We start from the raw sequence: 57,671 nt of genomic DNA, 5'->3' as shown, positions 1-57,671 counted from the left end.
TAATGTTGAATTTACATTAAATCATTTAGAAATCTATCATTCAATAATTAAACAAAGCGCCATAGGTTTAAAAACTTATGGCGCTTTTGTTTGTTTTATGGCTATATTTAAGCAAACAAATTGTAATGGCAAAATCTAAAAACGACACTAAACAAAATAATTTTTTTGAGAAATTCGCTAACGCTGCAACAAAGTTTACCGGAAGTTCGATAGCATTTATTGCGGCAACAGCCATTGTAATTCTTTGGGCAGTAACGGGGCCTTTGTTTAATTATTCGGAAACCTGGCAGCTCGTTATCAATACCGGAACAACAATTATTACCTTTTTAATGGTTTTTTTAATTCAGAAAGCGCAGAACAAAGATGGTAAGGCCATTCAGCTGAAATTGAACGAATTAATTGCTGCGCACGAAAAGGCAAGTAACCGGATGGTTGATATTGAAGATTTAACAGAAAAAGATTTAGATCAGTTACACAAATTTTACGTTACGCTGGCTACATTAGCCAAGAAAGAGGCCGATATTCACTGTTCACATTCAATCGATGTTGCGCAGGAATTGAATGAATTAAAATTAAAGACTAATAAACACTTTAAACATCAGAAATAATGAGCTTACAGGTTCAAAAAGTTATTCATACAGAGGATTTAGATAAAGTATTTGCTATCCGTAAAATCGTATTTGTGGAGGAACAGAACTGTCCGCCCGAACTGGAATGGGAAAATGAAGATGTTTCCATACATTTTCTGGCCACTAAAGATGGTAGGCCATGTGGTGCATGCCGCTGGCGTAAAACCGAAAATGGCTATAAACTGGAGCGTTTTGCTGTTTTAAAAGAATTTCGGGGTCAGGGCGTTGGCCGTGCATTAATAGCCGAAGCATTATCTGATTTGCCTGAAGATGCGCATTATATTTACCTCAATTCGCAACTGGATGCGATGAGTTTATATGCAAAATTTGGTTTTGTAGCAGAAGGAGATCAATTTGAAGAGGCTGGAATTCAGCATTTTAAAATGGTGAAAAAGGTTTAGAAGTTAAATCTGTTTAATTCCACGTCATCTCGACCGAAACGCAGTGGAGCGGAGAGATCTATCTCGAGATAGATTTAGCTTTGCTGAGCACTGCGTGGTTCTCGACTTTGTTACACCCAATAGCTATCGGATCTGCTCGAAATGACGGCAAGCGGATGGGTGTGAGCAGAAAAAATTACCTAAATATCTTCCCTGATAACACCATCGCCTCATTCCATTTAACCATATTGAAGTTTAATTCTGCTCCCTGAGCATTTAAGAAGCCGATTACATCTTCGGTGGCAATATTCCCTGTTAAATCATCGGCCGCCATGGGGCAGCCTCCAAATCCTTTTAAGGCAGAATCGATGCGTTTCACACCTGCTTGGTAAGCAGCGGCTATTTTTTTTGATCTTTCAAGAGGAGTGGAGTGTAAATGGATGCCAATCTCTGTAGTATTGAATTTTGAAATCAGTTTTGGTAGTATATTCTCTATCTTTTCTGGAGTAGAAACGCCAACAGTATCGGCCAGTGATAAAATCTGAACACCTTTGCTAACCAGCACATCAGCCCATTTTTCTACAATTTCGTAATTCCATTCATCTCCATAGGGATTACCAAAACCCATTGATAAATAAACCACAGCAGTTTTATTGTTTTTGGCGCATATGGAAAGCATTTCTTCAACCGTATTTAAAGATTGTGCTATACTTGAGTTCGTATTGCGCTGTTGGAAGGTTTCTGAGATGGAAAAGGGAAAACCCAGGTAATTAACCTCCTGGTGCTGAACGGCGCTTTCTATGCCCTTTAAATTGGCTACAATGGCCAAAAGTTTGGTAGAGGTACTGCTTAAATCCAATTGTGCCAAAACTTCGGCGGTATCGGCCATTTGTGGAATAGCTTTGGGCGAAACAAAACTTCCAAAATCAAGTGTATCAAAACCCACCTGAAGCAAAAGGTTTAAATATTCTACCTTGAGTGCAGTAGGAACAAAAGTATGTAAGCCCTGCATGGCATCGCGTGGGCATTCTACTAATTTGAATTTATTTTGGCTCATATTTTAACCGCAAAGTGCGCAAAGTTTTCCGCAAAGAGAAGAAGAATTTAATGGTGTTTGTAGCTGGATCATAGCTGATGGTTTAATGGTTGATGGTCTTGATGCTCAACCAATTTTCCAAGATTCAATGGTTCATAGCTGCTGGTTTTATAGTTAATGGCCTTGATGCTTAACCGATTTGCCGCCATTCAGTTCTAAATTGGCAGTTTGCAGTTAACAATCTAACCATTCGTCAATTTGCATCAGTTAACCAATTTAAACAATTAACCAGTTAACCAATGGCCAATGACCAATGACCAAATTACGAATGAACCTCATCCGGGACTTCCTCCCGATAATCAACGCTTCTATCTTTTGCGAAAGTTCTGATAATTAAACGTGTACCTCTGTCATAACTAAAATAGCTCCAAACCCAGTTTACAAAAACGATAATCTTATTCCTGAAGCCTACCAAAGTCATTAAATGGACAAACATCCAGGTAAACCATGCAAAAACACCCTGAAAACGGATTTTACCAATATCTACCACTGCTTTGTTCCTGCCTACGGTGGCCATAGATCCTTTATCGAAATATTTAAATTTCTCTAAAGCTTTATTCTCTTTAATGTTGATCAGGTTTTTGGCCAGATGGTGCCCTTGCTGTATGGCTGCTGGCGCAACCCCCGGGTGACCATTGGGTGTTTCCTCATCGATAATGGCTGCTACATCCCCAATGGCGTAAATATTCTGGTAACCTACCACTAAATTCTGTGTATCGGTTTTGATCCTGCCGCCGCGTACAATTTCTGCTTTATCCAAACCGGCTAAAACTTCTCCTTTAACGCCAGCACTCCAAATTACGGTAGAGCTTAGTATTGGTGCTTTATCCTGGAGGGTGAGTGTATGCCCATCGTAACCCAATACACGGGTTTGGTTCATTACCTGTACGCCCATTTCGGTAAGAAAATCTTTTGATTTCTGTTGTGCCTGCGGCGACATTACGCCTAACAATTCTGGAGAATTTTCAATCAGATAGATATTTACCTTACTCACATCCATCTCTGAATAGTCGTTGGGTATTACGTGCCTTTTAAGCTCTGCAATGGCGCCTGAGGTTTCTACACCTGTTGGACCACCACCTACAACCACAAAGTTTAATAATGCAGTCTTTTTATCCAGGTCTTTTTCAATCAGTGATTTCTCGAAATTCTGTAAAATCAGGCTTCTCAGATCGAGTGCTTCCGGAATGGATTTCATCGGCATTGAATTTGCCTCGATTTCCTCATTGCCAAAAAAGTTACTGGTAGAGCCGGTTGCAATGACCAGATAATCGTAGTGTATTCTGCCAATATCTGTACTTAAACAATTTTCGGCTGCATTCACCTCGGTAACTTTGGTAACCCTAAAAACAAGGTTCTTCTGTCCCTTAAATATTTTTCTTAAGGGGAAAGCAATTGAATCGGCCTCTAAACCTCCGGTGGCTACCTGGTAAAGTAAGGGCTGGAAAGTATGGTAGTTATGTTTATCGAGCATAACCACCTGAAAAGGTTTGTTTTTTAAACGTTTAGCTAACTCAATTCCACCAAATCCACCACCAACTATAACTACTCTAGGGTATTCGCTTTCAGGAAGTTGTAAATCCATTTTATATCGGTTTATCTATTGCTAATGTAACAAAAAGATGGCCAAAAGGTTTACAAAATGAGGATTTGGCAGTTATTCTGGCTTAATCACAAAGATATAACGCTGGTATGACGAAGACGGATTTTGTAAGGTTTTAAGCAGTGTTCCAGATTAAATAAAACCTGATGGAAGTGTCATCCCGATCTTTCATCGGGATAAAACGGACAGCAGGACTATCAGGACCGAAGCACTACAGGCTTTGCTTTTCTAATTAAATGAGTGGGCTATTTAAACCTATCAGGTTTGGTGTTAAAAAAAAAGCGCCCCGATTACCCGGAGCGCTTGTATAAATGTAAGATTTTTAGCTCTTATTTTTTCTCTGCTGAACTACCCAAATCGATTACGATAGGAGTAGAGATACATAATGATGAATAGGTACCGATAATACGGCCGATCAACAAGGCGAAGATAAATCCGCGGATGCTGTCTCCACCAAAGATAAAGATTACCAATAACACGAAGAATACGGTTAATGATGTTAAGATGGTACGGCTTAAGGTACTGTTCAACGCGAAGTTGATCAAGTTGTTGCGCTCTTCACCATGTAAATCATCTTTACCAGCTTCTTTTAATTTCTCGCGGATACGGTCAAATACAACTACTGTTTCTGTCATGGTGTAACCCATTACCGTTAAAATAGCTGCAATAAAATCCTGACCAATTTCTAATGAGAATGGCATAATACCATCTAAAATGGTGTAGAAAGATAATACCATTAAAACATCATGGAACAAGGCGATTACCGCACCTAAACCATACTGCCATTTTTTGAAACGTACTACGATATAGATAAACATGAACAAACATGAAATCAATACCGCATAGAAAGCTCCGTTTACGATATCGCTGGCGATAATCGGTGTTACTTTTTGCGAGCTTACGATTTCATATTTAGAACCCGCTAAACCTTTATTTAAAGCATCTTCTACAACTTTATCAGTTTTAATGTCCTGATCTTCGATGTGGAAAGTAGTGGTAATTTTAACCTGGCTATCTTCGCCTGCAGTTTTAACCTCTGGTGTTTCGTTACCAAATACAGGGTTTAATTTAGCTTTTAAATCTTCAGTGTTAACTGCTTTATCGAAGTGAACCAAATAAGTTCTACCACCTTTAAAATCAACACCTAGGTTTAAACCACCATTTTTGAAATACATACCGATACCGGCAACAATAATGATGGTAGAGATTACGTAATAAATTTTACGGCGGCCAACAAAGTTGAAAGCTAGGTTTTTAAATGCATTGCGTGTTAAGCTGTTATCAAAGCTGATATCAATTTTACGGCTTAGCATCGATTCGAAAACAACCCTCGAAATGGCTACGGCTGCAAATAACGACGAAAGGATACCGATACATAATGTAGTTGCGAAACCTTGAACCGGACCGCTACCAAAAACGTAAAGAATTGCACCTAAGATGAACAAGGTAACGTTCGAGTCGATAATTGACGGCATAGCATGTTTAAAACCTTCTTTAATTGCAGCACCGATGTTTTTGCCATGGGCAAGTTCTTCACGTACACGCTCAAAAATTAGGATGTTCGCATCAACTGATAAACCGATGGTTAAAACGATACCGGCAATACCAGGTAAGGTTAGTACTGCACCAAGTGATACCAAAATACCAATGATGAAGAATAAGTTGATTAACAAAGCAAAGTTGGCCACCCAACCAGCACGGTGATAATACAGCGCCATGAAGATTAAGATTACAATAAAGGCAATTACGAAAGAGATTAAACCATCGTGAATAGCTTGTGCACCTAAAGTTGGACCAACCACATAGCTACCTGCAATACGCGCAGGAGCAGGCAATTTACCAGCTTTTAAGATGTTTGATAAATCTTTGGTATCTGCTTGGGTAAAGCTTCCGGTGATTTGAGAAATACCGTTAGGGATCTCATTTTGAACTGTAGGAGCAGAGTAAACCTGGTTATCCAATACAATTGCAATCGCTTTTAGGTTATTTCTGTCGGCAGAAGCTTCAGCAGTAATTTTTTTCCATTTAGCAGAACCTTCGCTGGTCATGTACATGGTTACTTCTGGTTTACCTTTTTGATCAAAGTCAGCACGCGAATCGCTGATCGCCTCGCCACCTAAATCTGGTTTACCATCGGCACTGATTACTTTAATTGCATAAAGTTCGAAAACTTTTGAACCTTCTCTTGGTTTAACGCTCCACATAAATTTCATCGTAGATGGAATAGATGCGGCAACCTCTGGAAGTCTGAAATAAGCGTTAACCTTTGCTGTATCTTTCTGTAACGACATACCAACAACTGCACCTGGCATTAATTGTTGTTGTCCGTTTTCTCCCTGATAGATTGGAAGGTTAAGTACAGCGTATAGCGGATTAGATTTTAAAAGTTCTGCTCTAACTGCTGTAGAGTCTTTTTTGCCTAAGCCAGCAAGTTTGCCACCTTTAGCGGCAGCGCTGTCTTTAGCAGCAGTTTTTTCTAAACCAGCTAATTTACCACCAGCGGTAGCAGCAGCGGTTGTATCTTTTGCAGGAGCATCAGTTTTTAATGTTGCTGCTAAGGTTTTGTTAATGTTTTCTAATAAAGGTGCAACTTCTTGTACCTGGTATACTTGCCAGAACTGTAATTCGGCCGAACCTTGTAAAAGTTTAGCAATACGTTCTTTATCCTGCACACCTGGCATTTCGATTAAGATACGGTTGCTACCTTCTTGTTTTTGCATGTTCGGACTAACTACTCCGAAACCATCAATACGCGAACGTAAAACAGTAAATGAACGGTCGATAGCACTTGTAGCTTCTTTCTCTAAGAAAGATTCAACATCGCTATTGCTTGCGCTCGGTTTTAACTGAGAAGCGTTATCCTGGTTAGAAAAATAATCTGCAAGTTTAACACCTGGGCTTAATTTCTCAAATTCGTTAACGAAAATTTTGATGTAATCTTTACCACCGGCGTTTAATTGGATCTGTGCATTTTGAACTGCTTTGTTAAAGTTAGCATCAGTAGGGTTACCAGCCAATGATTTAACCAACTCTGCTAACGATATCTCCATCGTTACGTTCATTCCGCCTTTTAAGTCTAAACCTAAATTAATCTCTTTTGATTTAACCTCGCCATAAGTAAAGCCTACTACCGGATAAACTTTCTCGGTACTCATAGAATCTAAGTAAGCCTTTTCTTTGGCTAAATCACCTTTCGCATAGTTTTTAGCATCTTTTTCTACCTTGGATGCTACCAAAGTAAAAGAAAGTGCGTACGCACAAACGATAGCTAAAACTATCGCTATAAACTTAATAAAACCTTTTCCTTGCATTGTTTGTTTAAAATAATTTTGTCTTTCGCTGTTTTTTAACAAGTCGGCAAATCTAATTAAATTTTTAAATTATAGAACCCCTTAATTGATAATTTATTAAGATTAATTTCTAACACGGAATTATCCCTGTGAAATCTGTGCGTTGAAGTAGTTTAAGCGCACATTGTACGTTGTTTTATCCTGAAAAGCAGTTGTGGTGATTTTTGGTTTGGTCCGAGTTAGCTAAGATCTTGCGACGATAAAAAAACAGTAACATCAACGCGTCAGCTTTAGTTGTATGCAGATGAAAGAATACCATTTAATTCCATCTTACAACGCTATCGTTATGCTGAATTTATTTCAGCATCTTTCTTGCATGATAGATCCTGAAATAAATCCGATAGCTACCGTGCGTAACGCGGCCAAGATCTATTTCGAGGTAGATCTCTCCGCTCCGCCATGCTCCGGTCGATATGACGGCCGTTTTACAGGCTTCGCGTGCTTTGTGCTTCCTTCTCTGTGCGGTTAAAACTTTTATTTCCTTTCCAGCACTTCAAAAGTGTAATCGTATTTATTCTTTTCGTCGGCCTTATGTGGTTCTGAGCTGATTACCGTCCATTCGCTGCGATCAAACGCAGGAAAAAATGTATCAGCATCAAAGTTATGGTGGATCGTGGTAAGGTAAAGTCTATCTGTTTTGGGTAATGCCTGTCTGTAAATTTCGGCACCGCCAACAATAAACACTGGTTTTTCTTCTGTTTGGGTAATTGCCAAAGCTTCATCTAGGCTGTTTACCACTTCAACACCTTCAATTTGTAATTCAGGATCTCTTGTAATGACAACGTTTCTACGGTTTGGCAATGGCCTGCCAACAGAATCGAATGTTTTACGCCCCATAATTACTGTATGGCCTGATGTAGTTTGCTTAAAAAACTTCAGATCGGCCGGCATGTGCCACAAGAGCTGGTTGTTTTTGCCTATTGCGTAATTTTCGCCAATCGCTACAGCTATGGAAATACCTTTTCGTTCATTAGTCATTAGTCATTTGTTTATTAGTGCATGCTTTGCGCTGAAGTATTTTTTCTAAAGCACAAAAATTTTATAAGCCCGGCACTGATTTATGTTTTATTTAAATTTTTTCCAATATACTTGATGTAGGCATTAAGTTTAAGGTGGATGGTTTGTAGTTCGGCATAAAGTTCAGCGTAAATTTCTTCTGGTATCAAATTTCTGTTTTTCGATTTCCGGAGGAATGATTTTACTTCTAAAATAGAGCCGCGACTGTAATAGCAAAAGTTTTTGTTCTCTTTATAATGAAATCTACCATATCCTTCGGCAATATTTGCACTGATAGAATCGGCTGCCCGGCATAATTGTTTGCCTATGGTATCCTTTGCAAGATATTCCCAGTTTACAACGATGTTCCAAATTTTATCTGAAATGATCTCTGCTAAATTGTAGATTTCTAAATCCTCGAGTTTATAATTCATTTTTGTTTTAATTTAAGTGAATTTATATTTCGGGATGATTTAAAAAATTGGCGCATAATATTGCATCCAAACAAATTAACCAATGGCTAATGACCAATGAACCAACTAAACCGCCACAGCTCCTTTAATATGCGGATGTGCCTCATAGTTTTCGAGCGTAAAATCTTCAAATTTAAAATCGAAGATGCTTTTCACGTCCGGATTGATTTTCATGGTTGGCAATGGTTTAGGCTCACGGCTTAGCTGTAGGTTAGCCTGCTCAATATGGTTGTTGTATAAATGTGCATCGCCAAGTGTGTGGATAAAATCTCCGGCCTGTAAACCGCAAACCTGTGCCACCATCATGGTTAACAAAGCATACGATGCAATATTGAAAGGAACGCCCAAGAAAATATCGGCACTGCGTTGGTATAACTGGCAGCTCAATTTCCCATCGGCTACGTAGAACTGAAAAAAGGCATGACACGGGGGCAAAGCCATATTTTCAATTTCGGCAACGTTCCAGGCCGAAACAATAATTCTGCGCGAATCGGGGTTGTTTTTGATGGTATTGATGATATTGGTAATCTGATCAATGTGCTGCCCATCAGGTGTAGGCCAGCTTCTCCACTGCGAACCATAAACCGGCCCTAGATTTCCATCTTCATCAGCCCATTCGTCCCAAATGCGAACGCCATTATCTTTAAGGTATTTAATATTGGTATCGCCGGTTAAAAACCAGATCAGTTCGTGTATAATAGATTTTAAATGAAGCTTCTTCGTTGTCACCATCGGGAAACCTTCTTGCAGGTTAAAACGCATCTGATAACCAAAAACACTTATCGTTCCTGTTCCAGTGCGGTCGTGTTTCTGCGCACCGTTATCCAGCACATGCTGCATTAAATCTAAATATTGTTTCATACTGTTCTGATAATTTACAAATATCTAAAATTTATCAGCTCTTATAAATCATCAAACCGTCTATTTATTAACATTTAAATATAATCCTGATTGAAGTTGGGAGCTACATTTAAAACTCGTGACTTGTTTGTATGTTTGCACCAGATGTTTACGGTGTGCTATTAGCTATCAACTATTAAAGCATCAACTCAAGACTATTGACTACAGATTCAGGACTACCATGCTTTCTTTTCCCAACGCCAAAATAAATCTAGGTTTAAATATCACCGAAAAACGGGCCGATGGTTACCATAACCTCGAAACGGTTTTTTATCCCATCAATATAAAAGATTCGGTCGAAATTACGGATGCGGAAATAACTTCCTGCAAAATACATGGCATAGATATTCCGGGCGATGCGAACGATAACCTGTGTTTTAAAGCTTACCAGTTAATTAAAAGGGATTTTGATATTCCTGAGCAACGCATCGATTTGCTAAAAAACATCCCGGTGGGCGCAGGCTTGGGCGGTGGTTCTGCAGATTGTGCTTTTCTGATCAAGTTGTTGAACGAGAAATTCAGTTTAGGTTTATCTGTTGAAAAAATGGAAGGTTATGCACGCCAGCTGGGTGCCGACTGCGCATTCTTTATCGAAAACAAGCCGGTTTACGCTTTTAATAAAGGCGATGAATTTGAAAAATGCGAAGTTGATTTGTCAGCTTGGTTTAAAATTTTGGTTAAACCGCCCGTACACGTTAGCACAGCCGATGCTTATGCGCAGGTAAAACCTCAAAAGCCTTTGCAATCGTTAAAAGAAATCATACATTTGTGCCCAACAACATGGAAAAATAAGGTTATCAACGATTTCGAAATATCGGTTTTCGCTAAATATCCCCAAATTCATCAAATAAAAACCAGTTTATACGATGCAGGCGCAACATTCGCTTTAATGAGTGGTAGCGGTTCGTCGGTTTTTGCACTTTTTAACCATCCGGTTAAGTTGCCAGAACTGGAAAAAAACAACGTAGTATTTTATGGTATTTAGGCAAAGCGTATGGCGCTTGGCGTTTGAATAGCAAATAAGGTTGAAGATTGGAAAGATGAAGGCTTTTAATAGGCCTGACATCTTGATACGATAGAAATGAAATAATTTAATGGAGGAGAAAGGTTTGAGCGTGTAATAGGTCTCATAGCTTAAATCCATCATTCTCGATACTATATTAGGATGAATATAAATCTGATCCGCAAAAGCGGGAAATTTAATTTTGAAGCAGAAAACGAGAGCGGTTTTACTGTAGAATTGGATGCAAAGGCTGCTATTGGCGGCGAAGGAAAAGGCTTTAGGCCAATGGAGATGCTTTTAATTGGTTTGGGCGGTTGCAGTGGTATAGATATGGTTAACGTACTTACCAAACAAAAAGAACCTTTAAACGACATTAAAATTGCCATCAACGCAACGCGTAAGGACGAAGAAATGCCCCCAATTTTTGATGTAATTGATATCAAATTCGAGCTTTTCGGCGATTTGAGCGAGGCCAAGGTGCAAAGGGCCCTGCAAATGACCTTTGATAAATACTGTTCGGTATCAAATATCTTAGGCCGCTCGGCAACTATTAACTTCACTTATAATATCAATAGGGATTAGGATGGGGGGAAGGTTTAGGGGGCTTTATCTCAAACCTTATGTCTCACATCACAAATCTCAATACTCATATCTTAAAATAAAATGAAATCCGAAAATTTTGAAACCATAGCTATACGCACTCAAACAGAACGCAGTTTACATAAAGAGCACTCATCGCCAATTTATCTTACTTCAAGCTATAAATTCGACGATGCGGAAGAAATGCGTGCCTTGTTTGCCAATGAAAAAGAGGGGAATGTTTATAGTCGATATTCAAATCCAAATACATCAGAATTTATAGATAAAATGTGCCTTTTGGAAGGTGCAGAAGATGGTTTTGCTACTGCAACCGGTATGGCAGCCATTTTTACCACTTTTGGCGCTTTTTTAAAAAATGGCGATCACCTGGTTTCCAGCCGTTCGGTTTTTGGCTCTACACATCAACTGTTAACCAATGTTTTTTCTAACTGGGGCGTAACATTTGATTATGCTGATTTGGATAAACCACAGGATTGGGAAGCTTTGATTAAGCCCAATACGAAGATGATTTTTGTAGAAACGCCATCTAATCCAGGTATCGATATTATCGATCTTGAGTTTTTAGGTGATTTAGCCAAAAAACACAATATCCTGTTAGTGGTTGATAACTGTTTCGCCACGCCGTATTTACAGCAGCCGATTAAATTTGGTGCACACATTTCTATCCATTCGGCTACTAAATACATCGATGGCCAGGGGCGTGTATTGGGTGGGATTATTTTAGGTACCAAAGCCTTAATTGCCGATGTGGTAGGCTTTGCCCGCCACAGTGGACCAGCCTTATCGCCTTTTAATGCCTGGATTTTATCAAAAAGCTTAGAGACTTTAGCCATCCGTATGGACCGCCATTGCGAAAATGCTTTGAAAGTTGCCGAATACTTAGAAAAGCATCCTAAAATTAAATTGGTAAAATATCCTTTCCTGCCATCGCACCCGCAGTACGAAATTGCCAAAAAGCAGATGAAACAGGGTGGAGGTATTGTAACCATTGTGGTTAACGGTGGGATAGATGCTGCCCGTAAATTTATGGATAGCCTACAGTTGTTCTCAATTTCTGCAAACCTTGCCGATACGCGCTCTATTGCAACACATCCTGCTACCAGTACGCACAGTAAATTAACTGAAGAGCAGCGTAACGAAGTTGGTATTGAGCAGGGCTCTATCCGTTTATCGATCGGTTTAGAGCATATTAACGATATTTTAGCTGATATTGAGCAGGCTTTAGCTTAATTGCCATTCGAAAACTAATATAAAAAGGGAGATGCTAAAAACATCTCCCTTTTTGTGTTATTACGTTAAGTCTGTCGAAACGCTACCTAAAATATTTCGTTTTTATCGAGTTTGCTACTCGTATTTTGAAAAATCTACTGCAAATATGCAGCGGTTAACCTGACTGCCATTATTCGCGCCGGCGTTGGGCTCAAATTCGGTTAAGCTCCATAAATATCCATATTGTGCTTCAAAATATAAAGATTCAGCACCGTATGGCCATCTGTAGCGAACGGTATTGGTATCGCCATCAGTGTATCTGGCTAAACGGGCGGTAGATCCGTACGATTCGCTGGGTGATCCGGTGCAGGAAAGCCAGGTTCTGTTGCCTTTTCTAAAAACGCCTTGTATGCCATGTGCATGGTCTGATGCAAATAAACTGTTCTTCGGGATTACGGTTTGGATGCCCGAGTTCTGCAGTTCTCCGGCTGTATTAATCGGGAAACCAAATATTTTAGGTACAATAGCAGCATCTGCACTTCCTGAATAGTATTGGCCTGTCCACAGTTGGTTGTTTTCGTAATTTACCTGTACGGTTGAATAAGGATCTGCATCATTGATTTTGTAATAACCTACCTGAGGCAGTACGTAGCGGTAATTAAAGGCATAAAGATTGCCGCTGGCATCCTTACCGCATTTATTTTCGGTGCCTGTTCCGCTAGTCACTTCAATAATTTTGTCTAAATCGAACACCCTTAGGCCTAAGCTGGTGCTGCTTAAATAAATTTTACCGTTAAAATAAGCTATACCGCCAGCATGAACATTCAAGGGCGCATAAGCACCATATTGGGTATAATCTAAAGTGCCGGTTGGTAAGGTTGGCTGCACCAATAAAATATGTCTGTAGGTTAAATAGGTGCTCGAGCTTGGGCTGATATCAATCAGTGTTATTCTCGATCCTTTGCTTTCTGCTGCATCTTTGGCATACCAGCTTACCAATAAATAACGCACGCCATTTCTTGAAAAACCGGCTATGCCCTGTGGACGCCAAATAGAAGTAGTTTCATCGTCCGCATTCCAGCGTATACCGCGCACCCTGTTTTCTTCCGGGATGTTAAAGCCATACACCTCGGTGTATGCACTGCCACCAATAGCTACACGGTTTTTATCAACCTGTGTTGGGTTTAAAAACGAAAAACCGGTGCTGATGTAGCTTGAGGTATTAACATAACCGTTTACACTTGGTGCTGCACTGGCTTGTACTGCAGCGGCCTGCAGCATGCTCTTTTTTAAGCCTGTAGTACTGACGTTATCTTCAGTTAAATTGTTTTTCTGGCAGGATACAGCTAATAAGCATGGAGCCAGTAGCATCCAGATGAACTTTTTTTTCATAGGTTTCTTTTTGTTTAATTGGTTTTTAAAGGGCTGATTTTTTGGTTTAAAAATGTTTTCAATTTTAAACTCTTGATGTAAACTTAAAACACAAACCGTGTTAAGGATTGATTATGTTTGATGGAACCTGCTGGCCTTTAGTGTTGTTGCCGGTTCTCGCATGTGATGTAGTTCGTAATTTCAGAAATCTTTCAAAAAAACTAAATTCGTGTTATGAACGATATCGATTTTATCCTTTCCGAACTCAAGTCCATCAGCGAACCCGGATACTTGCAGAAAATGACCCATTTCGGAATTGATATTTCTAAAGCTTTCGGTATCCGCGTGCCCAATATCAGAAAGCTGGCCAAGCAGATTGGCAAAAATCAGGAACTGTCTTTATTGCTCTGGGAAACGGGATTTCATGAAGCCCGTTTGTTGGCAACCTTTATTGGCGATTATAAACAGGTTGATGAGGCGCAAATAAACGGCTGGACAAACGATTTTAGCTCTTGGGATATATGTGATCAGGCTTGCGGAAATCTTTTCGTTAAAACGCCTTATTTTAAGCCAAAGGTTTTTGAATTTGCAGCGGCGCAGTCGGAGTTTGTAAAACGGACAGGTTTTGTACTCATGGCCGAAGCTGCCATACACCTCAAAAAAGAGACCAATGAAACTTTCCTTAGCTTTTTGCCTATTATAGAAAGAGAGGCCCGTGATAACCGGAATTTTGTGAAGAAAGCCATTAACTGGGCTTTGAGGCAAATTGGTAAACGGAATGCTTTCCTGCACCAGCATGCAATAGAAACTGCGAACCATATTCTGGCGCAGAATAACAAAAAAGCAAATTGGGTGGCACTTGATGCATTGAGGGAGCTGAACAGTGATGCTGTAAGAAGTAAGCATGGATTATAAAGCCCAATGGTTAAAGCGCTCAACTACTTTCTTATCCTACATCAATGCACAGCAACTAAAGGCGTAGTAAATTTGTATCATAAACAAGAAAGGAAATTTATGTCACAGTTTATTTTGCACAAAGAAAACACCCGCGGCCAAGCTAATCATGGCTGGTTAAATGCACACCACTCATTCAGTTTTGCCAATTATTACAATCCGGAAAGGATGCATTTTGGGGTTTTGCGAGTTTTAAATGATGACTTGATTGATGGTGGAATGGGCTTCGGTGCGCATCCCCACGATAATATGGAAATCATTACGATTCCATTGGCTGGCGCAATTGCCCACAAAGATAGCATGGGTAACTCGGCAGTGATTAAAAATGGCGAAATACAGGTAATGAGTGCCGGTACAGGCGTAAGCCATAGCGAGTTTAATGCCAATGCCGATGTACAGTTAAACTTATTGCAGATCTGGTTGTTCCCGAACAAGAAAAACGTTACGCCGCGTTACGATCAGAAAACATTGGATGTTGCTGCACGCCACAATAACTTTCAGCAGATTTTATCGCCCAACGCCGAAGATGATAATGTTTGGATCCATCAGGATGCCTGGTTCTCATTAGGGAAATTTGATGAGGGCTTTGAAACCGAATACAAAATCAAAAAAGCCGGAAATGGTGTATATGCTTTCGTAATTAGCGGAGAAGTTACCATCAACGGACAAACATTGGGCAATAGAGATGCAATTGGTGTTTGGGATACAGAGAGCATCAGCTTTAAAGCAAACTCTGCAGATGCTGAAGTGCTATTGATGGATGTTCCGATGGAATTGAATTAATGTAGAAGAATCGTCATTTCGATCAGTGGAGAAATCTTGGAGTAGAGACCAACTATTTCTCCATTTTGCTACCGAGGTAAAAACGGTAATCCGGTCGGAATGACGATTTGTTTTTTTTGATATTTCTTTAAATTAACATTATGCAAAACACCATACTTTATATCGGCAGAGATCCAGGGATTACCGAGGTGATGAAACGGCTGCTCAACGCCCGCCCGGAATGGAAAGGTATCTGTGTGCGTACTGATGAAGAGGCTATCGAAATCTGTAGCACCGAGGATATAGATTTGGTATTGCTGGGAAATGGTATAGATGCCGAATGCGAAAAAGCATTAAGGGCAAAACTTACCGAACTCAAACCAGACTTGAAAATTATCCAGCATTATGGCGGGGGTAGCGGGTTGTTGTACGGAGAGATAATGACAGCGCTCAGCTAGGATTTTTAAGATTATAGGATTTTATGATCAGGGTTTGTAAAACTTACATCTCCTTACACTGCTTAAACCAGATTAATCCTGGCTTGTTCCCAAGGTATTTGTATTGATTTCCTTCATCTGCTCTTAAATCATATTAATCCTGGCTTGTTCTCAGGATGTTTAGTGTTGTAAACTCTTTTAAAAGTCAGGCTCCGGCTTCCAAAATTAATCAACAATCCGACAGGAAGTTTATAGGCTTCAAGATAGTTGATTGCTTGTGCGAGGTGGGCATCATTTAATTCGGATACAGCTTTTAATTCGACCATGATTTCGTTTTCGACAAAAAAATCTACTCTTCTAAAACCGATTTTAATATCCCTGTAAAAAATGGTCATTACCATCTCCTCTTTGTAGGATAATTTCTCAATTCCCATTTCAATGCCTAAGGCCCTTTGATAAATCTTTTCTTGGAAACCTGAACCTAAATAAGAATGTACCCTCATTGCGCAACCAATAATGCGGCCTGTTAAATCGCCATATTTCATATCAATAAATTAAAATTTACTTTAAGAAATAGGGATTTTCTTTAAAGCCAAGATAAGCTTTCAACTCGAATAATCCTAAAAATTATGAGCTTGCAATTATGAACATCCATATCTTGAAATCAAATAATCCTCCTTGCAGGAGCATTTGTTTCCTAAAATCTAGTCATCCAATGAATCCTGCTGCGTTGGCATCTTGAAATCTAATAATGAATCCCGGTTAGAGCATTTGTTTCCTAAAATCTAGTCATCCAATGAATCCTGGCTGCGTTGGCATCTTGAAATCTAGTCATCTTATGATCCTGCTGCGTTAGTATCCTAAAATCCAGTAATCCTACTAATCCTAGCACTAGCTAATATAATCCCTGTCCTCATCACTCAATTCCTTTTTGCCCGGAGCAGCAGGTTGGTTACGCTCGATCTCATCATCATAACTGCTTACAGTTTTTCTTGGCTTGCCTACCACAAAGCCAATAATAAAACCAATAATGATGCAGACACCAATAACCAAAAGTTTAGATACCGGAACTGTAGTCACCAGAAAATCGAAATCAACGGGTTCGGTATTCACCATTAAAAATATGGTCAGCAATGCGGTCAAAATAATAATCGAAATTGTTTTTGCGCTCATGGTTTTAAAAACTATAATTGAATGAAAACTCTAATATCGGATTTTGATTGTAAATCTGATTAACAAAAACCAACCTCGCCCCTAAATCTACAACAGGTTGATACCGCAAAATGTTTACGCTGGTGTTCAATTCTACGCCATAAGTTTTTGGATCGTTAAAAGTTGTACCCTTGCCAATGTTTTCATAATGGCAAAATAAACCGGCCCTGAAATTTCTTACGTAAGCCAACGGACCGAGTTCCCAATCAGGAAAAGCAAAGGGGAAACGGTAGTTAAAAAGCAAACTGTTTTGTAAGGTGCTTTTTGCTAAAATATTGTTGTACCCATATACCGTTGCAATTTCGGTGGCGTACTGGTTTGCGCCAATTGCTTTTTGATAATTGAAGCTGGCTAAAAACGAATGGTTCTTGGCAAGTCCAGGGAAATAGAAGAAGCTCTCGAGGGCAAGAATTTCTCCCTTTAAATTTTTATCAAAAGGCTGGTGGTTGTAAGTAGCCCTCAATACCTGTGCCCACTTTGGCGCAATATCTCTTTCGGTGGTGCGCACGCTGTGGTTGAAAGTAAAATTGTACTCCATAGGGAATTTAAGCTCGCGGATAAAATTGACCGGCATGTTTTCGGGCGCATACCTTTGCGTAAAACTTGTTGCTGCATTTAGGGTAAAAGCGTAGTTCTGATTTCGGGCATTGAACGAAAGTGGAACCGATGCATTAAGCTTAATATAGTTTTCTCTCCAATCGCCTTGCTGTATCGCATTTTTAGCGCGGTAGAACGTGCGTTTCGGACGGTTGCGGTACAACACACTAAAAACCGGATAGAGTGCCTTATAGCTAATGTCTGCCGTATACTCGAAACGTTTTAAATCCCGGTGGTATTTAGCGCCTGTATAAAAGTCCATCGTGTTAAGCAGGTTATTCGATTGCAGCTCTAAACCGAAAAGGTATTCATTATCGATAACAGGAATTATGCTGTGAACACTGAAAAGATTCAGGGCCTGGTGATAGCGTTTTGATTGGTATGTGCTGTCCGGAATTTTTTCAAAAACATTTCCGATATTTTCCTGCATTTCTGCTGCGGCCGAAAAATCTACAAAGTTATTTTCGCCAACAGGTTTTTCTGAAATGGCTGTCTCAGCAATTTCGTACCCGTTGATTTTATAATCGTTAAAAATGATTTTTCCATCATTGGTTCCGGTAGGGTTGAAGGCTCCATATTTAGAAGCCGTAAGCGCATGGATTGCTTTCGAAACCGGATCTATTGTGTAGATGTTATCGATGCCATTAAAGTGGGCATTAAAAGCAATTTTATCATTAATAAAAACTGGACGGCTAAGCTGCTGCCGGCTGTCTGAAATCAGCTGTGTTTTTTTATCCCCTTCGATCAGCCATAAATTTTTTCCTTTTTCACTTACGCCAATATAAGCCACCCTTTTTCCCGATTGATCAAAAGCTGGTGTTTGCAGTGTCTCGTTTTCAGGATTTGGGTAGGTCTTCAAAATGCTGCCCGATGCAGCATCAATTTCTACCAGGTTAAACTGGTTGTTGAGTTCTACTTTTGCCGCAATTATTTTCTTTCCATCATCCGAAAGACTTGGCGAGAAAAGCCTGCTTTTGCTGCTTAATTTTTTGAATTTTTTGGTCTTTAGATTATACGAGCAGATTACGCTATAACTGCGCTGTTTATATCTAGGGTCGTAACGGATTTCATCCCAAACCAGAAGGTCGTTTTTTAGGCTGAACCAGGGTTGTTCTTGATAGCCTATTCCGAATAATTTTTGCTCAGATTTATCTTCGTTTATCAATACAAAATAGCGGGCGTCATTTTTACTTTCCTTTAAAGCTAAAATCTGATTTTGATTAACACGTACAGGCAGAAAATAATTGGTTGCTAAAGCTGTTTTTTTATTTAGTATTTCGTAGGTGCTGATTGTGGATTTTTCTTCTGGTGATTTCCATTTTTCGGCAAGCTTATTTTGTGTAGCCAAAAAGTATTGTCTCGTATTTTGTTGCGTGAATTTTTTTAAGCTTTGTGAAAAAGGGTAGAGCCTTGCCGGTCTTTTTCTAATGTCGCCAAGCAGACTGTCGGAAATGAATTGGCCATATTTTTCCTTCATGTCCGATACCATTAAATATCCTGTTTGGTAGTAACCCGGGGTAACGTCTTTGTTCGAACCAAAATAGGCTTTGCTGTACGAGAATTTTTTGCCTTCCAAAATAGAGGCCCGATAAGGCATGATCCAATTTGGCTGCCGGCCCCTGCCCGAAAGGGTCAGCGCAGTTTCGTTCACAACCGCATCGCCTTCAAAAAACCAGGTTGGTATAGCTGCCCCAAAGTAAGTAAAGTAAACCAGCTCCGGGAAAGGGTGCGCCTGTGTTCCTGTCAATTTGTCAAACTGTGCAATATGCCTAAGTTCGTGTACGGCGAGGTTGTTCAACCAATCCTGGCTATCGAAAAATTGGGGAGGGGTGGCATAGAATTCCGACTTCTTTGGTGCCAGCTGAACAAAGCCATTAGCCACCGTTCCGCGGTTCTGCAATAAGAGGGGAATGGCGGTTTTTTGCTGCCTTAAACCCAGTCCAATTTTAGGGTAGATAAAGGGTAGGGTATTGGCCATTCTTTGGGCTTCTTTTTCCAGTTCTTGCGGATAGATGATTTTAAAGCCTCCCGATGAAATGTAGTTCCATTTTACACTAAGTGGGTTTTGTGCAGTGCTGAAAATCTGCCCAAAAACCGATTGTGAAATAAAACTTAAAGTAATTGCACTTAAATACTTGATAATTAGTTTTTTGTTTGATAAGTTTAAGTTCATCTAAAATCTTTGCTAAAATATTTAGTTTTTTAAAATTTGTAAGTAGGTATTTTTGTAAATCTTTAATTTATGTTGTATTGTATAAGTTATTGATTTTTAAATTTTAATGAATTTTATATAAATCAGTTATTTGTTAGTTTTAACGTAATTTTTATCTCCATTATAACGCCTGTTAAGGCTTCAATGTGCATTTTTTAATGCAATGCTTTTATTGATTTAATTTACACTTATTAATCGGTTTTCCCTGAAAAATTTTTCTCCATTTTTAATTTTGGTATACATTTATCAAATAACTTTCATCCTAAAAAACCGATTTATTTTCGGCTGATTGAAGGGGTGTTTTTGTAATATTTGGACTTTAAAAACAATGAGGCAGCCTAGCCTTTTTAACTGAGTAGGCATAAGATTCTAGATAGGATTTTTGGCTTAAAATGATGCTCCGGCAACTCCTGTTTGGAGGAGTTATTTAAGCCAAGTAATGCAGCTGGCCTACCAAAATGAAAAGACATTATTGGCGCTTGGATTAGATTGGCGTGACAAAATGTCTATGTATTTTGAGGTTTTACCGGAGCCTTTTTTTTCCAGTTTCTTTATGCTTCTGTTGTTTTGAGTAAGTGTTTAATGGACTAAGCCTGCTGAAATTTCTAAGTTTAACAGGGTTAAGCCAAGGCTTTTACTGCGCATAATTGCCCATTTTTAGGCATGATTTCTTGACTCCAACTTCCTTTTGTAAGCAGAATTTGTATGTTTTTTGGTGAATTTTAGGACCGAGTTTGCTAATATTTTGGCTTTGTAATCGAATTTCTAGCCAATATTCGCGAATAACTGGGTTTTGATCCCGTTTTATCATAAATTTTATTTTTAGCTAAAAAAGTCCTTTTAAATATGCTACAGGCGTGTTTTTTACTGCTTTCTGCAATTTTTATAAACCCTAGCCTTTACGGTTTATTTGGGGCTGAATAAATGAAAATCTATAGAAAAATTGTTGGTGTTGATCCATTTTCGGCTGGAATTTTAGCATAACTTTTCCGGTCGATCGGGCCAGACTGAGGTTATATTTGTGGAGGTTTTTGGTGGTAGACAATCAAGGTGTATTGCTTTCCCCATGTGAGAAATTTTAAAAGCCTTGAAGCGGTATGCTGATCATAAGTCTTTGCTTATGCAAGTTTGGTAACAACAACTGCGTGTTTTATATTGCTATTATTTGCTGTGCTTATTGCGCTTTTTGTTTGTTGGTTATAGGTATATTTTAGATGTTTTGGAGACTTGTTTTTTAGCGTTTTAACAAAGCAATATGAGTTGTTTTCTAGGGTATGTTTGTTCTGGATAGTTGATCTTTTTTTTGCATTAAGAATCTACTTTTTTTTGCTTTATTTTTAAAAGATTTTTGCCTGTTAAATTTGATTAGATGGAAGTATTTGGAGCGTCTGATTTTATAAGATTTTTTAGGCTAAGATGGTGGTTGTAAATCACGGTTTGTTTGGCGTAAAATTAGGTTGTTTATTGGGCGCTATCTTAAATTTTTTATGTAGTTCATTGTTTGCGAAAATTGTCATTTATGGTAACTGTTACGATCTATCGGAAAGGCTTTCTTAGCCCCCGATTTTCGGCAAAACAATCTTAAAACGATCGCTATCTCGCGTGCGCAATAAGATTGCTTCGTGCCTCGCAATGACGAACATTTTAATGAATTTTTCAATGGTAGATTGACTTTATCTTGTAAAAATTAAGATGAATGACAACCTCTCCGAGATCGTCATTTCGAGAGGAGCATAGCGTAGTCGAGAAATCTTTAATAGATCTCTTTCCCGAATATTCGGGACTACGCTTCATCCGATAGCTATCGGATCTAGATGACGATTTGTTCTTTAGGTGTCTGTCTATGGTAGATTGAATTTATCTTATTAAAATTAACATGAATGACAAGTTTTTTGCAGTTCGTTGTTTGTAAAAATCGTCATTTCTGGTGCCTGTTCCGATTTATCGAAAAGGCTTTTTCAGCCGACAGCTTGCCCCAATTTTCGGGGAAGCAATCTTACAACGGTCGCTATCTCGCGTACGCATTAAGATTGCTTCGTGCCTCGCAATGACGAGTATTCTAGGGATTATGCAGCCATATCCGAAACAGATTAAGCTGCATGATCAAAATAATTAAGCTGCATAATTAAAATAATTACGCTGCATAATCAAAATGATTAAGCTGCATAATTAAAATAACTAAGCTGCACAATTAAAATGATTTGGCTGCATAATTAATGCGCCCCGCCATCTAACGGTTCAACCGATACTGCGCTTGGGATAACGATGGTGTTGATGATTATTTTTCGATGGTAGTTTCTGAATTGCTGTGTGATTTTACACGGCTCCCTACAGTTTGTTCTTCCTTTTTTTATAGATAGGATATAGGAATATCGAACCCAATATTATCGTTGCGCCGATGTAAAATCCACCCGTCATCTGCTCTTTGTTTTGAAAGAAAATAAAAGCCAAAATGATTCCGTAAACGGGTTCGAGGTTGGTAATTAGAGCAACCCTAAAGGCCGATAAAGTCCGCATTACCGATACGCCTGCCACGTACGCAACTGATGTACACAGCGTGCCCAGAAAGGCAAGATACATCCAGTCTTTTAAGCTTAAGTTGAAGTGCGTGTGCAGCAATGTACCATCGTATAAACGGTATAAAGTGATCCAGAAAAGTGCACCAACAAGCTCATAAAATCCAATGATGGAAGGTTCGCTTTTTTGAACAAAAGTAGAATTTAAGGTAGAAAAAAGGCTCGATGCCACTGCTGCCAATAGGCCAAAAATAATCCCTAAAGTATATTGAGTCTCAAATTTGAAGATCATATAAATACCCAGGATAATCAATAATCCGATCAGGATGTCGCCCATTTCTATCGGCTGTTTTTTGATCAGCGGTTCTAAAATTGCCGTAAATAAAGTGAAGGATGAAAGGCATACCAGGGTAACAGAAACGGTAGAAACCTTAATGGCATGAAAGAAAAATATCCAGTGGATGGCTACAATCCCGCCGGTTAAAAAGAACTGGATAAATTGTTTTTTGGTGATCTTAATGTTCTTTTTCGTGATTAAAAACCAGAGGAAAAGTGTAGCTGCGGCAATTAAAACCCTGTACCAAACCATGGGTACGGCATCTATCGAAATTACTTTTCCGAGCACTCCGGTAAAGCCCCACACCAATACTGTAAGGTGGAGGATAAGTAAGTTTTTTTGATCGGTTTTCATTGTTATTTTGGTGCTTTTCTAAGCAGGTAAAAACCCAGCAAACCGAAGAACAGCGTAGGCATGATTACGGCTGCAAAAGGTGGTAATCCGCCCTTTGTAGAGAACATCTGAGTAAACTGATTAAATACGATATAAGCGAAGCTAATAAAGATGCCGATACCCAATGATACACCTACACCTCCGCGCACCTTACGCGAGGATAGCGCCACGCCAATGAGTGTTAACACAAAGGCAGAAAGCGGGTGTAAATAGCGTTTATACCTCTCAAACTGCAGGTCGTTCATTACACCCGTACCCCGTATTTTTTCTTTTTTGATTTTATCCGATAGTTCCTTGGTGGTTAAATTCTGCACCACATTATCATAAGCCGAAAAATCATCAGGGCGCATGTCTAAAATGGTATCCTTTAGCTTCCCGTTACCATAAATCATGGTTTCTTTAAGCCCATCAATTTTACGGATAGAGTAATTGCTTAATTGCCATTTCCGTTTTAGCGAATCCCATTTTATATTCTCTGCCACGATCTTTTTGGTCAGTACATCACCATTAAAATTATCTAAAGAAAACCGGTAACCAGAATTGGTTTTATTGTCGAAATTGTCAATGTAAATGTAGGTTCTGTCATCCAGTTTCATGTGGATGTTCGATTTGGTAGAGGGGTCGTTACGCTTAACGTAGGTGTTCTCAAAACTATTCTTTAGCGTATTGGTATAGGGTAATATGTATAAATTGGATACAAGGTTTGCCGAAAAAATAATCGTAGCCGATACCAGGTATGGAAATAAAAAGCGGTTAAAGCTTACTCCTCCGCTCAGTATGGGTACAATCTCTGTTTGATCGGCCATTTTTGCCGTAAAGAAAATTACCGCAATAAAATTGATCAGTGGCGAGAGCATGTTTACATAAAAGGGAATAGAGCCTGCATAGTATTTGGATAAAATTCCCCAAAAACTCAGGCCACTTTTCATAAAATCATCCATCTTTTCAGATAGATCGAATACCACAATAATAATCACAAAAATGGCCAGGGTGTAGATAAAGGTACCCAGGTATTTCCCGATAATGTATTGATCGATGATTTTTATTTTTCCTTTTAGCAGACTCATTTTATAGCTTATTGCCTAATACTTTAACCATTTTGTTTTTCCATTCGTAAAATTCGCCAGCAATAATCTTTTCCCTGGCCTGTTTTACCAGCCAAAGATAAAAATGCAGATTATGTAAGGTAGCAATCTGTGCGCCAAGCATTTCTTTGCTGTGCACCAAATGCCTTAAATAAGCCTTGCTTGTTACCAGGTCGACATGCAGATCACTTTCTGCATCTAAAGGAGAAAAATCGTTTTCCCATTTCTTGTTCCTGATGTTTATAATGCCATTCCGTGTAAAAAGCATGCCGTTTCTGGCATTTCTGGTCGGCATTACGCAATCGAACATATCGATACCCAAAGCAATATTCTCTAAAATATTGATCGGTGTACCCACGCCCATTAGATAACGCGGTTTTTCTTCCGGTAATATGTTGCAAACCACTTCTGTCATGGCATACATCTCTTCTGCAGGCTCTCCAACTGATAAACCACCGATAGCATTGCCCTCGCGGTCCATACTGGCGATAAATTCTGCAGATTTGATCCTTAAATCTTTATATACAGAACCCTGTACAATAGGGAAAAGCGTTTGATCGAAGCCATATTTAGGTTCGGTGCTATCAAAACGGGTACAGCAACGCTTTAACCAGCGGTGGGTCATTTTTATAGATTGTGCCGCATAATTATAGTCGCATGGGTATGGTGTGCACTCATCAAAAGCCATAATAATATCGGCTCCTATGGTACGCTGGATATCCATGGCATATTCAGGGGTAAAAAGGTGTTTAGAACCATCAATATGCGAGTGGAAAGTAACGCCTTCTTCTTTAATTTTACGTACTTTACTCAAAGAATATACCTGATAACCACCACTATCTGTTAAAATAGGTCGGTCCCAGCCAATAAATTTATGCAATCCGCCAGCTTTTTCGAGGATATCCAAACCTGGTCTTAAATATAAATGATAGGTATTACCAAGAATGATTTTTGCATCAATATCTTCTTTAAGCTCGCGCTGATGAACGGCTTTTACCGTTCCGGCGGTGCCCACAGGCATAAAAATGGGGGTTTGTATTTCGCCATGGGCCGTTGTTACTGTTCCTGCCCTGGCTTTAGATAACGGATCGTTAGCCTGTAAACTGAATTTCATCTATTATTATTTAATTTTTCTCCAATCGTCAGATGGAGTTTACCACCATCAAAATACGTTTAATTAGCAACTAATTGTTATTTTGATGATAGGCGGTTTATATGTGTTTTTTGTCGTCAAAAATCTGCCAAAAATAGCAAAAATTGAGGGCATATTTTTGTTTAATTTTTTATCAACATAAAAGTGTTTTACAGATTAAAAATGAGAAATTTGCGCCTATTTATTTTACCATCGTGATATTAACCCTGCTTGAAATTATTTTGCTCTCTGCACTGGCTTTTTGCCTTTTCGTTCAGCTTTACTACGTACTTTTTGTTCATTTAAAATTGGCTAACATCAGTGTCGAAGAGGTACCCTTATTGGGCAGAAAACCGATCAGTGTAATTGTTTGTGCAAGGAATGAAATTGAAAATTTAACGGCCTATCTTCCTACCTTATTGAGCCAGGATTATCCAGAATTTGAAGTTGTTGTGGTTAACGACCGTTCGTGGGATGGTACAGAAGAGTTTTTAGAAGCTTTTGAAAAAAAATACAGCAACCTTAAAGTAGTTAAGATTTTAGATAACGATAAGTTTATTGCAGGTAAGAAATTTGCGGTAACAATGGGTATAAAGGCGGCCAAATACGATTGGCTGGTTTTTACCGATGCCGATTGTACACCAGCATCAGCCCATTGGTTAATGGATATGCAGCCACCTGCGGATGAAAATACCGAAATACTTTTGGGTTACTCGCCTTACCTGAAAAGAAGAAGCCTTTTAAATGCGCTGATCCGTTTCGAAACTTTTTTTACCGCCGTAAACTATTTATCTTTTGCTTTAAAAGGTATGCCATACATGGGGGTTGGACGTAATATGGCCTATAAAAAATCGCTTTTTTTTAAGAACAAAGGTTTTGCAGCGCATATGCACATCCCATCGGGCGATGATGATTTATTTGTGAATGCGCATGCCCATAAATACAATACGGAGATCCGGATACACCCTAATAGCCATGTTTGGAGCGAGCCCAACAAAACCTGGGCCGGCTATTTGAGACAGAAGAAACGTCATTTTGGTGCCGGTAAACTGTATAAACCGAAGCATAAGTTTATTTTGAGCGTACAGATTATGTTTCAGTTTTTGTTTTACGCTTTCTTCGCGGCCTGTATGTTTTTTAGCCGTGAAGCGCAGTACGTAGCTCTGGGAATCTTGGGCCTGAGTATCATCATCAGGTGTTTTATCTACCCAAAACTATTGAAACGCTTAAACTATGGCGATTTGCGTTGGTGGTTCCCGATTTTAGACATACTTTTGTTTCTGTTTTTAACCCTGAACGGATTTTTAGCCTTATTTGGTAAGAAAAAAGTAAACTGGAAATAATTCATAATCCTTTAGTAATTGCAATATGCTTGATGTAAAGCCCGATATCGTTTTAAAATATTTTCCCGACTTAAGCGAAAAACAGATTGCGCAATTTTCGCAGCTGTTCGAATTATATAGCTTTTGGAATGCACAGATCAACGTGATTTCGAGAAAAGATATTGAAGAATTATACGAACGCCATGTACTGCACTCGTTGGGGATAGCCAAAGTTTGTACGTTTAAAGCAGGCGAATCGGTGCTGGATGTGGGTACGGGAGGTGGTTTTCCGGGTATTCCGTTGGCTATTTTATTTCCTGAAACCACTTTTTACCTGGTCGATTCTATCGGGAAAAAGATTAAAGTAGTAAAGGAAGTGGCTGCTGCCCTTGGTCTGGAGAATTTAAAAGCCGATCATTTACGGGCCGAGCAGATTAAGGAAAAATTTAATTTTGTGGTATCAAGAGCGGTAACACGTTTAGGCGAATTTTACCCATGGATACAGGGTAAGTTTAAAAAAGATTCGCTAAATGCCATTCCGAACGGGATTTTATACTTAAAAGGCGGCGATTTGGCCGAAGAGATTAAGGAATCGAAACTGAAAGCAGAACTGTATCCGCTTTCAGCTTATTTTGAGGAAGATTTTTTTGAAACAAAGTACGTGGTGTACGTGCCGCAGTAATTATTTGATCTTTACGTAGCCACTTTTTCCACCAACTATCTTACCATCTTTCTTAAATAAAATGTTGTAGGGGTAATTTCCGTTGGGAAGCTCTTTGGCATAATAATCGTTTTTGTAATCGGTACTTTGGTAAAAGGCCGCGTCGTATTTGCTGTTGTAAATCGTTAATTCTGCCTTAGCACCATCGGGTATATCAACAATTAGCTTTTCATCCTTGCCTTTATCTATATTATCCTGGTGCATCACAATACTGTAGCTTGGTTTTTTATTTGTTGAGCCTAAGCTGTAGCCCTGCACTTTTACTTCTTTTAGTTCAGCGTCAGGTTTTGTATCCATTGCTTTTTCGTAACCTTTAATCGTAACTTCTTTCAGGTTTTTATCAGTCGGTGGCGTAGTTGCCTTAATCTGTCCTTTAGCATCTATCGGATATCCCTGAACTGTTTTGGTCTCCAGTGCATCTTTATAAGCCTTTATAGTTACTTCCTGTATCTTTTTGTTGTCGCTGTTTTCAATAGGGTAGCCCTTAACCGTTTGCGTTATTGCATCCTTACGCCCTTCAATAATAGTTACTTCTTTTAGTTTTTCGCTACTTGCATTTCTTGTTGGTGGCGGAGAAATTTTCGGAGCATATTGAATATGGTCACCGGTAATTTCTACAGCGCCATTTTTGCCTTTTTCTTGTCCATATTTTTTAGTGGCCTCCAACTGGCCAAGGTATTTTACCGATTTTGTGTTCCGTACACCGTAAAAAGTGCTGTTGTCTGCTACTGGCTGCCCATTAATAACGATATACCTTTTTTCATATCTTATGGCCTGGTTGGTTTTGCTGCTATACAAATGGCTAGGATAAAATGAAGTTTGGCTATCAGCCCTTACAATTGGCGGTGGAAATTTAATCTGATCTTTTTTAGTAGTCTTTAGTTTCTGCTGCTTAACAGGTTTAATGCTTATTTTTTTTACGGTATCCTGTAAAATGGTTTTTTGTGGTATCAAATCCACAAATCCATAATCTTTGGTAAAGGCCATGGTAGAAATACATAATATTCCTGCTGTAACTGGTACTACCAGTAGCAATTTGAGCCTAGCCCAGGTTGCTGATTTCTCTTGGTTTAACATCGTAATTCTTTTTTTTAGCACTGAAGAACTGAATATTTGGTTGGTTAGGGTTAAATTTTGAACGCCGGTTGAGTTTTGAATGAGAAACATGGCATAATCGTACTTTTCGATATCTTGTTTAGTGGTTTCCTCATCGGCTAAATATTCGTGTATAAGCTTAATATCCTGCTTTAGCAGATAAACAATGGGATTAAACCAGTTGATTACCTGGATCATTTCGAACAGCATTACATCCAAACTGTGTTTTTGCTTAATGTGTACGAGCTCATGTTTGAGGATGGTATTCTTCTCCGGCAGGTGTGGATCTAAAAAAAGCAGGTTAAAGAATGAAAAAGCGATTTTAGAACCTTTTAGGTCGATCAGTTTTACACCTTTATCCAGGTAAACCGAAGGCAGTTTAAGCATGCTGATGATTTTAGCCAAGCTGAAGAACATTTTAACCAGAAAAGCGAGCGTAACCAGAACATAAAGGGCTATAACCAAATGATCGGTGGTGAAAATACTGGGCTGATCGGCGGTTAAAGGTACGTAAGGAGCAACCACAACCTCATTAAGGGTTGGCAGTGGCTGTATGGCTAGCTCATCAACCACAGGAGCTTTTAGAAATCCCAGCTGAAAAAAGGGAAGAACAAAGGCAAGTATGGAGGTGGATAGGAGGTAGGTTCTGTTTAAACCATAAAAGGTTTCCCTGTAAAGGAATAACCTGTAAAACCCATAAAATAAAATGAGGTACAGGTTTGCTTCGAGTAAATAATATAGCCAGCTCATCATTTATCTTTTTTAAGTTTCTCTGCCAACTGAATAATTTCATTGAGCTCTGCTGCACTCATGCTTTTTTCCTTAACCAGGAAAGAAACCAGACTTTCGTAAGAGTTTTCGAAGTAATTATTCATCACCTTATCAAATGCAAAGTGTTTATAATCAGTTTCTTTTATAATAGGGAAATAGATGTGCGTATTGCCAATGGCTTTATGATCAACAAAACCTTTGGTTTCTAAAACCCTGATTACAGTCGAAACTGTATTGTATGCAGGCTTGGGCTCGTTCATCTTTTCGATTACGTCTTTTACCAATGCTTCGCCCATTTCCCATAGAATGAGCATAATCTGTTCTTCTGCTTTTGTGAGTTCTTTAATCATAGCAACTATTTTTATAGTTTGGTTAATTGAAGTTACTACTATAAAAATAGTTTAAAAACTATTTTTATAGTTTTATTTTTATGTTATTGATAATCAGATAAATAACTTTTGTTGAAGAAATCTATTTGCATAAAAAAACCTGCCGGATAGGGGCAGGTTTGATAAATCGGTTAGTTGTTTGTTAAAGTTTCTGCGGTTTCTGAGGATTATCCTTCATGATCATTTTATCTTTTAACAACTGTTGTAAGCCTGTTTGCTTGTCGATATTTTTTACCACATCCAATACCGCGCTTGCTGCATTACTGAAAAACTGTGGCGTAATGGTAGCATATTCATCAGTAGGTTTGTGGTAATCTTTATGGTCTTCTACACCAAAATATAAAAAGGGAATGTTTTTGGCATTAAATGCACCCTGGTCGCTTTGATTGGTCCAATCATCATGTCCTTGTTTGGGATCATCATGGCCGAAAAGCAGTTTAATATTGGTTTTAGTGGTGTCTACATATTTCTTTAAGTCCGGATATTTAAAAGTTCCGCAAACGTATAATTCGCCTTTATCGCTATGGCTGATCATATCCATATTTAAATCAATAGCAATGGTATTAATGGCCACTGGCGGATTGCCAACAAATGCCTTCGCGCCCTGTAAGCCCAGTTCTTCAGCATCAAACGACGCAAAAATTATGGTATTATTGGGTTTATTCTTTGCAAAATAGGCCGCAATCTTTAACAAACCTGCTGTTCCCGATGCGTTATCGTCGGCTCCGTTAAAAATCTCATCTTTAACTACACCAAGATGATCGTAATGTGCTGAAACAACAATAACGTTATTGCTTTTGCCTGGAATGTAACCTATAATATTGGTACCGTTGGTTTTTGTTCCGCCCCTGCCGTTAAAGGTAAATTCCTGCGCATAATTTACATGCTGTGGATAGGATTTTAAGCCCAGTTTCTGAAACCTTTCTATAATATAGGCCCTTGCCATTTCGGCTCCTTTTGTACCTGTTTTCCGGCCTTGGTAAGCATCTGATGATAAAACTTCAACATCTTTTAACAGTTGTGTATCTAACTTGCCAGTAGCTGTTGTGCCCTGGTTTTTTACGGATGAGCAGCAGCTCAGCATCATCGCTAAAGGGATAATATATAGTATTTTCATGTTTTATTATTATAATTTATCAGTATCATCGTCTCGACTGCAATATCGCGAAACTGTGAGATCTATACATATAGTTTATAAAGATATTAATTATTGGGATATTGAAAGGAAACGTAGTTTAGTTTACTGTATTGCGTTTCTAAACCTGATGGGAACGGCAGCCCGAGCTTTTCGCGAGGCTACAGTGTACAACAGGACTGAAGACCTCCAAAAGCTGTTGCCTTCATTTTCAAATCGGAAAAATGCTAATAAAAATTGGTTGTTCGGCAGTCTTTAGACCTGTAAGGTTTTTAAAACTTCATAGGTCTTCGTTAATTAAGCCGCTACTTCCCTCAAATCGACAGCTACCACCCTCGAAACGCCCTGTTCTACCATGGTTACACCATAAATAATATCGGTGCTGGCAATGGTACGTTTATTATGCGATACAATGATAAACTGTGATTGATCGGAGAATTTGCGGATAATATTGTTGAATTTATCGATGTTGGTATCATCTAATGGCGCATCAACCTCATCGAAAATACAGAAGGGTGCAGGCTTTAAAAGATAGAGCGAAAACAGGAGTGCAGTTGCGGTTAATGTTTTTTCTCCACCTGATAACTGGTTGATTGATAGTGGTCTTTTGCCTTTAGGACGTGCAACAATATCAATATCGGCCTCTAGCGGGTTGTTTATATCTGATAAAATAAGGTCGCAGCTATCTTCTTCGTTAAACAGCGAGCGGAAAACCACAATAAAATGCTCGCGTGCCTGTGTAAAGGCCTGCATAAACTTGTCTTTTGCGGTATCATCTATCTCCTTAATGGTTTGCAAAAGGTCGGTTTTGGCTGCATTAAGGTCCTTTTTCTGATTTTGGATGAAAGTATAACGTTCTTCCATTTCTTTAAAGGCTTCCATTGCCATGGAGTTAATGGCGCCAAATTCGTCCAGTTGGCGTTTCATTTTTTCTACCTTTTGGCGCAGTTCGAACTCACTCTCCAGGGCTTCAATTTCTGTGTCTGTTTCCAAAAGATCGTTGATATCGATATTAAATTCTACCGCCAAACGCTCTTTTAAGGCATTCAGATCAATTTTTAAGGCATTTTTCTTATCCTTAATTTCTGTTAAAAGGAAATCGGTTTCTTCGCGGTTTTTACGGATGTTGGTTAGGTCATTTTCAACTTCGTTGATGCTGCCCTTGCTGGTAAAGTAGGCCTGTTCGGCTTCAGCAAGGCCTTTTTCCATCTCCTCACGCTGTTGATACATTTCTAAAAGGGTATCGTCGTTAAGATCGGTATGCTGCAATGTGGCCGTAATCTGTACTAATGCCTCCTGTAACTCCTTATCATTTTGGGCAATGCGTTTATTCAGGGCTTCTTCCTGTACAAAACGGTAATCCAGGTCTTTTTCAAGGCCCGATAACTTATTTTGCTGCTGGTGAAAACGGATGTTATCCTGATTATATTTACCAGCACTTTCATTTACCTGATCGGCAATTTCCTGGTAGTTAAGCTGTTGTTCTTGCAGGTTAACGTGTGCTTCTTGCTGGTTTTTTTGCAGTTGAACCAATGCTGGCAGTTTTTCAGATAGCGCTTTTTCTATCGATACAATTTTTTGAGCAATATCCGTTTTGCGGTTTTCGCTGGTGGTAATAAACTCCTGGTACTGATCGCGACGGGTTTGAACAGAAATGTGTTCGTTATTTAAACGGTTCATTTCCTGTTGCAGTGTATTGATATAATTGATTTTCGAAGCCTCTTTCAGGTTAAAAATGTTATCTGTTTCGGCTTTTATAGCTGTATTGTATTGATTAATGAGCGATTCTGAAGCTTTGATCTCTTTGGCAAGGTTTTCTAAGTTCTTGGCACGCCCAATTCTTTTCCCCTCAAATAAGCCTACCGAACCACCTGCCAAGGTAAACTTGGTTTGCGCATATTTACCGTTTTTAGCCAAAATGGTTAAACTTTCGGTAGGAGTGGTTTTAAAAAGGTTTTCTTGCTCATTAACAGCAATGTATACATTCTGTAACAACAAATTACAGAGCGATTGGTATTTTTTATCTACTTCAATTACCGATAGGGCAGAAACCAGCCCGTCGTGGGTACCAACAGCAGGGTTTTTATCTGGAACATTCTCTAAAATAAAGAAATTTGCACGCCCACGACTGGCATCTGTTAACAGATTAATGGCCTGCACAGCATCGGCATATTTTTCAACCACATAATGGTTCATTACCGGTTCGAGGTAATTCTCAATTGCAATGCGGTAATCTTCATTACAGAATAAAATATCAGAAAGCAGTAAGGCGCTTTTGGCAAAAGCGTTGTTTTTCTTTAAAAAGCGGATCGATTCGGGAAAGCCCTCTAAACTATCAACCAGCGATTTGGTCAGGTTATATTCGTTCTGTTTGGCGTCTTTTTTACGGTTTTCGGCCGTAAGCTTCTCTTTGTTTGTACTTAAATTGGTCTCCGAAGCGGCCAATTTTTCTTTAAGTACTTCTTCGGCCTCGGTAAGTTGCTTAATGTTGGCCTGCTTTTCCCTAACCTGTATATCAAGCTCAGCCAAAGCATGGTCAAACGCTTTTAATTCTAAGGTTTTGGTTTCGGTATCGTCTACATTCCGGTTGCTTTCCTGTACCAGGGCATCTTTCTGAATGTTCAGGATATCAATTTCCTTTTGCGATTGATATACCTGGTTCTGCAGCTCGTTAACAGATTTAATCAGGCTATCAATCCTGTTTTTTTCGGTCTGCTGCTGCTCGCGTAGGGTATCGAGTGTAGATTTTAAGAGTTTTAAATCGGCTTCCAAGCGGTTAAAAACCTCGTTTTCTGTGGCAACTTCTTCGTTTAAACGCTTAATGTTGTATTTAATGTGGTTAACCTGGTTTTTGTCTTTTTCGAGTTCGCCAGATAACCTTGTTTCTTTTTCCTGCAAGAAACGCATCTGCTCATTCTTTACCTTTTTCTCACTTTCGTAGGCACGGATTTTAGAAACAAACTCATTTGTAGCTTTTTGCTGTACCGAAAGGTTTTTTTCCTGACTGATGCTGCCCAGTTTAAGCTTCTGCAGCTCGGCCTCTCCGGTGTCAATTTTGGCGCTGAGTTCGGTGCGGTTTACCTGCTGGCTTTGTTCCTGTGTTTCTAAGGCCGTTAAATCGGTGCGGAAAAAAGCAATCCGGTGCGTAGCCAACTGTACGCTCAGTTCGCGGTACTGCTCTTTTAGCTTATAGTAACGTTCTGCTTTGCGCGCCTGGTTTTCTAGGGTTTTTAGGTTTTTTTCAATCTCGAAAAGTAAATCTTCAACCCGTTCTAAATCGGTTTCAGTATCTTTTAACTTATTGAAAGTCTGTTTTTTACGGAGTTTGTATTTCGAAATCCCCGATGCTTCCTCAAATAAGGACCGGCGGCTATGTTCTTTGTTGGTGATAATTTCATCAACCATTTTCAGCTCAATGATAGAATAACTGTCAGAGCCAATACCGGTATCTAAAAACAGGTCGGTAATATCCTTTAACCTGCACTGAACGTCGTTTAAGCGGTATTCGCTATCGCCATTTCTATACAGTTTACGGGTAACGGTTACCTGCGAGTAGGCCGTAGGCAGTATGTTCTTGGTATTGTCGAAACTTAAAGAGACCTCGGCAAGCTGTGCCTGTTTTCGGTTTTTGGTGCCATTGAAAATGATGTTTTCCATCTTTTCCGATCGCAAGGCTTTGGTGCTCTGTTCGCCCAAAACCCAGCGCATGGCATCAATTACGTTCGATTTTCCGCAACCGTTTGGTCCAACAATAGCGGTAACACCCTCATTAAAATTGATGGTCACTTTATCGCCAAAGCTCTTAAAACCTTTAATTTCTAACCTAGTAAGTTGCATGGTTTGTAATCGGGAGAACCGACCCCAATATTAAGGATAATTTCGGGGTTTTTCAAGTTAACAATTCTAAATTTTAAGCCATATTTGGTGTTTAGAATCAAAAATCGGATTATTGGTCAATTTATGGATATCGCATCTTTTTACACAGGCTATCGTACCGCACAAGGGGAAAAAATATACCTGGGAGATAAAATCAGGGGAAAATTTTTTTATAAAATGCAGGTTCAATACGAAATGGAAAGCCAAACTTTCGTGCTGGTTTCACAAAATCCGCAATCGCCTTACCGGAAATACCTTGTTTCTGATCTGGAAAAAATTAACGGGTTAAGCATTGTTGGAAACCAGTTATTCTTTAAAGAAGCCAAAGTAGGAGAAAAGGTGAAAATTACCGTTGATAACAAAGGAGAATTTTTCCCTTTTGGCAGCCTGGTAGAAGTTACGGAGATTTCAGATGAATGGAATATCCAGGCTAAATCTTTAATAAACGGGCAGTTGGTGCAGCTCAAAAACGGCGAATTCTTGGAAGATAGATCTGGGTGGTAGGTGGAATAAGCTTAAATTATTCTCTTAACAATCCCATCCTTACATTGATAGCAAAATGCGCATCTAAACTTTTTGTCACGTTGAGCCTGTCGAAACGCCCCCAAAAGTGGAGATGGAGGTTCTTGGACAGGCTCAGGATGACAATATTAAAAAACTACTTTACAATCATTAATTTAGCAAACTTAAGCAGCAACTGTTTGTTGCCAAGGCCCTGAAAAAATACGGTGGCCTTCACATCAGGCAAGGTTCCTTCCAAGCTGATAATTTTCCCGAAACCGAATTTTTCGTGCTCTACTTCCATGCCGCCCTGAAATTCGTGCGGTTGTGATGGGGTAAATCCCGGTGTCGGCACGTGTGCTTTCGCCAATAATGATGTAGTTTTTGGCCGAACTGGTGGGGCAGAAGTGGTTGCAGCACCAGCTGGTTTCGGTTTGCTAAAGAAATCGCGCGGTTGCGAAGTCCATGTTTTGCGCTCATCATCAAAATTGCCTTCTAGCGAATTAGATTTTGCAGGTTTAACATCCAGTTCTAAAAACCTCGGATTAATTTCGTTGATAAAACGGCTTGGCTCGCAGTTGGTTAACGTTCCCCAACGGTAGCGTGATGTGGCGTAGGTAAGTGTAAGTTTTACCTCCGCACGGGTAATGGCTACATAAAATAAACGGCGCTCTTCTTCCAGGTCAGTACGGTTGGTTAACGACATCTGCGATGGAAAGAGGTTTTCTTCCAAACCCACAATAAATACGTTTTTAAACTCCAAACCTTTGGCCGAGTGGATCGTCATTAAAGAAACACTGTCTTTGTTCTTATCGCCATCCTTATCATCGTTGGTTAAAAGGGCCACATCCTGCATAAAAATATCAAGTCCCTTTTCTTCAATATCTTCACGGTCTGCAAATTCTTTAATACCGTTAAGCAACTCCTGGATATTTTCGTAGCGGCTACGTCCTTCAACGCTGTCATCGGTATATAATTCTTTTAAAATACCGGCATGCTGTGCAATAAATAGGGCCGAATCGTAGGCGTTTAGCTTTTTCGCTTCAGCCTGAAAACTCTGCACCATCATGGCAAAATCGTTCAGTTGATTGGCCAAACGCCCATCAACATATTCGTGTGCATTTGAAATTACATCCCACATGGTTTTGCCATTCTGGTCTGCTGCCACGATAATCTTATCAATAGAGGTATCGCCAATACCACGTTTTGGGTAGTTGATTACGCGCTTTATAGCCTCTTCATCTTTTGGATTAAAAGTTAAGCGGAAGTAGGCGATTAAATCTTTAATCTCTTTACGTTGATAAAAAGATTGACCGCCGAAAATTTTATATGGAATATTCAGTTTTCTTAAACCTTCCTCCATGGCCCTGCTTTGGGCGTTGGTACGGTATAAAATGGCAAAATCGCTGTGTTGAAGCCCTTTTGTGCTGCGATCTTGAATAATGGCTTCGGCCACTAATTTGCCTTCTTCATTATCGGTAAAGGCACGCGAAACTTTAATGCGTTCGCCAGGTTCGTTATCCGAGAACACATTTTTTTCGAGCTGATTCTTGTTGTTGGCGATAATACTGCTGGCAGCATCCACAATATTTTGGGTAGAGCGGTAATTCTGCTCCAATTTATAAACCTTTAAATCCGGATAATCGCGTTCGAAATTTAAAATGTTCTGGATATTTGCTCCACGGAATGCGTAAATACTCTGTGCATCATCACCCACCACACATATATTTTGATAAGCAGCAGCCAGTTTTTTCACAATGGTATACTGCGAAAAGTTGGTATCCTGGTACTCATCCACCATCAGGTACCTAAATTTCTGTTGGTACTTATTTAAAACATCCGGATGCTCTTTTAATAAAATATTGGTTTTGAAAAGTAGATCATCAAAATCCATGGCACCGGCCCTGAAACAGCGTTTGGCGTAAGTTTCGTAAATCTGGCCAATTAAAGGGCGTTTATTCTGGATATCTTCGGCCTGTATCTGATCGTTGGCCTGGTATTCGCCCCAAGAGATAAGGTTATTTTTAGCTGATGAAATGCGGCTGAAAACAAAATTGGCAGCATACAATTTATCGTCGAGCTGCAGTTCTTTTAAAATGGCGCGGAGTACGCTCTTGCTGTCGTCGGTATCGTAAATGGTGAAATTGCTTGGATAACCGATTTTTTCGGCCTCAACACGTAAAATCTTGGCAAAAACAGAGTGGAAAGTACCCATCCAGATATTTTTGGCCTCTGCACCAACAACCTTTCCAATACGCTCACGCATATCTTTACTGGCTTTGTTGGTAAAGGTTAATACTAAAATATTAAACGGATCGGTTCCTGTTTGAATAAGATGGGCAACACGGTATGTAATTACACGGGTTTTACCAGATCCGGCACCTGCAACAATCATTACCGGTCCTTTTGTATTCTCTACTGCTGCTCTTTGCTGCGGGTTTAATCCTTCTAAATAATCCAATTCGGCTCCTGTTTTTTGAGGTTCAAAAATAAGAAATCCCTAGCTTTTTAATGAATTTGTGGAGAAATAGCAGTCAATTTTTTTTGAAAAGCAAAACCTGTATTTCATGGGCAGCTGTGTTCCTTTGCTGCGCTCATACGCCTGCAGGCCTTTCGCTCCCGGCCGGTATCCGCTTCACCAAGGTTTATTTTAAATGGGCTTGTGCTCATATTGGTGGTTTAGGCCCCTCAGCATTCAACCAAAATGGCGGGATTTTGTCTTAAGTAAATGCAACATGCTGTCAGAATTACATCCTGATGGTTTGGGTATAGAATTTGATATGATCTGGAAATGGAAGAGAAAAAAATAAATAAGGAAATTGAGCTTACGGATATCCCAGATGGGAATAGTAAAGATATTTATGTGAATTTAAAAGAGAAATTGGAAAGTGTTGAAAAATTTCCAGGTGTTTACAATTTTAAATTTATCATTACTGGTGGCTTAAATAAAATAGAGGACTTACGTGCTATTTTACCTAATGATGAGTTTTTAGAACAAGCTTCTAAAACAGGGAAATATGTTTCAATTACAGTGAAAAAGCAAGTGCAAAATGCTGATGAGGTAATAGCTATTTATAAGCAAGCCGGAAACATTAAAGGAATTATGATTCTCTAGTTTCATCCAAGAGAAAATTATTCAGCAAAATTACAGTATGGTCTGCAGGCTTTGCTTGCAGACTTAAATATTCTAAGCAGACCTGCTTTGCCAAGGTTTAGGTAATTAACCCGTGCCACTATTAAGGGTTGTTAAAACCCACATTCAGCGTTAAACCGAACCGTTTTTAATGGCCCAATCTACCATCGAATCCAGTACCTGAAAAAGATCTTCACCCGATGGGCTAAGGCTATAGGTAACTACAGGAGGTACAACGGCCTGTGCATCCCTGATCACAATATCGTCGTTCTGCAATTGCTTTAAATGCTGTATAAGCATCTTCTCTGTAATCTGCGGTATTGCCCTTTTTAATTCGCTGTAGCGTTTCGGTCCGCTCATTAAATGGAAGAGGATAATTGGTTTCCAATAACCGCCAATTTTCTCCATTACAAAAGTAACGGGGCAACTGGTTAGCGCTACACCTTTATTAAAATTTCGGGTCGAACTCTCTTTAACTGCCGTCATGCTTACATACTTTGGGGTAAGTACTTGTATAAAAGTAAGTGCAAATATAACTTTGTATTCAATAATTAAAAAGAAAAAATCATGAAAATAACATTAACAGGATCATTGGGAAATATTACCAAACCACTTGCTCAAATTTTGATCAATAAAGGTCACGATGTAAAAATTATTAGCAGCAATGCAGGTAAAGCAGCAGAAATTGAAGCCTTGGGTGCAACACCTTTAATTGGCAGTGTAAGCGATACGGCCTTCTTAACCGATGCTTTTACCGGTGCCGATACTATATATACTATGGTTCCACCTAATTTTGCAGCCCCTAAATTCAGGGCATATATTAAAAGCATTGGCGAAAACTATGCTGTTGCCATAAAAGAAGCAGGCGTTAAAAAAGTAGTGAATTTAAGCAGTGTAGGTGCCGATTTGCCAGATGGGACTGGTCCGATAGCAGGGCTGCACGACGTAGAAAATATTTTTGCCACATTGGATGGCGTAGCTGTAAAACATTTGCGCGCGGGCTATTTCTATATTAATTTCTTGGCCAACGTTGATATGGTTAAACATGCCAATATTTTGGGTTCTAATTTCGGCGCTGATGCAAAGCTTGTTTTAGTACACCCGCGCAACATTGCTGAAGTGGCGGCTGCTACCTTAGAAAGTTCTTTTACAGGTAAAAGTGTACTGTATGTAGCCAGCGACGACGAAAGTACAGCAGCTGATGTGGCTAAAGCACTGGGCGCTGCCATTGGTAAACCGGAGTTGCCATGGATTGAATTTAGCGACGAAGATGCTTTTAATGGCATGGTAGGAGCGGGCTTGCCCGAAGAAATTGCCAAAAATTATGTAGAAATGGGAGATGCCATCAGAAGTAACAAGCTTTTTGTGGATTACTACAAAAACAGACCGGTTTTAGGCAATGTTACCCTGCAGGATTTTGCTGCTGAGTTTGCTGCAGCTTATACTAATTAGTCGAAGTTAAAGGGGCTGTAGCATAAATAAGTTGAAAATCCATCCAATTTTGTCACGTTGAGCTTCCCGATTCATCGGGAAGCTCAACGTGACAATTCTTCGTTTTATAACAGCCTCGTTTTCACATCCAGCTTTCATTTTGGCGTTCAACCTGGTAAAGCCAGTAATTTACCAGCAGTTTTATTTCTGTGTAGTTTCCGTATTTAAAGCGGATCTGTCCGGCGGCGGTGTGCAGATTAAGGTGGCCTACATCAACTCCCCTGTGCCAAGGATATTGAAAGGTGGTTATGGCCTGTATTTTATTGGGGGTTATAATTTCGTGCGAAATATCCCAAATCCCGCTTTGTTTAACAATAAAATCTTCGCTTACCGTTATGTGGTGTTTTTTATAGCTCACATAAATCATTATTACACCTAACAGAAAATAAACAGCGGCAAGGCCCATAAACGGCTTAACTTCTTGGACATTTAAGGCAATAATTAAGAAAATAATAACTGGACAAACCAGTTTAAAGAAAATTGGCAGGTTTAAAAAGCGCCAGTCGGGTATAAATGTGCTGTTCTGCTGTGGCAATTTCCCTAAAATGATTTTTAAAAGTTCATCTCTTTCAGCAAGATTACAGCCCGGAATTTCCATGGTATTACCCTGCATTTCGTGCCCTTTTTTGCTCTCGCCAAAATGTGCCTGTTTTAAACTCATGTTCAGCATGTCCAGCTTTTTCTGGAAATAATTCTGGCTGTATTTGGTAATCTGTACCTTTTCAGGACTAACCAATGTGTTTTTCTTGGCTATTAAGCCTGATGATAGGAGCAGTGAGTGCTGATGTTTACTGATTTGTAATTCGAAATACTTGTAAAAGGTCCTGATCAGGTTAATAATCAAGAGTACAATTAAGAGGACTGCAATTAAAATAAAGGCTGTAACAATGGTTAACATGCCCGTTACCGTGCTTTGGATTTTATCCTCATCAATTTTAAAGGCGTTGAGCAACTGCCTGCCCTCATAAATAACGGTGTAAAAAAAAGCAGCCAAGAGTGCAAAACTTTGACCATAATTAGAAGTTAACCCAACCTTTAGCAAGGTCCATGAGCTGATTTTCAAAAAAGGAGCTTCATCATTTAATTTCTTCACCTCTTTATTTTCCGATGCCTCTACCGTAGTATTTTTTCGGCTTAACAGATGCTCTTTTAGGTTATAGGCCGAAGTTTCGTCAATGGCTTTAATGCTTACTTCTTCGCCATGTGCGCCTGCCGTATCTATTTTTAAACCGTAAATACCTATAATTTTCTGTAAAATAGATTGGTTGATGTTAACCTGTTGAATTTTATCCAACTGGATAATAACCTGGTCACGGTTAAATATGCCCTTATTTACAACGAACTCTTGTTTGTCTTTATCTAAAAAGAAGGTAAACTTTAAATACCATAAATAGGCAAAAAAGAAACTGATTAATACAATAACGCCGATGCCCAGTAAAAGATAGATAAAAGAAGTGGTTGGCATTTTTACAAACGCCAAAACAAATACAAAAAAAGTTCCTTTAACAATTTTAAAAATAGTGTGCAAGGCCATCAAAATAATGCCTACGGCCGATTCGCGCTGCGGTTTACTGAAATCGTTGTTCATTCTGCGTCGTTTTCAGCGCCTGGGTTTTCGAGCAGGTCGAGTTTGTTCAACAGTAAATCCCTAATGCTTTTGGCTTCATCAATGGCGATGCCCGAAATGCGGATATGGCCCGTTTGCCCACCAGCGGTAAATAGCTGCAGCGAACCCAATTGGTACATCCTGGAAAAAATGCCTTCGTTTAATTCGATGTGCTGAATCCGGTTTAAAGGAACAATGGTCGTCGACTCGGCAATAATGCCACTTTTATATATCACATCGTGCGTACGTATGGCATAGCCTCTTTTCTTAAAACTTGCCCTGAACAGGATAAAAAGAATAACGGATAATGCTAAATAGATCGGAATAACGAGAACAGTCTGGTTTTTCATTTCCTCAACAAAAATCAGGATTAGGGCAGCAGCAATGCCCAGCAGGCCTAGCACGATGAACAGGTTGATACAGATAATTTTCCAGTAATCGGGATGGGGCTGCTTTAATGCAATTTCTTCATATTTCGGAAGCGCATCAAGATCGATAACTTCGTTGGTAAAGGCTTCAGTAGGCATTGTTAAAGATATAAAACAATTAAAAACTATCTGACTGCTAAATAAATGTTTTGTTACCGGGCCACGATAAACTTTTTGGCGGTATTATACTGGCCCGAATCGGAAGAAACCTTGAAAAAATAGATGCCTGGAACAAAGGTAGAGGTATTAATTTCAAGCGTGTGTTTACCGGTGTTTAAATATTCGTTTACAACAGTTTTAACCAACCTGCCCATCAAATCGAAAATTTGAATGTTGATTTTATCTGATTCTGGCAACACCACGTCAATAAAAGTCTGTACCGTGGCCGGGTTTGGATAGTTTTGGGTAACCGTAAATTTTAAGAATTTATCGAATATCGCTTTGTTGATGGTATCAAAAATCACATAGCTCACCAGCCTATATCCGCGGGCATTGGGGTGAAAAGCATCTTGATAAAGCGTAAAATCCCTCCGCATCGATGCATTCACATCTGCAAGGTATATTTTATACTCTGTTGCCAACTTGCGGTAAGCGGCATTAATGTTCCTGATGTTGGTATTTACGGCAACAAGCGATTTATTGGTGCGGTCGTCTACAAACTGTAAAGTACATAAAATGGGTACCAGTTTTTGTCTGATACTGGTATTGATTATCGAACGCATATTGGCTACAGTTTCGGCAACACTTCCTTTACCGGTGGCAATGGCTACGGCATCGTTAATGCCCATATCGATTACAATAAAACCGGTTCGGTTGCTAATGGCGTTATCGATACGGAGCAGTCCCTGAAAAGTGGTTTGGCCCCCAATACCATGATTGGTAATATCTACAACCTTATTGGTGTAACAGTTTAAAAAGTTGTTCTGCAGCATGGTCTGAAAACCCACACCATTTACACCTTCAACCGTACTAGCGCCAAAGGTTACAATGTTGATGCTATCTTTCGAATAATATTGGGCAGCTTCTGGGCAACTTACACGTACTGGTGCTGGAGTTTGAGCGAAAGAAGTATTCCGGGCACAAAGTAGTAGCAGCAGAGATAAAAATACTATTGCACTACATTTCATTTGATAACATTCTTTCTGCCAGTGTTTAAGGATATCTATATACTGCGCAATTTACAAAAAAGTAAATATAAATGATATTGTAAAAATCTTTTTTACAAACTTTAAACCATTTTTGTATCAGCAAAGAGACGTGCTTCGGCCCATTATAAAAAAATGAGCAACACTTCGACGTTTAAAATTTCAATCCAGCCAATTAATTGAACCGCATAAAATATAGTTTTACCCTTTTTATAACTTAATTTCTGGCTGCATTTGTGCTCCTTTATTTGGTAAAGCCTATATTTGCCCAAATTCATTTTGTTATGCAAGAGATTAAAAATTATGTAGAAACGCACAAACAACGTTTTTTAGATGAACTGTTTGAATTATTGCGTTTCCCATCGGTTAGTGCTGATCCTAAATATAAAGGTGATGTTTTAAAAACAGCCGATTACGTAGCACAGAAACTAAAGGATGCTGGAGCCGATGAGGTAGAAATATGCCCAACAGCAGGATATCCTATTGTTTATGGTGAAAAAATTATAGATGCTTCTTTACCAACCGTTTTAATATATGGCCATTACGATGTACAGCCGGCCGATCCATTAGAGCTTTGGCATACCCCACCTTTTGAACCTACCATACGCGACGGCAAAATTTATGCCCGTGGCGCCTGCGATGATAAAGGACAATTTTACATGCATGTTAAGGCTTTCGAGCTGATGATGGAAACCAACACCTTGGCCTGTAATGTTAAATTTATGATTGAAGGTGAAGAGGAGGTAGGTTCTGCTAACCTTGGTATTTTTGTAAAAGACAATGCCGAACGTTTAAAAGCAGATGTAGTTTTAATTTCCGATACTTCAATGATCAGCATGGAACATCCATCTATCGAAACCGGTTTACGTGGTTTGGCATACATGGAAGTAGAGGTGGTTGGACCAAACCGCGATTTACATTCTGGCGTTTATGGAGGTGCTGTGGCTAATCCGGCAACTATACTCTGCAAAATGATTGCTTCCCTGCACGATGAAAATAACCACATTACCATTCCTGCGTTTTACGATAAGGTGGTAGAATTATCTGATGAGGAGAAAAAAGCATTAAATTCCGCACCATACGATGAGGAAGAATATAAAAAAGACCTCGATATTGAGGAGGTATGGGGCGAAAAAGGCTATTCTACCTTAGAGCGTACCGGTACCCGCCCAACCTTAGAGGTAAACGGAATTTGGAGCGGCTACATTGGCGAAGGTGCCAAAACCGTTTTACCAAGCAAAGCTAACGCTAAAATTTCGATGCGTTTGGTACCAAACCAAAGCTCAGAAGAAATTGCCGAAATTTTTACCAAACATTTCGAAAGCATTGCCCCTAAAAATGTTAAGGTAAAAGTTACCCCTCACCACGGTGGCGAACCTGTAGTAACACCAACCGATAGTGTGGCCTACCAGGCAGCAGAAAAAGCAATCGAAGATAGTTTTGGTAAAAAAGCCATTCCTACACGCGGCGGTGGCAGTATTCCGATTGTAGCTCTATTTGAAGATGTACTGGGTATTAAATCGGTACTTTTTGGCTTTGGTTTAGATAGCGATGCCCTGCATTCGCCAAACGAAAAATACGATATCTACAATTATTATAAAGGCATTGAGACTTTGCCTTTATTCCATAAATACTTTGCAGAATTGAGCAAATAACTATTATTTGTCAGTCTGAGCGAAGTCGAAGACCTATCCCTGTTTAATTTTTTTAGACAGGGATTTTTTTTGAAAAAGTACGGTTCCGTGTTTCATAGGTACTTTCGTCCCGCCATCGCTCATAGTCCTCGTTTCGCTGCGCTTCACTGCGGGCTAACCGCTTTGTCGGGTTTATGAACAGCGGTCTGTTCCTGCATGCGCTATAAAACCTTAAATATATTATATTAGAAAACAGTTGTCAACTTTCTAGGTTTCGCCTGCCTCAACTCGGTGTGCTTTGTGCATTCTCGGTGTCGTCTGTGGTCAAACTTGTCCAATCTTAGCGCACTCTGCGCTCTTTCTTTGCATACTTTGCGGTTAAACATGATCACTAATTTTTAAAGCACATATTTTTTTCTAAATTGGTACCATGAAATATTTATTCTCATCTCTTTTACTTTTATCTGGTCTTGCTTCTTTTGCCCAGAATACTAAAACGATTAACCAATCCGGGAATCCGATTTTCCCAGGCTGGTATGCCGATCCGGATGCGGCTATTTTTAACAATAAATATTGGGTTTACCCAACTTACTCTGCACGTTATAAGGAGCAGGTATTTTTAGATGCCTTCTCGTCTGATAATCTGGTAAACTGGAAAAAACACCCACATATTTTAGATACTGCCGCTATAAAATGGGCCAATAAAGCCATGTGGGCACCTGCAATTGTTCAAAAAGATAAAAAATACTACCTATTTTTTGGTGCCAACGATATCCAGAGCGACAATGAAATTGGGGGCATTGGTGTAGCAGTGGCCGATAAACCAGAAGGTCCGTACAAAGACCATTTGGGTAAGCCTTTGGTCGATAAATTTTACAATGGCGCCCAACCGATTGATCAATTTGTGTTTAAGGATAAAGACGGACAGTACTACCTGATTTATGGCGGTTGGAAACACTGTAATATTGCCAAATTAAACAAAGATTTTACCGGTTTTGAGCCTTTTGCTGATGGAACTACCTTTAAAGAAATTACGCCTGATAATTATGTAGAAGGACCTTATATGTTTATCAGAAATGGTAAATATTATTTTATGTGGAGCGAAGGCGGCTGGACTGGCCCCGATTATTCGGTAGCCTATGCGGTAAGCGATTCGCCATTTGGTCCATTTAAAAGGGTAGGTAAAATTTTACAGCAAGATGCATCAATTGCAAGAGGAGCAGGGCACCACTCTTTAATCATCAATGAGAAAAAGAATAAATATTATATTGTTTACCACCGCAGGCCACTAACCGAAACTGACGGTAACCACCGCGAAACCTGTATTGATGAAATGAAATTTGATGGTGATGGAAATATCCTTCCCGTAAAAATTACCAAAGAAGGCGTTAAAGCCCAAAAAGTAAAATAATTATGCTTCAGCTGGAAGTTCTATTTAATTTCCAGCTGAACTTCACTTTCTTCCAAGGCGGTTTTTACACGCTTTTTATTCAGTGCATTAAAGCCCCAGGTGCACAATAAAAGCATAGCCGCCAATCCTAACCATAGCCAGTTATAACCAAGGTTTTTGGCAACTAAAAACCCAAAATACGGACCTGCCAGCTGTGCGCACGACCAGCTCAAAGTATAACCTGCTGCATACAAACCTCTATTATGCGCATTACTCCTGCTAATCACAATGGTGTTGATAAAAGGTAGGGTAAGCATTTCTCCGCAGGTAAAAACCACAATAGTAAATATGGCCGCAACAATATGAAAACTAATCGGTGCACTTAAAATGATATAAGAAACAGAAAATAGAACTGCACCAATGATGATAAAGAACATGGGCGATCTTTTTGCTTCGATCTTGTTGATCATCACCATTTCAAAAAGTGCAATTACAGCGCCGTTAATGCCTATTATAATGCCGATTGCAAATTCGTCGATATGCCATTGTTCTTTAAAAAATACCGGAACAACCCTGAACATTAAAAAGGCACAGGTAATAAAAACGGTTGTAAGCAGGATAAATTTAACATAGAAGGCGTCTTCCCAAGGTTTCATGATCACCATATTACTGGCATTTTCTCTGGCCTTTTGCATAAAACCTTTCACCTGAGGTAAAAAAGACAAAATCAACAGGCCAACAATTATACTTACACCACCTTCTACAATAAAAAGGAGTTTGTAATTAATTGAAGCAATAATACCAGCTAAGCTAATGCCAACCGACCAGCCAATATTTACGGCTAAGCGGTTTAACGAATAAGATCTGGTTATGGTACCCTCTTTGGCATAATGGGCAACTGCAGTAAAGTTGGCAGGGCGGAATGCTTCTGAAAAAAAACTGATCACCACCGCCAAAATACACAGGGTAGAAAAGTGTGTTATAGTAGAGAAAAGGATAAAAAGTAGTCCACCGATAATAGAAGAAAGGACCTGTACGGGCCTAAAGCCGATCATATCCGTTAATTTACCACCAGTTGCCGAACCAAGAATTGAACCTGCACCAAATAAAGTGATGATGAGGCCGGCATCCATTTCCGACCGGTGCAAACTCTGCGTAACGTACAAACCCATAAATGGAACGGCCATGCTTCCGCACCTGTTAAACATCATTACGATGCTCAAAAGCCAGGTTTCTCGGCTAAGTCCGCTGAAAGAGGTTTTATAGGTTTGGTAAATTGTAGTTAACATGGGTGAATGTGGAGAGTAACAAAAGTAGGAAATGTAAAAAGATAACCTTCAAATTTTTGATAATTTAGGCACTTTATTTACATATGGTTTTTACGGCCTGGCGGTAAAGATTTAATTAATTTTTATTAGCATTGCTGTTATTAAATTAACATTATGCTCACTCATCACGCTCAACTACCAATTGAATGTTCATTTTTAAGTATAGTCAGGAAATATCATCATCCACAAAATCCCAATAAAGATGTAAGCAGGCAATTTCATCATCAGGAGAAAATATTTCTTAATTTTTTTCAGATCGGGCTGTTCGAAACCTATAACTTTTTGTACAGTGAATGTACAGATGATGAACATTTTAAGAACTGGATTATCGGCTTAAAAGGGGAGAGTTGCTTTCGGGAGGCCTGTGTCAGGTTTAATCAATGGTATGATGGTGAAGCAGAAAATATTGCAGATACGCCATTTGTTAGTGTTTTAACTGAAGAACAGCATCAATTTTGGGAAGAAAACGGCTATTTAAAAATCGACAGGTTAATTGATGAGGAACGGTGTAATGCTGTAGTTGAACTGATTACCAGAGCACTTGGCATAGATATGGCGAAACCAGAAAGTTGGTACCAGGAAAATCAGCTTTTGCAGGGCCTAATGCTACAACTTTACCAGCACCAAGCGTTGGATGATATCAGGAATGATAAGGAGCTGAAATCGGTTTTTGCAAGCTTGTACGGTTTAGATACTTTATTGCCCAACTGCGAAAAGGTGAGTTTTAACCCGCCACAACGAAATAATTTTAGCTTTAAAGGAAGTCCGCTGCACTGGGATATCGACTTTAGTATTGGTCCTAAGTATTACATTCAATCGCTGGTTTATCTGAATGATGTGCCTGCAAACCGGGGTGCCTTTAGTTTAATACCAGGCTATCATAAACTAATTGACAGAGCGCTTGAGGATAAAAGTCCAGAAGTACTCATTCAGCAACTTAAAGCACAGAATCTGGCCATTCCCATTGCTGGCAAACAAGGCGATTTAATTTTATGGCTTCAATCCATTCCGCACGCTGCTACGCCAAATAATTCAGATGTGCCAAGGTTTGTACAATACCTAAGCTTTAATAAACTACATGCAAAATAGAATTCGGTATTAAAAAAGTACAGGCCCGGTTAATTTTTATTTCCCTACATTTTCACCAACTTTGCTGCATCAGAACAATATGCCGCCAGAAAAAAGAATTCCGCCCAGTAAAGCTCCAGTTACCCGAAAGCCAAGTGCAAGAAAGCCCGTAACCAAAAAACCTGCTACGGGTAAAAAAAAGAAAGGCGGCATATCCATCCAGCTTAAATTGGTTATTGCAGGTTTGTTGTTGATTTTGCTTTCACCATTTTATTACGGTTATGTTTTAAAAGGTTTTGTGGCTACCTGGCGCTGGGTTAAAGATTGGGGCCAGGATCCTAATTACAGAACTTACGAAAGTTTTAACATCAAAATCCCTAAAAAATATACCGTTCACGGCATTGATGTTTCTTACTACCAGGGCAAAATAAACTGGCAAAAGGTAAAAGAAATGAAAGAAGATGAGGTAAATATCAGTTTTGCCTTTATCAAAGCTACCGAAGGTGTGCTGTTGGTCGATCCATATTTTCAGCGCAACTGGCGCGAAGCCCCAAAAGTGGGTATAATTTGTGGCGCATACCATTTTTTCCGACCAAAGAAAGATGGTAAAACCCAAGCTAAGTTTTTTCTACAGGTTGTAAACATCGAGAAAGGCGATTTGCCACCAGTTGTTGATATCGAATCGTTAGATGGCGTTTCTCCACTAAAAATGCGGGCCGAACTAGCCGATTTTTTGAATTATGTAGAAATGAAAACCAAAGTTAGGCCCATTGTGTATACCGGCCTTAAATTTTACGAAGATTATTTGGTAGATCATTTTAACGATTACCCTTTGTGGATTGCCCACTATTACCAGCCAAAGTTAAGACTCGATAAAAGCCGATGGAAATTTTGGCAGCACTCTGATAAGGCTAAAATTAACGGAATTGGCCATGTGGTGGATTTTAATGCGTTTAATGGCGATAGTTTGGCGCTTGATAGGCTATTGGTTCATTAATCTTGGTTCACTAGTTCATTAGTCATTAGTTCATTTGTCAAATCGTTTATAACCTTTCCGTTTCTTTAAGTATTAGAAAGGAACCAATGACTACTGAACCAATGAACTTTATATGGCGTTGGAAAGGAACCAATAAACCAATGACTACTGAACCAATGAACTTTATATGGCATTAGAAAGGAACCAACGAACCAATGACTACTGAACCAATGAACTTTATGGCGTTTGAAAAGTACCAATAAACCAATGACCAATAAACCAATAAACTATACAGTCCAACTTTCGCATTTTTCCAGGAAAAACTCATCAGCTTCGGCACCAATGCCAATTTCTTCAGGAACATCAAGAAAGTAGCCATTATAGGTTAAGCCACCAACCACAGGATCAACCAAATGTCCTAATAAGGCTGTATCCAGGTCAAAAAACTCTACATTCGGACTCGCATAGGCGAAATGTAGATTGGCACTTAAGGCAATTCTCGTTTCGAGCATACTGCCAATCATGCACTTAACACCTGTTTGAAGCGCTTCTTCATGTATTTTTTGAGCTTCTAAAATGCCTCCCGACTTTGAAAATTTAATGTTCAGGTAGGTTGTAGATTGACTATTGATCAACTTACGCGCATCGTGATGGTTATAACAGCTTTCATCAGCCATTAACTTAATTGGCGAATTTACGTTCAGTTCTGGCAGTTTATCATCGTACCAGGTTCTCATGGGCTGCTCACAAAACTCGATATTGTATTTTTCCAGTTCGCCCAAAGCGAATAAGGCATCATCAAAACTCCAGCCTTGATTGGCATCTAAACGAATGGTCATTTCATCGCCAACTGCTTCGCGGATGTGCTTTACACGCTCAATATCATCATGTACTTTTTTGCCCAGTTTAATTTTGAGGATCCTGCAGCTTTGGCTTTTATACTTCAGTGCGGTTACAGCCATTCCTTCGGGCGTATCAATACCAATGGTCATGTCGGTTTCAATGCTGCGTTTTTGTCCACCAAGAAACTTATATAAGGGTAATTTGGCATTTTTAGCAGCAATATCGAATAATGCCATGTCAAAAGCACTTTTAATGGTATTGTTATGGTCCGCATAACCCAATAAATCGTTCATCCGCTCTGGAATTTCCAAAGGATCTTTTCCCTTTAAAATCGCTGCGAAATCTTTGGCCATGGCAATACAGGTTTCCTGGGTTTCGCCTACAATCATCGGGAATGCAGAACATTCGCCAATACCGTGTATACCTGTATCGGTATAAATCCTGATCAGTACATTCTGTGCAAAATGCATGGTTCCGGTAGCAATAACAAAAGGTTCCATTGGTATGCTAAAACGGTATATTTCGGTATGGGTGATTTTCATGTTTTTAAGGTTGAAGGTAGCGTACTGAAGGTTTAGGACTTTTAAATCGGGATAAAAGATGATAATGTGTCCAACTCAATTCTTGGTACATTGCATCATATTTTCGGTTAAACAACTCATTTTTCGTCAATTCCATTCATCAGATCCATTTCTCAACTAAAGTATAAAAACAAAAACTAAATAGAAACAGGTTTGTAGATTATTAATAGATTTACGGCGTTTTTAAATTCCATTTTCCCGCGTACATTTTACATCACCCACCATGTCTGAAACCAATAACCTTATCCATGCTTCTTCGCCATACTTATTGCAACACGCCCATAACCCCGTTAACTGGTATGAGTGGGGGCAGGAAGCGTTAGAAAAAGCCAAAGCTGAAAATAAGCTGATACTGGTGAGTATAGGCTATTCGGCCTGCCATTGGTGCCACGTAATGGAGCGCGAAAGTTTCGAAAACCACGAAGTTGCCGAAGTAATGAACAGGCATTTTATCTGTATTAAGGTAGACCGGGAAGAAAGGCCGGATATCGATCAGATTTATATGTATGCCATTCAGTTGATGACAGGAAGCGGGGGCTGGCCGTTAAACTGTATCTGCCTGCCCGATCAGCGCCCCATTTATGGCGGAACATATTTCAGGAAAAACGACTGGATCAATATTTTGGAAAACGTGGCAGGCCTTTGGGCAAACGAACCCGATAAGGCCATTCAATATGCCGAACGTTTAACTTCGGGGATTAAAGATAGCGAGAAGATAATTACAGCTCCCCAAACAGAAGCCTATACCAATGCACACCTTACGGAAATTATCGATCCTTGGAAACGCCATTTTGATATCGGCTACGGCGGCTATAACCGTGCGCCCAAGTTTCCTTTGCCCAATAACTGGGTGTTTTTATTGCGTTATGGCTTTTTAAAAGACGATGAATCCGTTTTTACGGCGGTTTGTCATACCCTCGAAGAAATGAGCAGGGGTGGTATTTACGATCAGATTGGCGGTGGTTTTGCCCGTTACTCAGTTGATGATAAATGGCATGTGCCCCATTTCGAAAAAATGCTTTACGATAATGCCCAGCTCATCAGTTTGTACATAGAAACTTACCAGTGTACCAAGTTCGATTCCTTTAAGCAAACTGCAGTCGAAACCATTAATTGGGTCTTCAATGAAATGACTTCTGCCGATGGCCTATTTTATGCTGCACTGGATGCAGATAGCGAAGGGGTAGAAGGTAAATTTTACGTGTGGGATAAGCACGAATTCGACCAGGTTTTAGGAGAAGATGCACAATTAATCGGTGCTTACTATAACATTACCGAAGAAGGCAACTGGGAAGAGGAGCAAACCAATATCTTGCGTAAAACCATTAGTGATGATGATCTTTTAAATCAATTTGGTATTGAGGCAGAAACACTTTTTGATACAGTAAAATCAGCCAAAGCAAAATTACTGGCAGTGAGGAGCAACCGGGTAAGGCCGGGATTGGATGATAAATGTTTAACGGCCTGGAATGGCATGATGATTAAAGCCTTAGCGGATACTGCACAGGTTTTAAGCCACAGTTTATATTACGAAAAGGCAGCCAATGCCGCCAAGTTCATCTTAAACAACCTGAAGTCCGAAAATGGTGGTTTATACCGAAATTATAAGAATGGAAAGGCATCTATAATAGGGTTTTTGGATGATTATGCTTTCTTTATCGAAGCATTAATTGCATTGTACGAGTACGATTTTGACGAAAACTGGTTGGAAGAAGCCAAAAAGCTGGCCGATTATGTCACTGCGAATTTTACAGACACCGATTCGCCCATGTTTTTCTATACCTCTGCCGAGGGTGAAGATTTAATTGCCCGTAAACACGAAGTAATGGATAATGTAATTCCGGCATCAAACTCTACCATGGCACAAAATTTAAAGAAACTGGGGTTACTTTTTGATATTGAAGCCTACACCGAAAAAGCATCAGCAATGCTGGCTGCCGTTCATCCAAAAATTAAAACTTATGGTTCTGCTTATTCCAATTGGGCCATCCAGCTGTTAAATGAAGTTTATGGTATAAACGAGATTGCCATTACCGGATTAGAAGCCGAAGCTGTTAAAATAGAATTAAGCGGACATTATATTCCGAACAAAATTACATTGGGCGGAACAAAAAGTAACCTGCCGCTGTTAAAAGGTAAGCAAAGCAATGAAACAAAAGTTTATATTTGCCGAAATAAAGTATGCCAGTTGCCGGTTAACACTGTTGAGGACGCATTAGAGTATTTACAATAAAATAATTTAAATGAATATTTCACCAAACTCTGTAGTAGCGTTAACTTACGAATTGCATACTACTAACGAAGAAGGACAACAAGTTTTTGTAGAAAAAGCTGATTTATAGATTATTGTAATTAATTTTCAATGATTGTAAAGACCTAGCAGATAGGTCTTTTTTTTGGACTTAAATTTTTGAAAACTGGTGATTTAATAGGATATGACAAGAACTAATTTTAATTTTTAGTACTACAATTTGGTACTACTTTTAAAAATAGTACTACATTTGAAATGTTATTAGTTTTCTGAATTACAAAAAAATCTCTTAAATGAAGTATAGTCGAATTGAACTGGCAATTGAAAATGGTACTCGATTTTTATTGGTTACGCCAACTGATAGCAACCAAGATAAATACCCACAATATTTCATTGAATACTTCGCCAATGGCAAGCAGACCAAGCACAAAGAAGGAGTCAAAAGAATTTATACTGATTGTATTATAGGGGAAAGTGCTGCAAAGAATGCCAAAATTGAAAAACTAAGGGTTGCTTTCAAAGATAAACTCACTTTGCTCGTAGGTCAGATTGATTCTGAAAAGCCAAAGTCTACTATTGAAAGGCTAACGCTTAACACTCATGTCCTTGCAGCATTTAAAGCTTTTTTTAATTACCATCAGCTACGCCACCAGATGGGTGAGATAAAAGATATTTACAACTATACAGAGAGAAATAAGAAAGTAACAGGTTTTGTTGAAAGTCATTGCCCTAAAGCCACGCTGAATGACTTAAACGCCAATTTATGGGTTGGATATCGTAGTTATCTTAGTGGTTTAGGTCTTGGGAATTCCACTATCAACTTACAGATGGTTTATGTAAAAGGATTTTATATATGGCTTTACGAAATAAATGAATTACCAATTCATAACCACGCAATGAAATTGAAACGGTTAGACATTAGCAGGCAAGAGCCGAAATACCATCAGATTAATAATGATACTTTTATTGATTTCTTCGAAACAGTGTCGAAAGATGATAGATATTTACGACTGCACTTAGTAACCAGATTGGTAGCGGAAAACACGTTGCGACCTATACAGGTGCGTAATATTCAAGTCCAAGATTTGGATTTGGGAAAAAATGCTATTGGTGTTTATGATAGTAAAGGAAAGAAAAAACGAACCATCATCATTTCGGAGAAGTCCAAACAGTTGATTGAAAAAATATTAAACAATACAGCACAGGCAGGTAAGGCAATCAATGGCGCTGATTACATAATCGGTCAATTTAACCAAACCAAATCTGGCAGACCATATTCACAAAGTATGTTTCGGGAGAGAATTGAAATACCATTTAAAGAGGAATTCCCACAATTCAGAAATGTCCTGGTCTACGATTTTAAGCATACATCTATATCTAAGGCAGTTACAGTTAATAGCTTATACGATGTACAAAAGAGGGCAGGACACGCCAAAGTAACGACCACACAAATTTACGACCGAAGCGATTCGGTCAGCTCCGCAATTACAGTTGAACAATTAAGCCAAATTTCCTAATGTATAAGTATGGACAAGAATATCATAATAGTGGTTGAATTGAAACCTACTTAAAGGCATTATTGAAATTGCACCAATGGCAAAGTCTATACCATCAGTAGATAAGAAATATTCTGCTAAATTTCTGTAACTGATTCCAACTGTCTTTTAAAAACTGGACTTTGGATAATTACTTTTGTAGGTTTGATTATAAAATCTTGGGTGTATAAATTATTGTAACTATCTACGAAATTTAATGAAAAGCCACCTTTTAGTTCATCAAAACCAATGCTTTCCTGCATTGAATAAAGGTAGTGACCATAAAAAGTTATTTCTTCACCAACATTTTGTACAAGCTGGTCATCAAATTTATCATTTTCGAATTCTATCGAAGGATTTTCAAAATATCTAATTCTTAATTTTTGTATGGGATTGGAGTGAATTACTAACGTGAATGACAGATTCCGAAGGTCTGGTTCATTGCCACTGCCCATAACTTTAGTACACTCAAATGTTGGTAAGTGTTTGATTCGGAAATTTATTTGCTCAATTGCTGTTATTTTTCGTTGCTCACTGAATGTCCAAATTAAAAAAATAGTACCAATTACAGTAGTAATCGCAGTTAGGGATTCTACCCAGTTGACATCAGCAGCTAGAATTATTGATTCGGTCATTTCTTTATCTGTTTATGCTGTTGTCCTTCTCCGCTGCTTCTTCTAAAGCTATTTTGGCAGCAATTTGATATAGTCGCATCTGTAGAAAAGATTTGCTTTTATTGGTGACTAATTTGCTCAACCTATTGAAGTCTTTTGCTCTGCCCATAGAACGACCTAAATTATTGTTATAATGATTTAGTAGTTGGGTTTTATTGATTGTACCTTTTTTGGCTAAATTGATATTGTTTTCAAGGGTTCGAATTTGCAAGTAAACATCTTTGTATTCTTGTGTTTTTTTCGCCTGCAAGAGAATTTCTTGCCTAAGTTGCTCTTCCGACTTAGAAGATTGTGCTTTGACTACACATTGAAAACAAAGGCAAATTAGGAGAGATAACATTAATTTTTTCATACATCAAAGATAGTTGAAAATAATAAAAAGGGTTAAATATCCTTCACGAACTCATATAATAAGTGCATTTCTTTGATATGCCAGATTTGAAAAAATCAAGATAAATTATTTATCTAAACCTAATTTAATTCGCCAATAGTTCATTTTTAATAAAATACAAACCACAATCGTTATGGCTATAAATCTATTTAGACGGTTAATGGGATGACCGAAATAACTAAGTCCATAAGCTATAATTAGTGCCACTACCAGACCAAAAACATAACCATTGATAAGTCTGATTACTATCGGATATTGAAGTCTTTTCTTCTGGAAATCCTTTTGGCAATAGTTGATGACTTTCAAAAAAGTGAATAATATCAACCCACTAAAGGTAAACACTATAACCGTTAAGCCGATATTACTTAAACTAATTTTGGAAGTATCTCTGAGGAATTCAAACATAGAGGCTAATTTTTACTAGGAAATATTTGTAATTAAATGTTGGTCTTTTAGGTTGTGCTAGTGCAAAGCAATCTGATTTTGAACGGTTTTTTTAGGTTTTCAACAATAAGTTCCATATTTAGAAAAGTTGGTGCAATTACCTCTTTGTAAAAACTCTATATTCTTTGTCTGTTAAAATTATTTCTGCCATTATGTAAAGATACACTTGAAAAAAAAATATTGTGATTTATCTTTATAAGTACGATAAATTATTTCAAAAAGAACTAATAAAAGTTATTAAGATGACGCTATTTATAATAGGATGGGCAACCATTCGACATATCGTCTAAGTTGTATTTAACAAGTTTCATTAATGGCAGGGATTAATTACCCCTGCCTTCTCGTTAACCAACTTAGAACTAACACAATACGAGAAAATGAGATTACATTGCAAACAACTATTAACACTTATGCCTGCATAAGTAAGCCCACAGTACAATCTAAAATAGCCATCACTGATTGGTTAAATCAAATTAAATATTCAAAATATTCTGAACTAATCACATCTGCCAGAGATGGGGTAACAGATAAAAATACGTTAAAGGGAATTTTACCATGCGTAACTTATAATTTCCTTTTTGAAAATTACAAATCAGACAAAAACATTATTAAATCTACTGGTTTAATTTTTATCGATTTGGACAAGAATTTAGAAGATTTTAATATCAATCAATTAGATTTAAATAAAATTTATTCTTATTACCATTCAATTGGCGGTATTGGCTATTCACTCTTAGTTAGGGTTGATGGTGTAAGCCAAGATAATTTCAAGTCTAGTTATCAATCGATTCTTACCGATTTACATATAGAAAAATATGCTGACAAAGGTGGTAAAAAGAAAACACAATTCAATGTATTAAGCTTTGACCCCGATATTTATATTAATGATGATTCATTTATTTATAATTCTACTTCCATTGAAAAAACGTACCCAACACCCCTTAAAGAATCAAAAAAAGAAGAACATATAGGGGGTGTTGGATACGAAATTGAAAAAGGCATAAGGTATAATAACATTAGTGACTTTTCATTTGCCGATGGCGAATACATAGAAAATTGGAAAGAAGGTTTTCATTTTGTCAACTGTTATTTGCCTACAAAAAAAATTGGTGACAAAAGAAAAAGAACCATATTATCTTATTTAAGTAACTTAATATGGTTAAACCCTAATATTGAATATTATCACGCTGTTAATATTTTGGAAAATATCAATAAAAGAGTTTGTGCTACACCATTATCAACAGAATATCTGGTTGCAACTTTAAAGAGCGTATTGGCTCAAAAGAATGAGAATAGACTCTATCCGCACTTTACCACCAGAAGAATTTTATTTAATCCTAATTCTTCTTTAAATGTAGAAGATAAGTTAAATACAACCAGTCATTTACTAAGACAAAAATTTGCCAGAGAAAGTTGTGATAGGATAAATGATATAATAGAAGATTGGGATTTTGAGAAATTTGGTAAAATCTCAATTGAAAAAATTGCTATTAACAGCAACATAAACAAAAAAACTGTTGCAAAATATTACCATTTATTTAAAGAATTTGTGAATGGAATTAACCAAGAATTTTGTGCACTTCCCAAAATTCAGACCAGTTAAAAGTATAATTCTAGACCGAGCGCAGCGAGGCTATTAGAAAAAACTATTAATTTTAATTGGTAATATGAAAAGAATCAAGTTTACGGAATCTCA

Annotated in this window: 46 protein-coding genes; 20 read left to right on the top strand and 26 right to left on the bottom strand. The window is 38.7% G+C overall.

Features of this window, described 5'->3' with window-relative positions:
- Positions 1-125: 125 nt before the first annotated feature.
- Both ACS5PU_RS19900 and ACS5PU_RS19895 read left to right on the top strand, forming a co-directional pair.
- Complete coding sequence (locus ACS5PU_RS19900; protein WP_439460916.1) at positions 126-608, top strand: low affinity iron permease family protein; 483 nt, start codon at positions 126-128, stop codon at positions 606-608.
- Positions 608-1,030, top strand: coding sequence for a GNAT family N-acetyltransferase (locus ACS5PU_RS19895; RefSeq protein WP_439460915.1), 423 nt, complete (start codon positions 608-610; stop codon positions 1,028-1,030). Before ACS5PU_RS19900 ends, ACS5PU_RS19895 begins: the two co-directional genes overlap by 1 nt.
- Before the next feature lie 175 nt (positions 1,031-1,205).
- On the opposite strand, the gene ACS5PU_RS19890 is transcribed toward ACS5PU_RS19895, so the two are convergent.
- From ACS5PU_RS19890 to ACS5PU_RS19865, 6 genes are all read right to left on the bottom strand, one after another.
- Positions 1,206-2,066 (bottom strand): hydroxymethylglutaryl-CoA lyase, encoded by an 861-nt coding sequence (locus ACS5PU_RS19890; protein WP_439460914.1) that lies wholly within the window; start codon positions 2,064-2,066, stop codon positions 1,206-1,208.
- Between the two features lie 301 nt (positions 2,067-2,367).
- Positions 2,368-3,690 (bottom strand): NAD(P)/FAD-dependent oxidoreductase, encoded by a 1,323-nt coding sequence (locus tag ACS5PU_RS19885; RefSeq protein WP_439460913.1) that lies wholly within the window; start codon positions 3,688-3,690, stop codon positions 2,368-2,370.
- Between the two features lie 347 nt (positions 3,691-4,037).
- On the bottom strand, positions 4,038-7,019 hold the full coding sequence (gene secDF, locus ACS5PU_RS19880) for a protein translocase subunit SecDF (RefSeq protein WP_439460912.1): 2,982 nt from the start codon (positions 7,017-7,019) through the stop codon (positions 4,038-4,040).
- A 513-nt stretch (positions 7,020-7,532) separates the two neighbouring features.
- On the bottom strand, positions 7,533-8,036 hold the full coding sequence (locus ACS5PU_RS19875; protein ID WP_439460911.1) for a dihydrofolate reductase: 504 nt from the start codon (positions 8,034-8,036) through the stop codon (positions 7,533-7,535).
- 80 nt (positions 8,037-8,116) lie between these two features.
- A complete protein-coding gene (locus ACS5PU_RS19870; protein ID WP_439460910.1) occupies positions 8,117-8,488 on the bottom strand; it encodes a four helix bundle protein in 372 nt (123 codons plus the stop codon).
- A gap of 105 nt (positions 8,489-8,593) precedes the next feature.
- Positions 8,594-9,388, bottom strand: coding sequence for a thymidylate synthase (locus ACS5PU_RS19865; RefSeq protein WP_439460909.1), 795 nt, complete (start codon positions 9,386-9,388; stop codon positions 8,594-8,596).
- 220 nt (positions 9,389-9,608) lie between these two features.
- Between ACS5PU_RS19865 and ispE the strand changes: the two genes are divergently transcribed.
- From ispE to ACS5PU_RS19850, 3 genes are all read left to right on the top strand, one after another.
- On the top strand, positions 9,609-10,412 hold the full coding sequence (ispE, locus tag ACS5PU_RS19860) for a 4-(cytidine 5'-diphospho)-2-C-methyl-D-erythritol kinase (protein ID WP_439460908.1): 804 nt from the start codon (positions 9,609-9,611) through the stop codon (positions 10,410-10,412).
- Positions 10,413-10,592: 180 nt separating this feature from the next.
- Complete coding sequence (locus tag ACS5PU_RS19855) at positions 10,593-11,012, top strand: OsmC family protein (protein ID WP_439460907.1); 420 nt, start codon at positions 10,593-10,595, stop codon at positions 11,010-11,012.
- A gap of 81 nt (positions 11,013-11,093) precedes the next feature.
- Positions 11,094-12,260 (top strand): trans-sulfuration enzyme family protein, encoded by a 1,167-nt coding sequence (locus tag ACS5PU_RS19850; protein ID WP_439460906.1) that lies wholly within the window; start codon positions 11,094-11,096, stop codon positions 12,258-12,260.
- 114 nt (positions 12,261-12,374) lie between these two features.
- Here the strand turns inward: ACS5PU_RS19850 and ACS5PU_RS19845 are convergent, their stop codons facing one another.
- The gene (locus tag ACS5PU_RS19845; protein ID WP_439460905.1) at positions 12,375-13,631 is read right to left on the bottom strand and encodes a hypothetical protein; all 1,257 of its coding nucleotides are present in this window, start codon (positions 13,629-13,631) and stop codon (positions 12,375-12,377) included.
- Positions 13,632-13,844: 213 nt separating this feature from the next.
- On the opposite strand from ACS5PU_RS19845, the gene ACS5PU_RS19840 reads away from it, so the two are divergent.
- The 3 genes from ACS5PU_RS19840 (at position 13,845) to ACS5PU_RS19830 (ending at position 15,784) form a co-directional block, all read left to right on the top strand.
- Positions 13,845-14,525, top strand: coding sequence for a DNA alkylation repair protein (locus tag ACS5PU_RS19840; RefSeq protein WP_439460904.1), 681 nt, complete (start codon positions 13,845-13,847; stop codon positions 14,523-14,525).
- A gap of 99 nt (positions 14,526-14,624) precedes the next feature.
- Positions 14,625-15,347, top strand: a complete 723-nt coding sequence (locus ACS5PU_RS19835) for a pirin family protein (RefSeq protein WP_439460903.1) — start codon at positions 14,625-14,627, stop codon at positions 15,345-15,347.
- Between the two features lie 140 nt (positions 15,348-15,487).
- A complete protein-coding gene (locus ACS5PU_RS19830) occupies positions 15,488-15,784 on the top strand; it encodes a hypothetical protein (protein ID WP_439460902.1) in 297 nt (98 codons plus the stop codon).
- 128 nt (positions 15,785-15,912) lie between these two features.
- Here the strand turns inward: ACS5PU_RS19830 and ACS5PU_RS19825 are convergent, their stop codons facing one another.
- The 6 genes from ACS5PU_RS19825 to tgt all read right to left on the bottom strand — a co-directional run bounded on the left by ACS5PU_RS19825 (position 15,913) and on the right by tgt (position 25,229).
- Positions 15,913-16,308, bottom strand: a complete 396-nt coding sequence (locus ACS5PU_RS19825) for a GxxExxY protein (protein ID WP_439460901.1) — start codon at positions 16,306-16,308, stop codon at positions 15,913-15,915.
- A gap of 346 nt (positions 16,309-16,654) precedes the next feature.
- A complete protein-coding gene (locus ACS5PU_RS19820; RefSeq protein WP_439460900.1) occupies positions 16,655-16,936 on the bottom strand; it encodes a hypothetical protein in 282 nt (93 codons plus the stop codon).
- 4 nt (positions 16,937-16,940) lie between these two features.
- A complete protein-coding gene (locus ACS5PU_RS19815; protein WP_439460899.1) occupies positions 16,941-19,745 on the bottom strand; it encodes a TolB family protein in 2,805 nt (934 codons plus the stop codon).
- A 2,367-nt stretch (positions 19,746-22,112) separates the two neighbouring features.
- Complete coding sequence (locus tag ACS5PU_RS19810) at positions 22,113-22,991, bottom strand: DMT family transporter (RefSeq protein WP_439460898.1); 879 nt, start codon at positions 22,989-22,991, stop codon at positions 22,113-22,115.
- 2 nt (positions 22,992-22,993) lie between these two features.
- A complete protein-coding gene (locus ACS5PU_RS19805; protein WP_439460897.1) occupies positions 22,994-24,097 on the bottom strand; it encodes an LptF/LptG family permease in 1,104 nt (367 codons plus the stop codon).
- Position 24,098: 1 nt separating this feature from the next.
- Positions 24,099-25,229, bottom strand: coding sequence for a tRNA guanosine(34) transglycosylase Tgt (gene tgt / locus ACS5PU_RS19800; protein ID WP_439460896.1), 1,131 nt, complete (start codon positions 25,227-25,229; stop codon positions 24,099-24,101).
- A 143-nt stretch (positions 25,230-25,372) separates the two neighbouring features.
- Here tgt and ACS5PU_RS19795 point away from each other — a divergent pair, with 143 nt between their 5' ends.
- Together ACS5PU_RS19795 and rsmG are read left to right on the top strand one after the other, a co-directional pair.
- Complete coding sequence (locus ACS5PU_RS19795) at positions 25,373-26,590, top strand: glycosyltransferase (protein ID WP_439460895.1); 1,218 nt, start codon at positions 25,373-25,375, stop codon at positions 26,588-26,590.
- Between the two features lie 25 nt (positions 26,591-26,615).
- Positions 26,616-27,251, top strand: a complete 636-nt coding sequence (gene rsmG / locus ACS5PU_RS19790; protein ID WP_439460894.1) for a 16S rRNA (guanine(527)-N(7))-methyltransferase RsmG — start codon at positions 26,616-26,618, stop codon at positions 27,249-27,251.
- Here the strand turns inward: rsmG and ACS5PU_RS19785 are convergent, their stop codons facing one another.
- From ACS5PU_RS19785 to smc, 4 genes are all read right to left on the bottom strand, one after another.
- Positions 27,252-29,138: a M56 family metallopeptidase gene (locus tag ACS5PU_RS19785; RefSeq protein WP_439460893.1), complete on the bottom strand. Its 1,887-nt coding sequence runs from the start codon at positions 29,136-29,138 to the stop codon at positions 27,252-27,254.
- Positions 29,135-29,506, bottom strand: coding sequence for a BlaI/MecI/CopY family transcriptional regulator (locus ACS5PU_RS19780; RefSeq protein WP_439460892.1), 372 nt, complete (start codon positions 29,504-29,506; stop codon positions 29,135-29,137). Before ACS5PU_RS19780 ends, ACS5PU_RS19785 begins: the two co-directional genes overlap by 4 nt.
- A gap of 181 nt (positions 29,507-29,687) precedes the next feature.
- Complete coding sequence (locus ACS5PU_RS19775) at positions 29,688-30,662, bottom strand: M28 family peptidase (protein ID WP_439460891.1); 975 nt, start codon at positions 30,660-30,662, stop codon at positions 29,688-29,690.
- A gap of 315 nt (positions 30,663-30,977) precedes the next feature.
- Positions 30,978-34,517, bottom strand: coding sequence for a chromosome segregation protein SMC (gene smc / locus ACS5PU_RS19770; protein WP_439460890.1), 3,540 nt, complete (start codon positions 34,515-34,517; stop codon positions 30,978-30,980).
- Between the two features lie 123 nt (positions 34,518-34,640).
- Here smc and ACS5PU_RS19765 point away from each other — a divergent pair, with 123 nt between their 5' ends.
- The gene (locus ACS5PU_RS19765; RefSeq protein WP_439460889.1) at positions 34,641-35,060 is read left to right on the top strand and encodes a hypothetical protein; all 420 of its coding nucleotides are present in this window, start codon (positions 34,641-34,643) and stop codon (positions 35,058-35,060) included.
- A gap of 154 nt (positions 35,061-35,214) precedes the next feature.
- Here the strand turns inward: ACS5PU_RS19765 and ACS5PU_RS19760 are convergent, their stop codons facing one another.
- Positions 35,215-37,518, bottom strand: a complete 2,304-nt coding sequence (locus ACS5PU_RS19760) for an ATP-dependent helicase (RefSeq protein WP_439460888.1) — start codon at positions 37,516-37,518, stop codon at positions 35,215-35,217.
- 330 nt (positions 37,519-37,848) lie between these two features.
- On the opposite strand from ACS5PU_RS19760, the gene ACS5PU_RS19755 reads away from it, so the two are divergent.
- A complete protein-coding gene (locus tag ACS5PU_RS19755; RefSeq protein WP_439460887.1) occupies positions 37,849-38,172 on the top strand; it encodes a DUF493 family protein in 324 nt (107 codons plus the stop codon).
- Between the two features lie 150 nt (positions 38,173-38,322).
- Here the strand turns inward: ACS5PU_RS19755 and ACS5PU_RS19750 are convergent, their stop codons facing one another.
- Positions 38,323-38,676, bottom strand: a complete 354-nt coding sequence (locus ACS5PU_RS19750; RefSeq protein WP_439460886.1) for a winged helix-turn-helix transcriptional regulator — start codon at positions 38,674-38,676, stop codon at positions 38,323-38,325.
- 81 nt (positions 38,677-38,757) lie between these two features.
- Between ACS5PU_RS19750 and ACS5PU_RS19745 the strand changes: the two genes are divergently transcribed.
- On the top strand, positions 38,758-39,642 hold the full coding sequence (locus ACS5PU_RS19745; protein WP_439460885.1) for an NmrA family NAD(P)-binding protein: 885 nt from the start codon (positions 38,758-38,760) through the stop codon (positions 39,640-39,642).
- A gap of 121 nt (positions 39,643-39,763) precedes the next feature.
- Here ACS5PU_RS19745 and ACS5PU_RS19740 read toward each other — a convergent pair whose 3' ends face one another.
- From ACS5PU_RS19740 to ACS5PU_RS19730, 3 genes are read right to left on the bottom strand one after another with little or no spacing between them, the layout of a single operon-like run.
- On the bottom strand, positions 39,764-41,269 hold the full coding sequence (locus ACS5PU_RS19740) for a PH domain-containing protein (RefSeq protein WP_439460884.1): 1,506 nt from the start codon (positions 41,267-41,269) through the stop codon (positions 39,764-39,766).
- Entirely contained in the window at positions 41,266-41,814 is a 549-nt protein-coding gene (locus ACS5PU_RS19735) for a PH domain-containing protein (RefSeq protein ID WP_439460883.1), read from the bottom strand. Before ACS5PU_RS19735 ends, ACS5PU_RS19740 begins: the two co-directional genes overlap by 4 nt.
- A 53-nt stretch (positions 41,815-41,867) precedes the next feature.
- Positions 41,868-42,842 (bottom strand): GDSL-type esterase/lipase family protein, encoded by a 975-nt coding sequence (locus ACS5PU_RS19730; RefSeq protein ID WP_439460882.1) that lies wholly within the window; start codon positions 42,840-42,842, stop codon positions 41,868-41,870.
- A gap of 302 nt (positions 42,843-43,144) precedes the next feature.
- Here ACS5PU_RS19730 and ACS5PU_RS19725 point away from each other — a divergent pair, with 302 nt between their 5' ends.
- Both ACS5PU_RS19725 and ACS5PU_RS19720 read left to right on the top strand, forming a co-directional pair.
- The gene (locus ACS5PU_RS19725; protein ID WP_439460881.1) at positions 43,145-44,515 is read left to right on the top strand and encodes a dipeptidase; all 1,371 of its coding nucleotides are present in this window, start codon (positions 43,145-43,147) and stop codon (positions 44,513-44,515) included.
- A 409-nt stretch (positions 44,516-44,924) separates the two neighbouring features.
- On the top strand, positions 44,925-45,905 hold the full coding sequence (locus ACS5PU_RS19720) for a glycoside hydrolase family 43 protein (RefSeq protein WP_439460880.1): 981 nt from the start codon (positions 44,925-44,927) through the stop codon (positions 45,903-45,905).
- A 20-nt stretch (positions 45,906-45,925) separates the two neighbouring features.
- Here ACS5PU_RS19720 and ACS5PU_RS19715 read toward each other — a convergent pair whose 3' ends face one another.
- Positions 45,926-47,173, bottom strand: coding sequence for an MFS transporter (locus tag ACS5PU_RS19715; protein ID WP_439460879.1), 1,248 nt, complete (start codon positions 47,171-47,173; stop codon positions 45,926-45,928).
- Positions 47,174-47,326: 153 nt separating this feature from the next.
- Here ACS5PU_RS19715 and ACS5PU_RS19710 point away from each other — a divergent pair, with 153 nt between their 5' ends.
- Both ACS5PU_RS19710 and ACS5PU_RS19705 read left to right on the top strand, forming a co-directional pair.
- Positions 47,327-48,301, top strand: a complete 975-nt coding sequence (locus tag ACS5PU_RS19710; protein WP_439460878.1) for a phytanoyl-CoA dioxygenase family protein — start codon at positions 47,327-47,329, stop codon at positions 48,299-48,301.
- 79 nt (positions 48,302-48,380) lie between these two features.
- Complete coding sequence (locus ACS5PU_RS19705) at positions 48,381-49,277, top strand: glycoside hydrolase family 25 protein (RefSeq protein ID WP_439460877.1); 897 nt, start codon at positions 48,381-48,383, stop codon at positions 49,275-49,277.
- A 266-nt stretch (positions 49,278-49,543) separates the two neighbouring features.
- Here the strand turns inward: ACS5PU_RS19705 and ACS5PU_RS19700 are convergent, their stop codons facing one another.
- The gene (locus ACS5PU_RS19700; RefSeq protein ID WP_439460876.1) at positions 49,544-50,641 is read right to left on the bottom strand and encodes a mandelate racemase/muconate lactonizing enzyme family protein; all 1,098 of its coding nucleotides are present in this window, start codon (positions 50,639-50,641) and stop codon (positions 49,544-49,546) included.
- A 262-nt stretch (positions 50,642-50,903) separates the two neighbouring features.
- Here ACS5PU_RS19700 and ACS5PU_RS19695 point away from each other — a divergent pair, with 262 nt between their 5' ends.
- Together ACS5PU_RS19695 and ACS5PU_RS19690 are read left to right on the top strand one after the other, a co-directional pair.
- Positions 50,904-52,913 carry a thioredoxin domain-containing protein gene (locus ACS5PU_RS19695; RefSeq protein WP_439460875.1) on the top strand — a complete coding sequence of 670 codons (2,010 nt, stop codon included), beginning with the start codon at positions 50,904-50,906 and terminating at the stop codon, positions 52,911-52,913.
- Positions 52,914-53,224: 311 nt separating this feature from the next.
- Positions 53,225-54,448, top strand: coding sequence for a tyrosine-type recombinase/integrase (locus ACS5PU_RS19690; protein ID WP_439460874.1), 1,224 nt, complete (start codon positions 53,225-53,227; stop codon positions 54,446-54,448).
- Positions 54,449-54,564: 116 nt separating this feature from the next.
- On the opposite strand, the gene ACS5PU_RS19685 is transcribed toward ACS5PU_RS19690, so the two are convergent.
- Positions 54,565-55,101 (bottom strand): hypothetical protein, encoded by a 537-nt coding sequence (locus ACS5PU_RS19685; RefSeq protein ID WP_439460873.1) that lies wholly within the window; start codon positions 55,099-55,101, stop codon positions 54,565-54,567.
- A 4-nt stretch (positions 55,102-55,105) separates the two neighbouring features.
- Positions 55,106-55,492: a hypothetical protein gene (locus ACS5PU_RS19680; RefSeq protein WP_439460872.1), complete on the bottom strand. Its 387-nt coding sequence runs from the start codon at positions 55,490-55,492 to the stop codon at positions 55,106-55,108.
- Between the two features lie 796 nt (positions 55,493-56,288).
- Here ACS5PU_RS19680 and ACS5PU_RS19675 point away from each other — a divergent pair.
- A complete protein-coding gene (locus tag ACS5PU_RS19675; protein ID WP_439460871.1) occupies positions 56,289-57,578 on the top strand; it encodes a BT4734/BF3469 family protein in 1,290 nt (429 codons plus the stop codon).
- Positions 57,579-57,671: the final 93 nt, after the last annotated feature.

The organism is Pedobacter sp. GSP4 (assembly GCF_051857575.1).
Classification (GTDB): domain Bacteria; phylum Bacteroidota; class Bacteroidia; order Sphingobacteriales; family Sphingobacteriaceae; genus Pedobacter.
This window is presented reverse-complemented; position numbering and strand designations above follow the sequence as displayed.

Coding starts and splice junctions, on each gene's coding strand:
- ACS5PU_RS19900 (WP_439460916.1), top strand. CDS start 126: ATGGCAAAATCTAAAAACGACACTAAACAAAATAATTTTTTTGAGAAA.
- ACS5PU_RS19895 (WP_439460915.1), top strand. CDS start 608: ATGAGCTTACAGGTTCAAAAAGTTATTCATACAGAGGATTTAGATAAA.
- ACS5PU_RS19890 (WP_439460914.1), bottom strand. CDS start 2,066: ATGAGCCAAAATAAATTCAAATTAGTAGAATGCCCACGCGATGCCATG.
- ACS5PU_RS19885 (WP_439460913.1), bottom strand. CDS start 3,690: ATGGATTTACAACTTCCTGAAAGCGAATACCCTAGAGTAGTTATAGTT.
- secDF (WP_439460912.1), bottom strand. CDS start 7,019: ATGCAAGGAAAAGGTTTTATTAAGTTTATAGCGATAGTTTTAGCTATC.
- ACS5PU_RS19875 (WP_439460911.1), bottom strand. CDS start 8,036: ATGACTAATGAACGAAAAGGTATTTCCATAGCTGTAGCGATTGGCGAA.
- ACS5PU_RS19870 (WP_439460910.1), bottom strand. CDS start 8,488: ATGAATTATAAACTCGAGGATTTAGAAATCTACAATTTAGCAGAGATC.
- ACS5PU_RS19865 (WP_439460909.1), bottom strand. CDS start 9,388: ATGAAACAATATTTAGATTTAATGCAGCATGTGCTGGATAACGGTGCG.
- ispE (WP_439460908.1), top strand. CDS start 9,609: ATGCTTTCTTTTCCCAACGCCAAAATAAATCTAGGTTTAAATATCACC.
- ACS5PU_RS19855 (WP_439460907.1), top strand. CDS start 10,593: ATGAATATAAATCTGATCCGCAAAAGCGGGAAATTTAATTTTGAAGCA.
- ACS5PU_RS19850 (WP_439460906.1), top strand. CDS start 11,094: ATGAAATCCGAAAATTTTGAAACCATAGCTATACGCACTCAAACAGAA.
- ACS5PU_RS19845 (WP_439460905.1), bottom strand. CDS start 13,631: ATGAAAAAAAAGTTCATCTGGATGCTACTGGCTCCATGCTTATTAGCT.
- ACS5PU_RS19840 (WP_439460904.1), top strand. CDS start 13,845: ATGAACGATATCGATTTTATCCTTTCCGAACTCAAGTCCATCAGCGAA.
- ACS5PU_RS19835 (WP_439460903.1), top strand. CDS start 14,625: ATGTCACAGTTTATTTTGCACAAAGAAAACACCCGCGGCCAAGCTAAT.
- ACS5PU_RS19830 (WP_439460902.1), top strand. CDS start 15,488: ATGCAAAACACCATACTTTATATCGGCAGAGATCCAGGGATTACCGAG.
- ACS5PU_RS19825 (WP_439460901.1), bottom strand. CDS start 16,308: ATGAAATATGGCGATTTAACAGGCCGCATTATTGGTTGCGCAATGAGG.
- ACS5PU_RS19820 (WP_439460900.1), bottom strand. CDS start 16,936: ATGAGCGCAAAAACAATTTCGATTATTATTTTGACCGCATTGCTGACC.
- ACS5PU_RS19815 (WP_439460899.1), bottom strand. CDS start 19,745: ATGAACTTAAACTTATCAAACAAAAAACTAATTATCAAGTATTTAAGT.
- ACS5PU_RS19810 (WP_439460898.1), bottom strand. CDS start 22,991: ATGAAAACCGATCAAAAAAACTTACTTATCCTCCACCTTACAGTATTG.
- ACS5PU_RS19805 (WP_439460897.1), bottom strand. CDS start 24,097: ATGAGTCTGCTAAAAGGAAAAATAAAAATCATCGATCAATACATTATC.
- tgt (WP_439460896.1), bottom strand. CDS start 25,229: ATGAAATTCAGTTTACAGGCTAACGATCCGTTATCTAAAGCCAGGGCA.
- rsmG (WP_439460894.1), top strand. CDS start 26,616: ATGCTTGATGTAAAGCCCGATATCGTTTTAAAATATTTTCCCGACTTA.
- ACS5PU_RS19785 (WP_439460893.1), bottom strand. CDS start 29,138: ATGATGAGCTGGCTATATTATTTACTCGAAGCAAACCTGTACCTCATT.
- ACS5PU_RS19780 (WP_439460892.1), bottom strand. CDS start 29,506: ATGATTAAAGAACTCACAAAAGCAGAAGAACAGATTATGCTCATTCTA.
- ACS5PU_RS19775 (WP_439460891.1), bottom strand. CDS start 30,662: ATGAAAATACTATATATTATCCCTTTAGCGATGATGCTGAGCTGCTGC.
- smc (WP_439460890.1), bottom strand. CDS start 34,517: ATGCAACTTACTAGGTTAGAAATTAAAGGTTTTAAGAGCTTTGGCGAT.
- ACS5PU_RS19765 (WP_439460889.1), top strand. CDS start 34,641: ATGGATATCGCATCTTTTTACACAGGCTATCGTACCGCACAAGGGGAA.
- ACS5PU_RS19755 (WP_439460887.1), top strand. CDS start 37,849: ATGGAAGAGAAAAAAATAAATAAGGAAATTGAGCTTACGGATATCCCA.
- ACS5PU_RS19750 (WP_439460886.1), bottom strand. CDS start 38,676: ATGACGGCAGTTAAAGAGAGTTCGACCCGAAATTTTAATAAAGGTGTA.
- ACS5PU_RS19745 (WP_439460885.1), top strand. CDS start 38,758: ATGAAAATAACATTAACAGGATCATTGGGAAATATTACCAAACCACTT.
- ACS5PU_RS19740 (WP_439460884.1), bottom strand. CDS start 41,269: ATGAACAACGATTTCAGTAAACCGCAGCGCGAATCGGCCGTAGGCATT.
- ACS5PU_RS19735 (WP_439460883.1), bottom strand. CDS start 41,814: ATGCCTACTGAAGCCTTTACCAACGAAGTTATCGATCTTGATGCGCTT.
- ACS5PU_RS19730 (WP_439460882.1), bottom strand. CDS start 42,842: ATGAAATGTAGTGCAATAGTATTTTTATCTCTGCTGCTACTACTTTGT.
- ACS5PU_RS19725 (WP_439460881.1), top strand. CDS start 43,145: ATGCAAGAGATTAAAAATTATGTAGAAACGCACAAACAACGTTTTTTA.
- ACS5PU_RS19720 (WP_439460880.1), top strand. CDS start 44,925: ATGAAATATTTATTCTCATCTCTTTTACTTTTATCTGGTCTTGCTTCT.
- ACS5PU_RS19715 (WP_439460879.1), bottom strand. CDS start 47,173: ATGTTAACTACAATTTACCAAACCTATAAAACCTCTTTCAGCGGACTT.
- ACS5PU_RS19710 (WP_439460878.1), top strand. CDS start 47,327: ATGCTCACTCATCACGCTCAACTACCAATTGAATGTTCATTTTTAAGT.
- ACS5PU_RS19705 (WP_439460877.1), top strand. CDS start 48,381: ATGCCGCCAGAAAAAAGAATTCCGCCCAGTAAAGCTCCAGTTACCCGA.
- ACS5PU_RS19700 (WP_439460876.1), bottom strand. CDS start 50,641: ATGAAAATCACCCATACCGAAATATACCGTTTTAGCATACCAATGGAA.
- ACS5PU_RS19695 (WP_439460875.1), top strand. CDS start 50,904: ATGTCTGAAACCAATAACCTTATCCATGCTTCTTCGCCATACTTATTG.
- ACS5PU_RS19690 (WP_439460874.1), top strand. CDS start 53,225: ATGAAGTATAGTCGAATTGAACTGGCAATTGAAAATGGTACTCGATTT.
- ACS5PU_RS19685 (WP_439460873.1), bottom strand. CDS start 55,101: ATGACCGAATCAATAATTCTAGCTGCTGATGTCAACTGGGTAGAATCC.
- ACS5PU_RS19680 (WP_439460872.1), bottom strand. CDS start 55,492: ATGAAAAAATTAATGTTATCTCTCCTAATTTGCCTTTGTTTTCAATGT.
- ACS5PU_RS19675 (WP_439460871.1), top strand. CDS start 56,289: ATGGCAGGGATTAATTACCCCTGCCTTCTCGTTAACCAACTTAGAACT.